This window comes from Gandjariella thermophila (assembly GCF_005405885.1).
Classification (GTDB): domain Bacteria; phylum Actinomycetota; class Actinomycetes; order Mycobacteriales; family Pseudonocardiaceae; genus Gandjariella; species Gandjariella thermophila.
In genome coordinates, this window is the sequence record NZ_BJFL01000015.1 from 1 (window position 1) to 56,605 (window position 56,605).

The following is a 56,605-nucleotide window of genomic DNA, read 5'->3' on the forward strand; positions in this document are numbered from 1 at the left end:
AACACCGCCGGCCCCACCGGCCTGCTGCCCGAGGAATACGACCCCCTGGCCGAACGCTCCCTGGGCAACCACCCCCAGGCCTACTCCCACCTCGGCCTCATCCGCTGCGCCCAACTCCTGGACCGGATGCTGTGACGGCTCACCTGGTCGACGCCGACCGGGCCCGGCGGGACCACAGCCGCCAGGCCCGCGGTTCGCCGCGCGCGTGATGGGCGCCGGCCTCGCCGAACCGGAGGCGGATCCGCGCGCCCCGCAGCCGGCCGCGATCGACGAAGATGGTGCCGCCGGTGGCCTCCACCGCGTGCCGTGCGATGTCCAGGCCCAGGCCGGTGGAGCCCTGGCTGCTCGCGCCGCGCCGCAGCGCCGCCTCCGGGTCGGCGATACCCGGCCCGCCGTCCTCGACCACCAGCGTCACCCAGCCGCCGTGCCGGACCAGGGTCACCGCCATCGGCACGCCGCTCGGCGTGTGCTGGAAGACGTTGCCGGCCAGGGCGTCCACCACGGCGGCGAGGTCCTGCGCGGGGAGCGGCACGGGCGCGGTGTCCGGCTCGCAGGTGAACTCGCAGCGCCGGTTCTGGTGCTCGGCCAGCGCGGACCAGAACGCCATCCGGTCCCCGACCACCACCGCGGCGTCGCAGGTGGTGCTCGCCTCGCGGCAGGTGTCGCCCGCGGTGCGGATCAACTCGTCGACGTCCGCGCCGAGGGTGGCCACGGCACGGCGGATCCGGTCGGCGACCGGGCCGCCGCCGATGGACTCGGAGTCCAGCCGCAGCGCGGTCAGCGGAGTGCGCAGCCGGTGCGACAGGTCCGCCACCATCTCCCGCTCGCTGGCCAGCAGTTGCCGTACCCGGTCGGCGATCCGGTTCAGCGACGCGGCCAGGTCGGTGAGTTCCTCCGGGCCGTCGATGCTGATCGGCGGGTGTTCCCGGTCGCCGCCGATGGTGGCCGCCGAGGCGGCCAGCGTGCGCAGCGCCGTGACCATCGACGCGGAGCGCAGCCAGGCGACCAGCCCGGCGGCGAGCACACTGCCCACCGCGACCAGGAGCAGCGCCCCGAACCTCGGCAGCAGCCCGGCGAGCGCCGCGTCGCCGGGCAGGTAGACCTCGACCACCGCGGTGTCGTGGTCGACCGTGGTGACCGGCCGCAACCGGGCTGTGCCGCCGGGCGCATCGACGTCGACGGAACCGGACCGCCCCGCGGCCGCGGCCACGTCCTGCGGCCCGACGTGGCTGGTGCCGACGGTCGGCCCGCCGGCCAGGTGCACGGCCAGGTCGCCGCGGGCTCCGGCGCTGGTCATCGCGACCGCCCGGCGCAGCGCGTCGTGATCGACGGTGATCGACAGCACCTGTGCCACCGCGGTGGCCTGCGCCGTGGCGTCGGCGGACGCGCGCGCCCCGGCGTCCCGCCAGTCCAGCACCGTGACCGCGCCCAGCAGCAGCGCGGCGACCAGGGCGGAGGTGAGCAGGGTGATCCAGATCAGGGCTCGTCTCATGTCGGTGCGCAGAGCTTGAGTCCCACGCCGCGGACGGTGTGCAGGTAGCGCGGTCGCGCGGCCGACTCGCCGAGCTTGCGCCGCAGCCAGGACACGTGCACGTCGATGGTCTGGTCGTCGGTGACGTGCGGCTGGTGCCACACGGCGTTGATCAGCTCCCGCCGGGTCACCACGTTGCCCGGCCGGGCGGCGAGGTAGGCGAGCAGGTCGAACTCGCGCCGGGTCAGCTCCAGGTCCTTCCCGGCGAGCTCGACGCGGCGCTGGGTGAGGTCGACCCGCAACTCGCCGACCACGAGTACGTCACTGGTCGGTGCGCGGCTCGCGGTACGGCGCAGCAGCGCGGTGATCCGGGCCGCCAGGTGCTCGCTGGAGAATGGCTTGACCACGTAGTCGTCGGCACCCGAGTTGAGCATCCGGACCACGTTGGCCTCGTCGCCGCGCGCGGTCGCGATGATGACGGGGGCATCGGTGACGCCGCGCAGCATGCGCAGCGTGGTGGCCCCGTCCAGGTCGGGCAGGCCGAGATCGAGGATCACCACGTCGGGCTCGTCCGTCGCCGCCTCCCGCAGCGCGTCGACCGCCGTGCCCAACGCTCGGACGAGATGGCCGCGGTCGGTCAGCGCCTGGGTGAGCGCGGCGCGGACCACCTGGTCGTCTTCGACCAGCAGAACGGTAGCCATGGGAGAGCACGGTAGAGAATGAGTTGTGTGCCGGGCATCGGCCCGCCGGTTTTTCTTCGCCCGGCATGGTCGCCGATCGTGCCGCCGGCCACGCGGTGTGCAGCAGGTATAACGGTGCGCACCCGGTCGATGACGCTCGGTGGATCGGCGGATCGCCTGTTTAAATCAACTGCGACTCAGCCTTAAGGTTTTCTTCGGCCGACCCTCGCTAGCATCTGTGCACCCAAGGAAAAGGTGTGGTGCGGATCACGGGCTGGTTCGCACCGGAATCGGCGCCCGCGCCGGCCGATGACCCGTATCGGTCGCGTCGGTCCGGTGCCGCCAGGAGGTGTCGTGTCGTCAGTTGTGCTCACCGGACTGGGAAAGGTCTATGGGGACGGAACGCGTGCCGTCACCGACCTGAACCTGGAGATCCGGGACGGAGAGTTTCTCGTCCTTGTCGGGCCTTCCGGATGCGGCAAGACGACGGCATTGCGGATGATTGCCGGTCTGGAGGAGGTGAGTGAGGGCACCATCGAGATCGGGGACCGCGTGGTGAACGAGGTCCCTTCCCGGGACCGGGACGTGGCGATGGTTTTCCAGTCCTACGCGCTTTATCCGCACCTGAACGTTTTCGACAACATCGCGTTCGGCCTGTCGCTGCGGAAGCTGCCGAAAAAGGAGATCGAGCGGCGGGTGCGCGAGGTGGCCGGCATTCTCGAACTGCAGGACCACCTGCGCCGCAAGCCCCGGCACCTCTCCGGCGGCCAGCGCCAGCGGGTGGCGATGGGGCGGGCGATCGTGCGCGAGCCGCAGGCGTTCCTGATGGACGAGCCGCTGTCCAACCTGGACGCCAAGCTGCGGGTGCAGATGCGGGCGCAGATCGCCAGGATCCAGCGGGACCTCGGGGTGACCACCGTCTACGTCACGCACGACCAGACCGAGGCCATGACTCTGGGCGACCGGGTGGCCGTGCTCAAGCGCGGCATCCTGCAGCAGGTCGGGCCGCCCCAGGAGTTGTACGACCGGCCGGTCAACCTGTTCGTCGCCGGTTTCATCGGCTCGCCCGGCATGAACGTGCTCGGCGCCACGCTGGAGGTGGGCGACGACGAGCGGTACCGGGTGCGGTTCTGCTCCCAGTCCCTGGACCTGCCGGACAGCGTGCTGCGGGAACGACCGGCGCTGCGCCGGTACGCGGGCCGCCCGGTCGTCCTCGGTATCCGGCCGGAGGACATGGAGGACGCCGAGATCGTCGGCGCGGAGCAGGGCGCCACGCTGCGTTCCAGCGCGGAACTGGTCGAGGCGATGGGCTCGGACGTGCTGGTGCACTTCCCGGTGGACACCAAGCCGGTGACCACCGACGGCGTGCGCGAACTGGTCTCGGACGGCGGGGTGGTGGACCCCGGCCCGCTGGGCGCGGCCGGCGGCACCGTCCTGGTTGGCCGGTTCAGCCCGCGCACCCGGGTCTTCGAGGGGCAGTCCATCGAGGTCCGGGTGGACACCGCCCGGCTGCACTTCTTCGACCCGGAAACCGGATCGTCGATCTGGCACGAGTGAAAGCGAAACCCCACAGGAGGACGGCCTCCACAGGCGAACCGTGTCCACAGGAGACCACAGAGGAGCTGTTGATGAGCCGAAAATTCGGTGCCGTCGCCGTGGCCGGCGCCGTCACCCTGGGCCTTTCCGTCTTCGGGTTGACCGGCTGCGGCGGAGCGAGCGGATCCGGCGGGAACGGTGAGCTTGCCGGCCAGACCATCGAGGTCACCGGGCCGTGGTCGGGCGACGAGCAGAAGGCTTTCCAGAAGGTGCTGGCCGTCTTCGAGAAGCAGACCGGCGCGAAGGTCAACTACACCGCGGCCGGCGACGAGGAACCGACCGTGCTGCAGAGCAAGGTGCAGGGCGGCGCGCCGCCGAACATCGCCATCCTGGCCCAGCCCGGCGCCATCGCGCAGTTCGCCCGCGAGGGCGTGCTCAAGCCGGTGACCGCCGACGTCGAGCAGCAGGTCGACGCGCACATGGCCAAGGCGTGGAAGAACTTCGGCACCGTCGACGGCAAGCTCTACGGCGTCTACTTCAAGGCCGCCAACAAGTCGATCGTCTGGTACAACGACCGGCTGCTCACCCAGGCCGGCTACCAGCCGCCGGCGACCTGGGACGACTTCGTCAAGACGGTCAACTCGCTGTCCGACACGGGGGTCGCCCCGCTGGCGGTGGCCGGGGCGGACGGCTGGACGCTCACCGACTGGTTCGAGAATGTCTACCTGCAGACCGCTGGCGGCGAGGCGTACGACAAGCTCGCCAAGCACCAGATCCCGTGGACCGATCCGTCGGTGAAGCACGCGCTGCAGGTGCTCCAGCAGGTGTTCCAGCCCAAGCTGGTCGCGGACGGCAACGCGGGCGCGCTGCAGACCGACTTCTCCAGCTCGGTGACCAAGGTGTTCAGCGACGCGCCGAAGGCGGCGATGGTGTTCGAGGCCGACTTCGTCGGCCAGGTGATCGCGTCGAACACCAAGGCGAAGGTCGGCGACGACGCGCGGTTCTTCCCGTTCCCGGCGATCGGCAAGCCCGCCGGCAAGCCCAGCGGCTCGGTGGTCACCGGCGGCGACGCCGCGGTGGCGTTCAAGGACGACAAGGCGACCATGGCGCTGATGAAGTTCCTCGCCTCCCCGGAGGCCGGGGTGGAGTGGGCCCGCTCCGGCGGATTCCTGTCGCCGAACAAGGACATGCCGCTCGACTCCTACACCGACGACCTCACCCGCGCCATCGCCAAGCAGATGCTCGGCGCGGACGATATCCGGTTCGACATGTCCGACCAGGCCCCCGCGGAGTTCGGCGCCACCAAGGGCGCGGGCGAGTGGAAGGACCTGCAGGACTTCCTCGGCAACCCGGCCGACGTCGACGGCACCGCGCAGCGGCTCGAGGCGGACGCGGCGAAGGCCTACCACACGTGATGAGTACCCTGCTGACCAGTGATCAGGGCCCTGCCGCCGGCGCCGCCGGCGGCACGGCCCGCACCGGCCGACCGAAGGGCCGTACCGGCACCCGCGGGTCGCTGCGGGTGGCCGCGCTCTACCTGCTGCCCGCCGTCGCGCTGATCGCGATCTACCTGGCCTACCCGGTGGTCTACTCGATCGGTCGCAGCCTGTTCGACCGGTCCGGGGCGACCTTCGTCGGCCTGCACAACTACGCCGAGTTGTTCACCGACCCGCGCACCCAGGTGGCGCTGCGCAACAACGTCATCTGGGTGCTGGTGGCACCCGCGCTGGTGACCGGCCTCGGGCTGATCTTCGCGGTGCTGACCGAGAAGATCCGGTGGGCGACCGCCTTCCGCCTGGTGCTGTTCATGCCGATGGCGATCTCGCTGTTCGCCTCCGGGATCATCTTCCGGCTGGTCTACCAGGAGGACCCGAGCCTCGGCCTGGCCAACGCCGCCGCGGTCACCGTGCACGACGCGTTCCTGGAGCCCTCGAAGTACCCCGGCGCCCGGGCCAGGGACGCGCGGGCGCTGGTCGCCGACCACGGGAACCTGACCACGACCGCGAACTACGGCCGCGGCGACGTGGTACGCCTGCCGCTGGTCGGTCTCTCCCCGCAGAAGCTGCCCCGGCAGGCCGCGCCGGCCCAGGACCTCCGCCCCGACCCGAGGGACCTGCGTGGCGTGGTGTGGCTGGACGTCGCCGCGGGAGGCGGACCTCCGGGCACGCTCGGCGGCGGGAAGCGGGGTATGCCGGGCGTCACCGTGCAGGCCCTGCGGGACGGCCACGTCACGGCGACCACCACGACCGGGGACGATGGCAGCTTCGCCTTCCCGGACCTGTCGCCGGGCACCTACACCATCCGGTTGCCGGCGTCGAACTTCGCCCAGCCGTTCCGCGGGCTCACCTGGCTGGGCCCGGCCCTGGTCACCCCGGTGATCATCTCGGCATGGGTGTGGATCACCACCGGGTTCGCCATGACGTTCATCGGCGCCGGGCTCTCGGCGATCCCCAGGGACGCGCTGGAGGCCGCCCGGGTGGACGGCGCCACCGAGTGGCAGGTGTTCCGGCGGGTCACCGTGCCGCTGCTGTCCCCGGTGCTGCTGGTCGTGTTCGTCACCCTGGTGATCAACGTGCTCAAGGTGTTCGAGCTGGTGTTCGTCATCGCACCCGGCTCGGCGCAGGCCGACGCCAACGTGCTCGCGCTGCAGCTGTGGCAGGTCGCCTTCGGCGCGGGCGGCGGGGACCAGGCCATGGGCAGCGCCCTCGCGGTGGTGCTGTTCCTGCTCGTGGTCCCGGCGATGCTGTTCAACATCCGCAGGTTCCGACGGGAGCGCCGATGACTGCTCTGCCCACCACCGAACCGGTTCGCATCGTGGTCGCCGGCGCGCCCCGCCGGTCCGCGCTGGCCCGGCTGCTCGGCGTGTTCGGCTCCGGCGTCGTCCGCGCGGTGCTGGCCGTGGTCGCGGTGTTCTGGCTGGTGCCGGTGCTCGGGCTGTTTGTGGCCTCGCTGCGGACCGAGTCGGACAACAACACCAGCGGCTGGTGGACGGTATTCACCGCACCCGCCCAGCTCACCCTGCGGAACTACCGCGCACTGCTGGACAACACCGAGATCATGCGGTCCTTCGGCAACACCGTGCTGATCACCGTGCCGGCCACGGTGCTGGTGATCGTGATCGCCGCGCTGGCCGCGTACGCGCTGGCGTGGATCGACTTCCCCGGCCGGGACTGGCTCACCGTGCTGATCGTCGGCCTGCTGGTGATGCCGATCCAGGTCGCGCTGATCCCGATCTCCCGGCTGTACGGGCTGTTCGGGCTGTTCGGATCGATCGCCGGGGTGGTCATGTTCCACGTGGCCTTCGGCCTGCCGTTCGCGGTGTTCCTGCTGCGGAACTTCTTCGCCGGGATTCCTGCCGACCTGCTGGAGGCGGCACGCATGGACGGCGCGAAGGAGTGGCTGATCTTCCGCAGGGTGGTGCTGCCGATCGGGCTGCCGGCCATCGCCTCGCTGGCGATCTTCCAGTTCCTCTGGGTGTGGAACGACCTGCTGGTCGCGCTGGTGTTCGCGGACGACCGGTCCGCGCCGATCACCCTGGCGCTGCGGTCCCAGCTCCGCGAGTTCGGTACCAACATCGACGTGCTGGCCACCGGCTCGTTCCTGTCGATGGTGGTCCCGCTGGTGGTGTTCTTCGCGTTCCAGCGGTTCTTCGTGCAGGGCGTGCTGGCTGGCTCCACGAAGTAGCGAGGTGGCGCCCGGCCACCCGGCGCCGGGCGCGCCGAGGACCGCGCCCCGCGGGTCGTGCCCGAGCCCGGCCCGCGGGGCGTCACCACGCCGGGACCCGGCTGGGGTCAGCCGGCCGTGGGTGGGCGTTCCACGAGTTGGCTGTGGTAGAGCGGCTCGCCGAGGGTGTCCAGCAGCTGCAACTGGGTCTCCAGGTAGTCGATGTGTTGCTCCTCGTCCCGGAGGATGTCCTCGAACAGCCTGGCGGTGGTGATGTCGCCCTTCTCCCGGCACATCGCGATGCCCGGCCGCAGCCGGTCCACCACCTCCAGTTCGATCGCCAGGTCGGCGCGGAACTGCTCGGCCACGGTCTGCCCGATCCGCAGCGGGAACAGCCGCTGGTAGTTGGGCAGCCCCTCGAGGAAGAGGATGCGGTCGGTCAGCCACTCCGCGTGCCGCATCTCCTCGATGGACTCGGCACGGGTGTGCTCGGCCAGCTTGGTGAAGCCCCAGTTCGCCTGCATCTTCGCGTGCAGGAAGTACTGGTTGATCGCGGTGAGCTCGCTGGTGAGCTGCTCGTTGAGCAGAGAGATGACCTCGTCGTCGCCGCGCATGCCGCTCACCCTCCGGATCCGGCCCGACCGCCCGTTCCGCCTGACGGTGGGACCATACGCCCGCGTGGCGAATTCGCCATGGCAAGACACCGGGCCGACCGGCAGCTCACCCGAACCGGGGGGCGGCGCCCTGGTGGGCCGGCGGGCTCAGGCGACGCGTTCCGGCGCGCCGACCTCCCCGGCCATCTCCGCCACCAGCATGCCGAGCCGCTCCACGCAACTTCCGCAGCCGGTACCCGCGGCGCAGCGGTCGCCGATGTCCTCCGCAGTGCGCGCGCCGGCCAGGATGCACTCCCTGACCTCGGGCTCGCTCACCGCCGCGCAGATGCACACGTACATCGACTCCGGTTCCTTCGCCTTGTCGTCCGCCCGCCATGGCCATTTAGGTAAGCCTAAACTAACGGCACGGGCGGGTGACTGGCAAGCGGTCGGCGGTGCGGACCGGCCGGCCGTGCTCGCAGCCGGTCCGGCCCGCCCGCCGGGTGTCAGTGCCTGTTCCGCGAACGCGCGCCGCGGGAGGCGACCGTCAGTTGTTGTCGATGAACTGCTGGGCCAGCGCCCGGCCGCGGGCGACCGCGGCGGCGTGGTTCTCGATGGGCGACACCTTGGAGTTCTTGAACACGATGTAGGTGACCCCGGAGTCCACCCCGCCGTTGCTCGGGTCCGGGTTGATGCCCAGGGCCTTGGCGGTGGCGTAGGACGCCTCGCCGATGATGCCGCTGGGCCCCTCGTCGCCGAAGACGGCGTACTCGACGTGGCCGTTGTAGATCACCGCGACCACGTCGCCGCCCTGGAGGCCGGCCTTCTGGTAGTCCCACCTGCCGCTGGGTAGCGGGATCACCACGTACGGCAGCTTCGCCGCGTTCAGCGGCCGGCCGTCGGACTGGTGGAACGAGGTGTCGGCCTGGAAGCAGCAGTCGGTGTTCTCGTTGCACTGCGACGTGCGCTGGCCGTCGCAGTCGATGTCCATGTCGGCCTTCCAGAAGTAGGCCCCGTTGGCGCCGCAGATCGCGACGGTGGCCGAGCCGGCGTCCTCGTCGGTCTTGTACTTGCCGTTCGAGACCTGGTTGCAGTTCTTGGTCTTGGCCAGCAACTGGCTGGCCGTCGGGGCGCCGTCGTCCGCCAGCGGCGCGGCCTGGACCGAGCCCGCGGTCGTGCCGGCGGCCGGGGAGGCGACCGCGGGTTGGGCGGCCGCGTGCGTCCAGGACGTGCCCAGCGCGGGTAAGACGGCGGCGCCCACGGTGACCAGCGCGGCCCCGAGCACCTTGATCCTGTTCATGCCACCTCGCCGAAATTAGGAAAGTTACTTAACTAACTGCGGCGGCAGAGCAGAAATATGGTCCGCGCCGGGTCCGGCGTCAAGACCGGGCGGTGACGTTCGTCGGGATGGCCGTCATCGGTCGTTCCGGGCCGGATGGCGGACCCGTTGCCGCCGTTCGGCGCCGTGCGTGAACCCGGCCGCCTCGGTGCCGCGGATCGGCGCGGCCTGCCGCTCCAGCAGCGGCAGCGCCCGGCGCAGGTCGCCGATCAGCAGGTCGGCGAGATCGTGGGTGAAGCCGTTGCGCACCACGATGCGCAGCGCCGCCAGGTCCTCCCGGTGCGCGGGGAAGGTGTAGGCGGGCACCAGCCAGCCGCTTTCGCGCAGCGCGGCCGACACGTCGAACACGGAGAAGTCGCGCACCTGCTCGTCCAGGGTGAACGCGAACACCGGCAGGTCACAGCCGTTGGTCAGCAGCCGGAAGGGACCGAGCCGGGCGATCCGCTCAGCCAGGGACATGGCCACCTCCCGGCAGGACTGCTGCACCCGCCGGTAGCCGTCGAAGCCCAGCCGGACGAAGTTGTAGTACTGGGCGACGACCGGGGCCCCGGGTCTGGAGAAGTTCAGCGCGAAGGTCGGCATGTCGCCGCCGAGGTAGTTCACCCGCAGCACCAGGTCCTCGGGCAGGGCCTCGGGGTCCCGCCACACCACCCAGCCGACGCCCGGGTAGACCAGCCCGTACTTGTGACCGGAGGTGTTGATCGACGCCACCCGGTGCAACCGGAAGTCCCATTCCAGGTCCGGGTCGCAGAACGGGGCGACCATCGCGCCGGAGGCGCCGTCCACGTGCACCGGCACGTCCAGCCCGGTGTGCCGGTGCAGCTCGTCCAGCGCGGCACAGATCTCCGCGACCGGCTCGTAGCTGCCGTCGAAGGTGGACCCCATGACGGTGACGATGCCGATGGTGTTCTCGTCGCAGTGCGCCACCGCCTCCTCGGCGCCGAGGTGCAGCCGGCAGCCCTCCACGGGCACCAGGCGTGGCTCAACGTCCCAGTAGTTGGCGAACTTGTCCCAGCAGACCTGCACGTTCGCGCCCATCACCAGATTGGGGCGCTCGGTGGGCCTGCCGGCCGCCCGGCGGGCGTGCTGCCAGCGGCGCTTCAGCGCCAGCCCGGCGAGCATGCACGCCTCGCTCGACCCGGTGGTGGAGCAGCCGGGTGCGGCGGCCGGATCCGGGGCGTTCCACAGTTCGGCGAGCATGTGCACGCACCGTGACTCCAGGTCCGCGGTGCGCGGGTACTCGTCCCTGTCGACGATGTTCTTGTCGAGTGTTTCCGCCATCAGCCGCTGGGCCTGCGGCTCCATCCAGGTGGTGACGAACGTGGCGAGGTTCAGCCTGGCGTTGCCGTCCAGCATCAGCTCGTCGTGGACGAGCTGGTAGGCCACCTCCGGATCGACGCCCCCGAACGCCAACCGGTCGCGCGGCACCCGGACCGGCTCCCTGGTGAAGAGCGGGTTGACCGAGACCTCGGCACGAGGGTGCGCGCGATCGTATGTCGGATGTGACAGGGGCATGCGAGCGACCCTAACGACCACGGGTCGGCACGGCCGGGCGAGCGAAGCGGGCGAATGCGACCTTCAACCGGACGAGCGAGCGCGGCCACCGTGCGAAGCAACCGGAACCGCCCGAACCGGCGACCGCCCGGACGGATGACCGTTCCGCCCGGCGGCATCCCGCGGTTCACCCGCTGCGGATGAGACGTCCCGGCGTTTCCGCTGGTGGACTGGGTTGAAGGGAGGGTGCCACGCGCGCGGATGTCGAGTGTCGAGGAGGCACGACCATGGCGGATCTGATCGCAATCGGGTACGACGACGAGGCCACCGCGGCGCGGGCCGCGGACGAGGCCCGGCGGCTGGCGCGGGATCTCATCATCCAGCCGGACGCCATCGCGGTGATCGTGCGGGACAAGGAGGGCAGGTTCCACGTCACGACCAGCCACCATCCGGTCGGTTCGGGTGCGGTGTGGGGAATGTTCTGGGGCATGCTCTTCGGGCTGCTGTTCTTCGTCCCCTTCTTCGGCCTGGCCGTCGGCGCGGGCCTGGGCGCGCTGATGGGCAAGATCGCCAAGTCCGGCATCGACCGCGAGTTCCAGGAGCAGGTGCGGGAGATGGTGAAGCCGGGAACGTCCGCGCTGTTCCTCATGGTGGAGAAGGTCACCCCGGACAAGGCGGTCGAGGCGTTGCGGCAGTACGGCGGCACGGTGCTGAAGACGTCGCTGAGCAGGGAGGGCGAGCAGCAACTCCAGGACGCGCTGCACGGCGGCGAGGCCAAGGTGCCGGAGCCGACGCCGGCTCCGGGTGCGGAGACGCCGACCCGGACCCAGCGGAGCTGATCATCGGCGTTGCGCATGCCGTTCATTGTTGGGGCCCGCCGCCGCCGTGCGGCGGGCTTCGACCGGGTGAACCCGCGCCGCGGCGGCCGCCACCAGGCAGAACGCCGGCGGGTTCACCTCGTGCGGGCGTGTCGGCCCTGGCCTGCGGGCCGGGTGGTCAGCCGCGCAGAATCCGGGCCTTCGCGGCGGCGAACTCCTCGTCGGTGAGGGCGCCGCGACGGTACATCGCGTCCAGGCGGGCCAACTGGTCCAGGATGGACGGTGTCGGCTGCTCGGGCACTCCCGCCGCGCGGGCCGGTTGCCCCTCCGACCCGGACTCCGAAGTGGACGCCGCGGTGGCCGTTGTGGACCCGCCCGCCGACCCGGTGTCCGGTGTGGACGCTGCCGGGATTCTCCTGCCCGGGTGGTGGCCGCCGCCCACGGCGGCGGCGCGCAGCACGGGTCGTCGCCGGTAGATGGTCATGGTGCCTCCGATCAGGAGAACTCCTCGCCGCCGGGGAGGGAGAGGCCGAGGGCGAGCGCGATCTCCGGGGCGGCGGCGACCACCTTCGGCATGCCGACCTGCGAGGCGACCGCGCGCAGCACGCCGAGCATGTCCGCCGGGGCTACTCCGGCCTCCAGCGCCTGCGGGATCTGCCCCAGGTAGGACGCCGGCGGCGCGTCGAGCGCGATCAACACCGCGATCCGGACCAGGGCGAAGGTCCGCGCATCCAGCCCGCTGCCGGCCCGATCCTCGGCGCGTGCCTGCTCGGCCGGCCGCAGCACGCCGAGGTCGCCGGCGGACAGCCTGGCCAACGCCTCGCGGGTGGGCTGATCGACCTCGACGGTGGGGGTGTGCGCGGTCATGCGTACCTCCATCCTCCGCGGGTACGAGTACGGCCCCGGCACGGAAAGTTCGGAGTGCCCGGTGGCCACCGCGAGTTCCGTGGCCCGGCGCCGGCCGGGCCGTCACGGGGAGACCGCCGCCCTCACGCTGCGCCGCCGCCGGCGAGCGGCACATCACCCGCGCCGGGTGAATCCCCCGGTGGGCCGCACATCACCGACGGCGCGACGACGGTCGGTCCCAGCGCGGGCACGCTGACGGACCCCCGGGGGCACAGGAACCCGGGGGTCAGCATGGGTTCGATCACTCGGCGCGACGCTCGCGGCGACCGGTCCACCGAACCGGCGGACGGCCAGGGCCAGCGTTTCCAGGAGTTCCGCCAGCGTTGTCAGCTCCGCGCTGCTGATCGCAGCCACAGGCACCGGTGTGTGGCGTCGGCGATGACCCACTCCGCCTCCCGCGGCCACACCGCGAGCGTGCGCGCGTCGGGCGTCGGTGGTCGCTCCGGCGCGATGTCCGTTCCTCTCACGGCTGTTGACCTCCGGCCGGCCCCGTTGGTGTTTGGCTCCACACCGTGGCTGTGGCAGCTACAGCTACACCAGTGCTCCTTTCGGGTGGCCTTTGTCGGCCCCCGCCGGACACGAGAGGATGTGTTGCATGCCTGCTAACACCTCGCCACGCGCGCCGCGCTGTCGGCGGCGTTACGCGAGGCACGGAAGGCCAGCGGCATCGGCGTGCGTGAGTTGGATCGTCTCCTGTCCATCTCACCGACGGAAATATCCCACTGGGAGAACGGGCACCAAACGCCGAAACTGGAAACCGTGGCGGTGATACTCGCGGCCATTCGGACTTCTCCGGAAGAGCGGGAACGGATCCTCGACCTGGCGCGCAACGAGAGCGAACCGAATTGGCTCACGGTGGGCATGAACGGCATCCCTCAGCAACTCGCGGGCGTGGTCGAGCATGAGCGGGCAGCTTCTCGGCTCACCGACTGCCATGCGTCCGAACATCACGATCCGCGTGATACCAGTTGGATACTGGTTGGCATCCGGGTGTGGCCGGGCCGTTCGTACTCTTTGAGTTTCCTCGCGCCTCACCCGTTGTCTGTTTCGAGCCCCACAGTTCCGGGGCGTTCGTCCCCACAGAACACGACGTGACGGAGTATCGAAGGGCGATTGAATGGCTCCGTCGGATAGCGAAGACCCGGAAGACTCCTGCGACTTCCTGCCCACCGTCGTTCGAGAATTGGAGGTAGCAGCGTCGTGAACGCATACCGTTGGCGAAAGTCAAGCCGTTCCAGCCTCAACGCTCCTGCGTTGAGGTTTCCGGCACGCTGGACGCGATCCGTGACAGCAAGAATCCCACCGGCCCCGTGCTGCGGGCGGACGTGACCGCGCTGGTGCGGGCCGTGAAGGCGGGCAAGCTGGACCGCTGAGCAGCCGAGCGGCGCGGCGAACCCCCGGCCATGGTGGCCGGATCGCGTCTCGGCGCTCTGGGTGCTCCGGCCGGCGGAGAGCACAATGCGGGCATGTGCCGGAGCATCAAGACGCTGCGCCCGCCGTACGCGGAGAGCGTCACCGAGACCGACATCCGCGCCGCCGCCCTGCAGTACGTGCGCAAGGTGTCGGGCTTCCGCCGGCCGGCCGCGCACAACGCGGCGGCCTTCGACCGGGCCGTGGCCGAGATCGAGCGGGCGACCGCCGAGTTGCTGGCCGCGATCGAGGTGCGCGGCGCCCGCTGATGGCCGCTACCCGGGGTGCCCACCACCGGCACGCGGCTGGCACGCCCCGGTTGAGGAGGCGCACGCGTGCTCCGATTCGCCGGGCCAGGCGGCGACCGGTCGCCGGCCGGGTGGACCGCGACGTGCACGGACGGCCGGTTTCGCCTGACGAACGGCCGACCGTCAGGGTTACGGTGTGTCTCGAGCAACTGTCTCGGGAGCTGCGGTGGCGGTACCAGCGGACAACGAGGTCGGCCGGGAGCGACCCTGGCGGCTGTTCGCGCGCGCCGAGCCGGCGGCCACCCTGGCCGCCGCGCGCCGCGTCGCGCGGCAACTCGCCGAGGGTCTCACCGGCCCGCGGGCTCGCTCGGCCGCCCGTGCCCTGCGCCGCCTGCTCGGCGTGCCCGCGGTCGGTCTCGCCGACCTGTCCGGCGCGGCCGAGTGGGGTGGGCGCCTGCCCGCCGCCGGCGAGGTCACCGCACTGATCGAGACCGTGCTGCGCACGGAGAACCAGGCGGGGAAGCCGCCGCTGGTCGCGTACCCGCTGCACGTGCACGACGAGCTGGCCGGGGTGTTGCTGATCGCCGGCACGCCCCAGCCCGCCGCGGTGCGCGAGACGGTGGGCTGGGTGGCCGAGGCGCTCGAGCGCGCCCGGCTGGACGCCTCCGCCGACAAGGCCGCCCAGGCCGAGCTGCGGGCCCTGCGCGCGGAGATCTCCCCGCACTTCGTCTACAACGCGCTCACCGTGATCGCGTCGCTGGTCAGCTCCGACCCGGACCGGGCGAGGGAACTCATGCTCGACTTCGCCGACTACAACCGGTACAGCCTGGCTCGGCACGGTGAGTTCACCACGGTGGCCGAGGAGTTCCACGCCATCGAGGCGTACCTGGCCCTGCAGCGCGCGGTACTCGCTGACCGGCTGCGCGTGCAGGTACGGGTCGCGCCGGAGGTGCTCGCCGTGCCCGTGCCCTACCTGGTGCTCCAGCCTCTGGTGGAGAACGCGGTGCGGCACGGCATCGAGCCCCGGTCGACGGCCGGGCTGGTCCAGGTGCGCGGTGAGGCCGAGGGCAACGACTGCGTGATCAGTGTGGAGGACGACGGCGTGGGCATGGAGCCGGAACGGGCGGCGGCCATCCTTGCCGGGCAGGGTGATCCGGGCAGCGTTGGACTGGTCAATGTGGACCGTCGACTGCGGACGGTCTATGGCGCGTGGTACGGGCTGGTGGTGGAGACCGCGGCGGGCGCGGGAACCCGCGTGGTGGTGCGGGTACCGCGGTTCCAGCCGGGGGTGCTGGCGCGATGACCGGGACCGCGCCGCTGCGGGTGCTCGCCGTCGACGACGTCCCACCGGCGCTCGACGAGCTGTGCCGGCTGCTGCGGCAGGCCCCCGAGGTGGGCGAGGTGGTCGCCGCGCAGGACCCGGTGAGCGCGCTGCGCCTGATCCAGGGCGAGCGGTTCGACGCGGTGTTCCTGGACATCGCGATGCCCGCGCTGAACGGGCTGGAGTTGGCCTCGCTGCTGGCCAAGCTGGCCGAGCCGCCGGTGATCGTGTTCGTCACCGCGTACGACCGGCACGCGGTGGCCGCGTACGGCATCGGCGCGGTTGACTACCTGCTCAAGCCGGTGCGGGCGGAACGGCTCGCCGACGCGCTGGCCAGGGCGTCCACCATCGTCTCCGCACGCGGTGAGACCACGCCGGACGAGCCCGGGCCGGTGCCGGCCATGGCCGCACTGCCGGTGGAGACCGGTGGGCGCACCTACTACGTCCGGCGCGCGGATGTCGCCTTCGTCGAGGCGCACGGCGACTACGTTCGGTTGCACACCCGGTCCGGAGTGCACCTGGTTCGGATGGCCATCTCCAAGCTGGCCGAGTACTGGGAATCCGCCGGCTTCGTCCGGGTGCACCGCGGCTTCCTGGTCGCGCTCACCGCGGTCCGCGAGCTGCGCAGCGACTCCAGCGGCGGCCTGCTCGCGCACACCGACCTCGGTGACGTCCCGGTCAGCCGCCGGCACGCCCGGGAGCTGCGCGAGGCGCTGCTGCAGGCGGCGCAGCGCGGGGAGCTCGGCAGGTTCGAGCGGAGGGCCCGGTGAACCGCGGCAGGCGGGTGGCGGTGACGAGTCCGCAGACACGCCTCGCCCACGCGCGGCGGCGGTCCCGCGGGCGGTGGCGTCCCACGCCGTTGCCGCCGGAGGACGCCGAGCGAGCCGCCCTGCTGTACCTGCGCCAGCGTCGCCGCGCGGTCGGCGCACTGCTGCTGCTGTTCGCCCTGCTGCTGGGCCTGCCGCTGGTGCTGGCGGTGTTCCCCGGGCCGGATTCCGTGCGGCTGCTGGGCGTTCCGCTGTCCTGGCTGGCGCTCGCCCTGCTGCCGTACCCGATGCTGCTCGGCCTGGCCCGCTGGCAACTGCGCCGCGCCGAGGACGCCGAGGAGAGGCGATGAGAGCCGCTCCGCGGGGCCCGGGCGTGCGCGCCGCGCAGCGCGGCGGCCCGGGTGCCCCGCGGGGAGCCGTGGAGCGACCGTGATCATCGCGTTCGCCATCGCCCCGCTCGTCCTGGTCACCCTGTTGATCGGGGTGCGCGGGGTGGCCGCGATGCGTACCACGTCGGACTTCCTCGTCGCCTCGCGGCAGGTGTCACCGCTGGTGAACTCCGCGGCCGTGTCCGGGGAGTACCTGTCGGCGGCGTCCTTCCTCGGCGTGGCCGGCCTGGTGGTCAAGGACGGCGTCGGCGCGCTGTGGTACCCGGTCGGCTTCACCGCCGGCTACATCGCGATGCTGGTGCTGGTCGCGGCGCCGATGCGGCGCTCGGGCGCGCTCACCGTGCCCGACTTCGCGGAGGGCAGGCTGGCCTCGCCCGCGCTGCGACGGCTGGCCGCCGTGGTCGTGCTGGTGATCGGCGGCCTGTACCTGGTGCCGCAGTTCCGCACGGCCGGGCTGGTGCTCAGTGAGGTCAGCAGCACGCCGTACTGGGTGGGCGTGGTGATCGCTGGTGCGGCGGTGAGCATCACGCTCGCGCTCGGCGGCATGCGCGCGGCCACCTATGTGCAGGCGTTCCAGTTCTTCCTGAAGCTGTGCCTGTTCATCGTGCCCGCGGTGTGGCTGATGCTCCAGGTCGGCCCGGCCGTCCGGGACCAGGCGGTGCATCCGGTGGAGTTCACCACGTTCCCCCGCGACACCCCGGTCGTGTTCCGGGTGCCGGTAGTTCTCGACGTGCGTGAACCGGTCACGGTGCGGGACAACCGGGGACACCCGTCGTTGCTGCCGGCCGGGCCGCAACCGGTCGCGGCGGGTCAGTCCCTGGTGTTCCCGGCCGGATCGGCGGTGCCCCGGGTACGCGGGGAGAGCCCACCGGGCGGCCCGGGCTGGCAGCGGCCCCTGCTCGACCTGCGGCAGGCCGGCCACCCACTGCTCGGCACCTGGGCGGTGCTGATGGCCACCATGCTGGGCACCATGGGGCTACCGCACGTGCTGGTGCGGTTCAACACCAGCCCGGACGGCCGCTCCGCCCGCCGGACCGCGGCCCTGACCGTCGGCCTGCTCGGGATCTTCTACCTGTTCCCCGGCATCTACGGGGTGCTGGGGCGGGTGCTGGTGCCGCAGCTCTACCTGGCCGGCGCCACGGACACCGCGGTGGTTGCCCTGCCGGCGCAGGTGAACCAGGGCTGGGCCGGGACGCTGTTCACCGGGCTGCTCACCAGTGGGGCGTTCGCGGCGTTCCTGGCCACCTCGCTCGGGCTGCTGCTGGTGGTGTCCGGCGCGATCTCACACGACCTGCTGCCCGGCGGGCTCGCGCGGCTGCGCGCCACGGTCGTGGTCGCGGCCGTGGCGGTGGTGCTGCTCGCGCTCCCCGCCGCGGGTATCGACGTGAGCACCCTGGTGACCTGGGCTTTCGCCGTCGCTGCCTCCACCTTCTCGCCGCTTCTGGTGCTCGGCATCTGGTGGCGGCGGCTGACTCCGGCCGGGGCGCTGGCCGGCATGTCGGTCGGGCTGCTCGCCTCCGCGGGCGCCATCGCCGTCACCCTGTTCGCGCCGCCGCTGCACGGCGCCGCCGCCATCCTGGTGGCCCAGCCGGCGCCCTGGTCGGTGCCGCTCGCGTTCGCCACGATGCTGTTGGTCTCCCTGCGCGGCCGACCACCGGCCTGGTCCTGGGCCGCCATGCTGCGCCTGCATCTCGACGAGCCGCCCGGCGCCACCCGCGATCGGAGTGACCTGCGCCACTCGACCCGCGTTCGACGCCGTTCGTCAGCCGTTCGTCGCGCGGCTCGGCGGTTGGTCGGCTGACCCTTCGGCGCTCGCCGGTGGCCTCCCTAATGTGCGGTGGGTCACAGAGTTGCGACAGGGAGGCCGGCGTGAGTATCACCGAGCCCACGACCCGGACGCCGAGCGGCGGCGTCTGGGCGGAGGTGCAATCCAGTGCGGAGTTCGCCGGGTTGCGGCGGCGGTTGCGCACCTTCGCGTTCCCGATGACCGCGGCGTTCCTGCTCTGGTACCTGCTGTACGTGCTGCTGGCCGACTACGCGCACGGGTTCATGGCGACCAGGCTGGCCGGGAACATCACCGTCGGCCTGGTGTTCGGCCTGCTGCAGTTCGCGTCCACCTTCGTGATCACCGGGTGCTACGTGTGGTACGCCAACCGCCGGCTCGACCCGGTCGCCGAGCGGATCCGCGCGGAGATCGAGGAGGGGCGGCGATGAGCGTGCTGGCGCAGGGGACGGGCGGGAACCCGGCCCTCAACATCGGCATCTTCGCCGCCTTCGTGGCGATCACCTTGGTGATCGTGTTCCGCGCGTCGCGCAGCACCAGGTCGGCGGCCGACTACTACGCGGCGGGCCGGGCGTTCACCGGACCGCAGAACGGGATCGCCATCTCCGGCGACTACCTGTCCGCCGCGTCGTTCCTCGGCATCGCCGGGGCGATCGCGGTGAACGGCTACGACGGCTTCCTCTACTCGATCGGCTTCCTGGTCGCCTGGCTGGTGGCCCTGCTGCTGGTCGCCGAACTGCTGCGGAACACCGGCAAGTACACCATGGCCGACGTGCTGAGCTTCCGCATGCGGCAGAGGCCGGTGCGGACCGCCGCGGCGATCTCGACCCTGGCGGTGTCCTTCTTCTACCTGCTGGCGCAGATGGCCGGTGCCGGTGGCCTGGTCGCCCTGCTGCTCAACGTGAAGGACAAGACCGGGCAGGCCGTGGTGATCGCGGTGGTCGGCGTGGTGATGATCGCCTATGTGCTGATCGGCGGCATGAGGGGCACCACCTGGGTGCAGATCGTCAAGGCGGTGTTGCTGATCGCGGGCGCCGCGGTGATGACGCTGTGGGTGCTGGGCAAGTACGGGATGAACTTCTCCCACCTGCTCGACGGCGCGATCCGCAGGAGCGGCAGCGTGGGCGACAAGGTGCTCGCGCCCGGCCTGCAGTACGGCAAGACGGAGACCACCAAGCTGGACTTCGTCTCGCTGGCCATCGCCCTGGTGTTGGGCACGGCCGGCCTGCCGCACGTGCTGATGCGGTTCTACACGGTGCCGTCGGCGCGGGAAGCACGCCGCTCGGTGGTGTGGGCGATCGTCGTGATCGGGCTGTTCTACCTGTTCACCCTGGTGCTCGGGTACGGCTCGGCCGCGTTGGTCGGCCCGGACACGATCAAGAAGGCGCCCGGGGCGGCGAACTCGGCGGCCCCGCTGCTGGCGCAGGCGCTGGGCGGGACTCTGCTGCTCGGGTTCGTCTCGGCGGTCGCGTTCGCCACCATTCTCGCCGTGGTGGCGGGCCTGACCATCACCGCATCCGCGTCGTTCGCGCACGACGTCTACGCGAACGTGATCAGGGGCGGCGCCGCGGACGACAAGGCAGCCGAGGTGCGGGTGGCCCGCTGGACCGCGGTGGTGATCGGCATCCTGGCGATCATCGGTGGCATCTTCGCCAACGGGCAGAACATCGCGTTCCTGGTCGCGCTGGCGTTCGCGGTGGCGGCATCGGCGAACCTGCCCACCATCCTGTACTCGCTGTTCTGGAAGCGGTTCAACACATCGGGAGCGCTGTGGAGCATCTACGGCGGTCTGTTCTCCTGCGTCGTGTTGATCGTGTTCTCGCCGGTGGTCTCGGGCAAGCCGATCGACAGGGCGACCGGCAAGAGCCCGTCGATGCTGCAGGGCGTGGACTTCCACTGGTTCCCGCTGGACAACCCGGGCCTCGTCTCGATTCCGCTGTCCTTCCTGCTCGGTTTCGTCGGCACGGTGCTGGCCAGGGACCGGGCCGCCGAGGAGAAGTACCCCGAAATGGAGGTGCGCGCGCTGACCGGCGCGCACGCAGAGAAGGCGGTCGCCCACTGATCAGGTGGCGACCCCTGCCGGATCCGCCCCCGTGGCCCCCGAACATGGGGGCGGGTCCCCCACCGGATCCGCCCCCGTGGCCCCGAACATGGGGGCGGGTCCCCCACCCCGGGGCCGCTGCTGGCGCCCTCGGCGGGCTGGTCGCGGAGGTGCGCGGCGCCCACCGCCGGCTACTCCCGGGGATCCGAGTGCTGGTGCGGCGGCGGCTCGGGGATGCGCGGCTCCGGCGGCTCGGCCGGCTCGTCGCCGTGCTCGGCGACCAGCTGGGCGGTGAGGTCCAGCCGGTACAGCAGGGCCAGGGCCGGCACCACGAGGGCGAGTGCCACCAGCGCGGCGGCCACCAGCCAGCGCTGCGTCTGCGGGTCGGCCGCGGCCTGCTCGATGGTCAGCGCGGTGGGCAGCAGGTAGGGCCGTTGCGCCAGCGCCCAGGCGAACACCGCCGAGCCGACCGCCACCACCGCGGTGATCCGGGTGATCCAGCGCAGGCGGTGGCCGACCAGTGCCGCGGTGCCGACCGTGGCCACCACGGTGAGCACCGCGAAGCCGAGCGCCCAGCCGCGGCCGAGCCCGCGGAACACGTAGGCCGCGTCCCACCGCCACACCGCGAGGCTGGCCGCCTCGACGACGAGCAGCGCCGCCGCGCTGGCCACCGCGCGGCGGCGGAAGTAGCCGACCAGGTCGGGCACACCGAACCGGCCGGCGTCCCCGGTGAGGTACACCGCGCCGAGGAACGCGGTGCCGGCCACGGCCATCACGCCGAACGCGATCGAGGTGGGGTTCCACCACGAGGTCACCGGGTCGCCGGCGCGGTTGCCCACCGGGATCCGGCCGGACGCGATGCCACCGAGAACGGTGCCGAAGAAGAACGGGGTGAGCGCCGACGAGATCGCGTAGGTCGCCCCGGCGCGGCGCTGCTGGGCCAGCCGCCGGGTGGGCTTGCGGAAGGCGAACCCGGCGCCGCGCAGCACCAGGCCCAGCGCCGCGAGGGTGAGGGCGATCCAGGCGGTGGAGAACACCGACTCGAACAGCACCGGGAACCCGGTCCAGGTCAGCACCAGGGCGAAGACCAGCCAGACGTTGTTGGCCTCCCACACCGGGGCCATCGCGTAGTCGATCAGCGCGCGGGGCCGGGCGCCCCGGTCGGCGCCGCCGGCCACCAGGTCCCAGAACCCGGCGCCGTAGTCGGTGCCGCCTCCGCAGGCGTACGCGGCCATGACCAGGACCAGCGCCAGCGCGTCCAGGTTCGCCGCGGTCACCGGGCGTCTTCTCCTCGCGGCCCGGTGGGATGCGGCGCGCCGGGCCTCGGCCCGTACGGGACCTCGGCCTCGGGCGGGCCGTACGGCACTCCGGCATCCGGCGGGCCGACCCGCGCCGCCCGGTGGTCCTGCGCCCGCCAGCGCAGCCGCATGTGCCGCAGCACCGCGACGAGCCCCCAGCCGATCAGCCCGTAGATCACCAGGATCGTGCCGAACGAGATCCACAGCGCCGCCGGGCCGATGTTGGTCACCGCGTCGGCCACATACATGTACTGGTAGACGATCCACGGCTGCCGGCCCACCTCGGTGGTCACCCAGCCGGCCTCCATGCAGACCACCGCCGCCACCCCGGCGAGAGCGGCGGCCCGGTAGAACCACCGGGACTCCGGCAGCCGCCGGTGGCGCAGCAGGACGACCCCGCACCAGATCGCGAGCAACAGGAGCAGCGAACCGACCACCACCATGACGTCGAACGCCGTGTGCGTGATGTTGGCCAGCGGGATGGCCGGCCGGGTGTTCGGCGGCACCGCGGTCAGTCCCCGCACCCGGGTGCTCGGGCTGAACCCGGCGAGGATCGAGTCGAACCAGGGAATCGGAATGCCGCCGGAGACGGTGCCGTCCGGGTTGAGCCGGCCGAAGACGTACTCGGTCACATGAGTGTCGGTGTTCCAGACCAGTTCCATCGCGGCGAACTTGGTCGGCTGCAGGTTGAACACCGCCCTGGCGACCACGTCGCCGAGGACCACCTGCACCGGGGCGGCGATCGCGCCGACGCCGAACGGCACGGCGAAGCCGAGCCGGTGGTAGCGGTCGCGGCGGCCGCGCAGCCAGCCCACCGCGTACACGCCGGCCACCAGGAACGCCGCCGTCATGTACGCCGCGCCGAGAAAGTGCCACAACTCCGGGCCGAAGATCGGGGTGAACAGGGCGCGGCGGATGTTCACCCTGCTCGGCGTGCCCGGCGGACCCTCGACGAACCCGGTCGGCGTGTTCATCCACGCGTTGGCGGCCAGCACCCCGAACGCGCCCACCACGGCCACCAGCGGCAGCGGCAGGCCGGCCAGGAAGTGCGGCCACGGCCGCATCCGGCGCCAGCCGTACAGGTAGATCCCGATCAGGATGGCCTCCAGGAAGAACGCCCAGCCCTCGATCGTGAAGCCCAGCCCGAACACGTCGCCGAACCGGCCCAGCATCGCCGGCCAGAGCAGGCCGAACTCGAAGGACAGCACGGTGCCGGTGACCGCGCCGACCGCGAACGTGACCGCCATGACCGCCGACCAGCGGCGCGCCAGCTGCAGCGCGACCGGGTCGTTGCGGCGCAACCCAAGGAAGTTCATCAGCAACGTGATGAACGGCAGCGACACCCCGATCGGCACCAGGATGATGTGGTAGGCGAGGGTGAACGCCATCTGCGCGCGGGCGGGCAGCACCTGCGCGGGTACGGACAGCACCATCAGGTCCGTCATGGGAAACGCCCCGTTCTCCGCGACGTCGCGCGCGGCCGCCGTCGGCTCGGCGGCCGGGGCGGGGACCGGGGCAGGGTTCGCGGTACCAGGATGTCGGCTGCGCCGGCCGCGGGCATCGCCCCGGCCGGGTGGTGCGCGTCCCCCACGGTGGGGTCAGCCCGGCGCTACCGGGGAGGACCGCTCGGCGGGCCGGCTTCCGGTGTGCACCAGCAGGGCCACCAGGAACGACACCACCATCAGCCCCGCGACGACGGCGAACGCCACCGCCAGCGAGCCGGCGAAGGCGGCTTTCGCGGCGTCGATCACCCAGGCCGGTATCCCGCTGGGCAGCGTGCCGCCCCGGGAGTGGGCGAGCGCGGTCTGCACGGTCTCCGTGGGCCGGCCGACCGACGCGGCGAGCCGGTGCACGAACAGCGGACCGAGCACGGCCGTGGTCACCGCGGTGCCGATCGTGCCGCCGAGCAGCGGGCCGGCGGCCACGCCCAGCGCGGAGGCCCCGGCGTAGATGCCCAGCGCCCTGCCCGCTCCTGGCGCGGGAAGGCGTTGGTGACGCTGGCCTGCGAGGTCGGGGTCATCAGCGCGGCGACGAGCAGCGTGCTGGTCCGCGCCAGCCCAGCGAGAAGCGACGCGACGACGAACGTGAGCAGGCCGGCCATGAACAGCCGGCGCTGCCCGAGCCGGTCGGCGAACCGGCCCGCCGCTGCGATGCACGCGGTGTAGACCAGCAGGTACGCGTTGACGATCCAGACCCGCCCGGAGTTGCTCAGGTCCAGTTCGCGCTGGATGGTCGGCAGGGCCACCGAGACGATCGTGGCGTCGATCATGGTCACGGTGAACGCCAGCGACATCGCCACCACCCACTGCCGGCGAGCCGCCGGCTGCTTCCCGGCCACCGTCGGTGCGGGCACGTGCGGTCCCCTTCTCGCCGTCGCGCGCGATCCCGGCCGGGTCGCGGCGCACCCGGCCCACCCCCCAGGTGCGGGCCGGGTGCGGGTCCTCCGCCGCCGCGGCTACCGGTCCCGGCGGGGCCGTTGCGCTCGCGACGCGGAGAGTTCCTCGGCCGAGCGCCCCTCCAGTTCCCCGGCGATGTCCTCGGCGATGCCCAGGGCGCGTAGGGTCCGCGCCGCCGCCGAGGTCACCCTGGCGCTGCCGACGATCGGGGCGATGGCGGTGAGCACGCCCTGCACGTCCCGGGCGTTTACCCCGGCCTCGTGCGCGGCGCCCAGGTTGACCAGGTAGGACACCGGCGCCGCGTCCAGCGCGACCAGCGCGGCCAGGCGCACCAGGTGATAGGTGTGCTCCGGCAGCTTGGAGCGTTCCAGCGTGTCCAGGTGCATCTGCCCGAGCGTCTCCAGGACCGGTGCGTCGCCGTGCGCCACGGCGCCGAGTGCCTCCTCGGGTCCCATTTCGGCTGCCATGACCACCCTCCTCGTCCGGCGTCCGCACGGCGTCGACCCGCCGTCGCCACCGGGTCGACGCACTGCGGCCAGCGTGACAAGGGCACGGGCGGCCGGCCTCACCCTCGGCGGGTGGTCCGCCGACTCAGGGCGTCTCGGCGGCCGGCTCGGCACCCACCGGGTACAGGCGCTCGCGCAGCGTCTTCTTGGAGAACTTGCCGGTGCTGGTCTTGGGGATCTCGTCGACGAACAGCACCTCGTCCGGCAGCCACCACTTCGCGACCCGCGGTCGCAGGTGGTCGATGATCTCCTCCGCGGTCACCGTGGCGCCCTGCTCGACCACCACGCAGGCGACCGGCCGTTCCGACCACTTCGGATCCGGCTTGGCGATCACCGCGGCCTCGGCCACCGCGGGATGGGCCATGATCTCGTTCTCCAACTCCACCGAGGAGATCCACTCGCCGCCCGACTTGACCAGGTCCTTGGTGCGGTCCACCAGCCGCACGTAGCCATCCGGGTCGATGGTGGCCACGTCGCCGGTGCGTAGCCAGCCGTCGTCGGTGAACGAGCCGCCGCCGTCCTCGGCGTGGAAGTACTCCCTGGCCACCCACGGGCCGGACGCCTGCAACTCGCCGAAGGCCACGCCGTCCCACGGCAGTTCCTCGCCCGACTCGGGGTCCACGATGCGCAGGTCCATCAGCGGCACCGGCTGGCCCTGCGCGGCCCGCACGTCGGCCAGCGCGTCCGCGGCCAACCTCTCGTGCTGCGAGCGCGGGGTGGCGATGCTGGCGATCGGGCTGGTCTCGGTCATGCCCCAGGCCTGGGTGATGGGCAGCCCGATCTTCTCCCGCCACGTCTCGGACAGTGACCTCGGTACCGCCGACCCGCCGCAGACCACCATCCGCAGGCTGGACAGGTCGTGGGAGTCCAGCAGCGGGACGGCGCCCATCCAGATGGTGGGCACCCCCGCGGTCACCGTCACCCGGTGCCGCTCGATCTGCTCCAGCAGCGCGGCCGGGGTCATCGACGGCCCGGGGAAGACCAGGTTCGCGCCGGCGAACACGGCGGCGTAGGGCAGCCCCCAGGCGTTGACGTGGAACATCGGCACCACCGGCAGCAGGGTGTCCCGCTCGCACAGGGCGACGGCGTCCGCGGTGAGCAGGATCAGCGAGTGCAGCACCGTGGAGCGGTGCGAGTACACCACGCCCTTGGGGTTTCCGGTGGTGCCGGAGGTGTAGCACATCGCGGCCGCGGCGTTCTCGTCCGCGACGGCGAACCGGCCGGCGAACGGTTCGGCGGCGGCGAGCAGCGTCTCGTAGTCGTGCACCCGCGGATCGCCGGGCATCTCGCAGTCCGCGCCGTCGTCGATCACCACGACGTGCCGGACTTCGGGCATCTCGGCGACGATCGGCCACAGCGCGGGCAGCAGCGAGCGGTCGACGAAGATCGCCTCGTCCCGGGCGTGCCGCACGATGTAGCGCACCTGGTCGGCGAACAGCCGGATGTTCAGCGTGTGCAGCACCCGGCCGGTGCACGGGACGGCGAAGTACAGTTCCAGGTGCCGCTGGGTGTTCCAGGCGAAGCTGGCCACCCGCGCGTCCGGTGCCAGGCCGAGGGTGTCCAGCACGGTGGCCAGCCGCCGCACCCGCCGGGCCCACTCCGCATAGCTGACCGTCACCTCGCCGGTGTGCGTGGCGGTGACGATCGACCTGTGCCCGAAGAGTTGCTCGGCGCGGTGGAAGACATGGGGAAGGCCGAGTGGCCGGTCCTGCATCAGTCCGTACATCGAAACCCCTCACGAACAACTCTGGTCGCAGGTCGCCGACCGGAGTGTCGCCCACCGGAGGCGCCGGGTCCACACGTCGGCCGGCAAAACCGTGCCCGCCGGCGGAAGTGGCTTCCCGGCGGAGGTCGGTGACCAGCAAGGTGATCGCCGATCCATGGGTGCCACCGACTATGGTGGAGATCTCGGCAACCGCGGAGAGGGCGACATGAACGCGAGGCGATCGCCGGACGGCAGGCGCTGGATGGGGGTCGGCAGATCGGCGGAGCCGGACTCGCGCGCCGCCGCCTCGGCCGCCGCGCGGGCCGCGCTGGCTGGTCCGGAACCGAAGTTACTGATCGTCTTCACCGCGGTGCACCACGACGGCGCCGCGGTGCTGGCCGGCGTCCACGACGTCGCCCCGGACGTGCCGCTGATCGGCTGCTCCACACACGGCGAGATCGGCCCGGGCGGTCCGGCGGACGGCACGGTCACCATTGCCGCCATCGGCGGCGCGGGCTTCTCCGTGGCCACCGCGACCGCCGAGGCGGTGTCCGGCCGACAGCGGGTGGCCGGTGCGGAGTTGGCCGGCTCCGTGCGGCGGGTCGACGACCTGGCGCACCGGGTCCTGCTGCTGCTCACCGACGGCCTGGTACGCGAGCAGGAGACGCTGCTGCGCGGCTGCTACGCCGTGCTCGGCGCGAGCGTCCCGCTGTTCGGCGGGGCCGCCGCCGAGGGGTTTCAGCGGTGCGGGCCGTACGTGCTCGGCGGCGAGCGGGTGCTCAGCGATGCCGCGGTCGCGGTGACCATCGCCTCGGAGGCGCCGCTGTCCGTCGCGGTACGGCACGGCTGGCGCACCGTCGGCGACCCGATGATCGTGACCGGCAGCGGCAACGGCTGGGTCTACACCCTGGACGACCAGCCGGCGCTGGACGTGTACCTGGACCGGCTCGGCGCGCCGCCCGAGGCCTACACCGACGCCGGCGCTTTCATCGACTTCGCCCTGCCGCGGCCGCTGGGTGTGCAGCGGCGCAGCGGGGTCGAGCCGCGCAACCTGGGCAACCGGGTGGACATCGAGCGTCGTGCCATCTCCAGCGGCACCGCCATCGATCACGGCGGGCTGGTGTGGGTGATGACCGGCGACGAGGAGTCGATCCTGGCCGCCACCGACACCGCGTGCGCTGAGGCGGTGTCCGGGCTCGGCTGCGAGCCGGTCGGCCTGTTCACGTTCTCCTGCTCCGCGCTGCGCCCGGTGCTCGGCGAGCACGGCGTCCGGCGGGAGAACGACCGGATGGCGAAATGGGCCGACGGGGCACCGTTCGCCGGCTTTTACACCTACGGGGAGATCGCCCGCGTGCGTGGCATCGACGGCTTCCACAACCAGACGCTCGCCGTCCTGGCACTCGGCTGACAGCCTGTCCCGGAACTGGACTGACCTGCGATGGCGCATCCCTCCGGCTTCCAGGTCCAGCAGATCCTCGAACTGCTGGCCGTCGTGTCCTCCTACCCGGACGAGGACTCGGCGGTGCAGGGCGCGGTGGAACGGGCCGCGCAGGCGCTGGAGGCCGAGGTCGCCGCGGTGGTCTTCGCCGACCGGGTCGCCGCCTGCGTCGGTTTCCCGGTCGGCGCGGTGCCCGAGGCCGACCTGTTCGCGGTGGCCCGGCGGGAGCGGGACCGGCTGGACGTGCCGGGCGCCGGCCGGTGCCACACCGTCGCCGCCGGCTGGGGTGGCGGCCACCCCGGGCACCTGGTCCTCGCCCGCGGCGACGACCCGTTCTCGGTGGAGGAACGCAACCTGGTCCGCGGCATGGCGCGGCTGCTCGAACTCACCCTCACCATGCTGCGCACCCTGCAGGCCGAGCACGCCATGCGGGAGCGCAGCGACCGCCAGGCCGCGGAGAACGCCCGGCTGCTGGCGGACCTGCGGCAGCGGCAGCGATTACTGGAGAACCTGTTCGAGATCCAACGGGCGATCTCCCACCGCCGCCCGCTCGGCCAGGTGCTGAACATGATCACGCGGGCGGCGCAGGACCTGCTCGGCGACGATATCGTCGCCTTGTGGCTGACCGACGGCCAGGGCGCCGACCGGTGCACCCTGGTCGCCGGGGTCGGGCTGTGCGAGGACGTCACCCGGCGGCGGCCCACGGTGACGCTGGCGGACGCGGGCGCGGTGGGCGAGTCGGTGTTGGCCGACGACGTGGTGGTGTGGTCGGCCGCCCGCGGCCCCGGCGCGACGCTGTCCTGGCTCACCGGTGGCCGGCTGCGCGCGTCGATGGCCGCGCCGGTGCACGACAGCGGCACGGTCACCGGTGGCCTGCTAGTCGGCTCCTTCCAGCCGGGCCGCGACTACGCCGAGGCGGACGTGCAGACGCTGCGCGCCTTCGCCGAGCACGCCAGTCTCGCGCTCACAGACGCCAACACGGTGGACCGGATGTACCGGGCGTTCCACGACTCGCTGACCGGGCTGGCCAGCCGCGGCCTGTTCGTGGAGCGGCTGACCCAGCACCTGGGCATGGCCGAGCGGGAGAACCAGCGGATCGCGCTGCTGTTCATCGACCTCGACCGGTTCAAGGCGATCAACGACACGCTCGGCCACGCCGCGGGCGACCAGTTGCTGACCACCACCGCGCAGCGGTTGACCGCGCAGCTACGCGGCACCGACGTCGCCGCCCGGTTCGGCGGCGACGAGTTCGCCATCATGCTCTACGGCGTGTCCTCGCTCGCCGACGCGTCCGTGGTGGCCGAGCGGATCATCCGCGCGATCGGCGAACCGATGATCATCGGCGGCCGGGAGTTCCGGGTCAATGCCAGCATCGGCATCGCGTTGAGCACGCCGGGCATGCCCAACCCGGCGGAACTGGTGCGCCGCGCGGACATCGCCATGTACCAGGCCAAGCGCAGCGGGCGCGGCCGCTACCAGGCGTTCGCCGAGGACATGCTGCTGGCCTTCCCGGAGTCCGGCTGACCGACCGCCGCCGCCGCGCGACGGCAACGTGATCACGGCCCGCGGCCGGGAGTGAGCGCTCAGCGGGCCGTGCACGGACCGTCGTCCGCCCACGCGCCCTGCTGGTTGGCGCCGGGCTCGTCACCGCGTGTCCACCACTTCGCCGTCCAGGTGCGGCCGGCGTGGGTGACCGTGTCACCGCGCACGTAGGTGCCGTTCGGGTCCCACGCCGCGGCGGTGCACGTGGCGACCGGCCGGCCGGAGCCGGCGCACGGGCCGTTGTCCACCCAGACGTTGTCCGGGTTGGCGCCGGGCACCTCGCCCTGGTTCCACCACTTCGCGGTCCACGCGTGCCCGTTGTAGGCGACCACCGTGCCCCCGACGTAGGGGTTGGTCGCGTTCCACGGCAGCGCCGAGCAACCCGCCCGCGCCGACCCGCCGGGGTTCGGCCGTGGTGGGGTGGTCCTGGTCGTGGCGGGCGGCCGGGCCGGCGCGGGTGGCCGGGCGGGCTGGGCGCCGGGCAGCACGGCGGCCGCGTCCTGGTTGCCGAACCGCGCGGTGAACCCGGTGAACTCCCACGGGCTCTGCGGGACGTCGCTGCAGCCGGGGCCCGGCTGCAGCGGGTCGCACGGGCGGTCCCGGTCGACCGCCCAGAAGGTGAACCGGCCCAGCCGGTTCCGCAGCGCGTAGGTCAGCACGGAGCGGAAGTCGGCCTGGGTGAACACCTCGCCGGCGTCGGTGCGGCCGTTCATGCCGAGGACGCCCTCGTGCGCGTAGGCGGTGGCGGAGTCCCAGTCGAAGGTGGTCATCAGGATGCCGTGGAACGTCTCCAGCGCGGCGATCTGCGCGCGGTCGCCGGTGAAGCCGTTGTCGAAAGCCATGATCGTGAAGTTGTCCGGGACGAACCCCATGCTCTTCGCCAGGTTGAGGATCTGCTGCCCGAAGCCGCCGGTGCCCGCGGTGGTGCCCGCCGTGGTGATCGACACGTACAGGCCCGGGTTGCGCTGCCGGAGCAGCTGCGCGGCGCCCACCTCGTTGGCCAGCGCCGAGGAACTCTCGTAGCCGGGCGCCTCCAGGTCGAAGTCGACCGCCCGGACCTGGTAGGCGTCCACGACCTGCTGGTACGCGTCGGCGGTGGCCTGCGGGGTGGGGCAGCTCTGGCCGAGCTTGGCGCCGCCGAAGCCACCGAAGGAGACCACCACGTCGCCGCCCGCGCCGCGCACGGTGTCGACCAGCCGCCGGACCGCCCCGTCGACGATCGGCCGGTCCCCGTTCCAGGTGGGTGTGCAGCCGCCGCTGGTGGCGGCCAGCACGAACGGCAGGGTGAAGGTCTTCTGGCCGGTCGCCGCCATGATCGCGGTCAGGTCGGGCGGGTTGTCCGGGTCGGTCAGGTACGGCGCGGCGCCGTACCAGGCGGGCAACGCCGCACCGCGGGCGCCGACCTGCGCGCCCAGCGTGGTCTGCGGCTCCAGCGCGGTCGGATCGGGAGAGCTGCTGGTAGTGGCGACGACGGTGGCGGCGACGATCATCACCGCGGCCGCCGTCAACGAGTACGTCCCGACCTTCGACCGGCCGACCTTCGAGTGCCCGACTCTCGACCGCCCTACTATCGACCGCACCGTGTCCTCCTGTCGCAAGGCGTGCTGTCCTTTGCTACGCCGTGCCGGCGGGGAACGTTCACCAGCCTGCCGCCAGCCTGTCGAGTGAGCCGATGCTGGGCCAGCCGGTCGATATTCGCTGGGTCGAACGGGTCGCGGCGGATCGGTTGCCTTGCCTCGCCCGGATCCCGCTCGGCACTGTGCCACCGGCGGCGCGATCGATCGGCGGCGGTGTCGCACGCGCCGCGGCCGCGACGCAGGGGGTGACCATGGCGCAGGACGACGGGCCCGGGGACGCGGGCGAGCACGAGGTGTCGGGTGCCGCGCCGGCCGGGCAGCGCCCGGCCGTGTCCTTCGCCGCCACCGTGCTGCTGGCCGTGCTGCTGCCCTACGGGACCTACCGGCTGCTGCTGGACTACGACTTCGAGTCGGTGGACGCGCTGGTGCTCGCCGCGGTTTTCCCGGTGGGTCTGGCCACCGTGGACCTGGCGCTGCGGCGCCGGCCGGACCCGCTGACCGGGCTGTCCGTGCTGACCATCGCGCTGGGCATCGCGGCGGGTGAGTTGACCGTGGACCCCCGCCTCGCGCTGGCCCGCTACTCGCTGTTCAGCGGTGGCTTCGCGGTGGTGCTGCTGGGCTCCCTGGCGGTCGGCCGGCCGCTGGCATTCGTGCTCTGCCGCACGTTCGTCGCCCGGCACGACCCGGAGATCGAGCGGGTCTGGCTGAACCGCTGGCGCGGCTGCCCGGCGTTGCGGGCCACGCTGCGCCGCATCACCGCGGCGTGGAGTGTTCTGCTGCTCGCCGACGCGGCGGCGCGGGTTGCCGTCGCCTACACGTTGCCGGTGACGCGGGCGACCACGGTCAGCCACCTCGCCGCGGTGCTGGCGGTCGCGCTGCTGCTCGCCGTCACCGCGGGATACCTGCGTCGCGGGTTGCCGGCGATCCGCTGGGAGTTCGCCGAGCAGGACCGGGCCTGACGCCAGCCGGAGTCGCCGACTCGCATGGTCTGAACCAATTGCCCTACTATCGGGACAGCCGTCGGGGATGGTCGTGCGGCGCGTCCGGCGCGGCGAACCGGCGTGTTCCCGCCGGTCAGCGCTCCGGCGACCGGGAGAGCAGGAGGCTTTGGTGGTAGTTCTCGACCGCGCCAGGATCGTCACCGAAACCGGCATCATCAACGACGGTCACATCGCGGTCGAGGGCGAGACCATCGTCGCGGTCGAAGCGAACGGGCCCGGCGCGGCGCCCCCGCGGCTGGCGGCGGAGGCGGTCGACCTCGCTGGCCACTGGGTGCTGCCCGGCTTCGTCGATCTGCACAACCATGGCGGAGGCGGCGGCTCGTACGCCACCGGCGACCCCGAGTCGGCGCTGCGCGCCTACCGCTTCCACCGGAAGCGGGGCACCACCACGTCGATCGCCAGCCTGGTCACCGCCTCGGTGGACGACCTGGCCAGGGACGTGGCGGCGCTGGCCGAGCTGGTCGACGACGGCGTGCTCGCCGGCCTGCACCTGGAGGGGCCGTTCATCAGCCAGGCCCGCTGCGGCGCGCACGATCCCCACCTGCTGCGCGCGCCGGACCTGCCCGTGCTGCGCTCGCTGCTGCGCGCGGGCCGCGGCGCGGTACGGATGGTCACCCTGGCGCCCGAGCTGGAGGGCGGTATCACTGCGGTGCGGCACCTCGCCGAGTCCGGGGTCACCGCCGCCGTCGGGCACACCGACGCCGCCTACCACACCGCCAGGGACGCGTTCGCCGCCGGCGCCACCGTGGCCACCCACCTGTTCAACGCCATGCGGCCGATCCACCACCGCGAGCCGGGGCCGATCACCGCGGCGCTGGAGCACGACGGCGTAATCGTCGAACTGATCAACGACGGGGTGCACCTGCACGACGCGGTGGTGCGCGCGGTCTTCGGCGCCGTGGGAGCGGAGCGGGTCGCGCTGATCACCGACGCGATCAGCGCGGCCGGCCTGCCGGACGGCTCGTTCCGCCTCGGGCCGATGCGGGTGCGGGTATCGGCCGGGGTGGCCCGGCTGGCCTCCTCCGACGCGATCGCCGGGTCCACGCTCACCCAGGACGCCGCGCTGCGCAGGGCCGTGCTGGACGAGGGACTGTCCATCGTGGACGTTTCGGCGGCGCTGTCCGCGACGCCGGCGCGGGTGCTCGGCCTGGACGGGGAGATCGGGACCGTGCGGCCGGGCAAGCGGGCGGACCTGGTGGTGCTGGACGCCGACCTGGCCGTGGTGGGGGTGATGGCGCGCGGCCGGTGGATCACCCGGTTCACCGGCAACGGCCACGCCGGCGCCGGCGGGAACGGCCACCGGGCGCGGACCCCTCCGGCGACCGAATCCGCCTGAGCGGCCGGTCGGCCCGCCGCCACCGGGTCGCGGCGCCCGCCGGGCGTGGTCCTCAGGCCGGGTGGGACGGGCGCTCGGTGACCCAGGCCGCGACCTGGGTACGCGAGGTGAAGCCCAGCTTCTTGAGGATGTTCTCCACGTGGCTCTCCGCGGTGCGCTCGGAGATGACCAGCGTGGCGGCGATCTTCTTGTTGCTGTATCCCTCGGCGAGCAGCTCGGCGATCTGCCGCTCCCGCCGGGTGAGGCCGCCCGGTGCGGGCTCGTCCGCCGCGCCGCCGGGCTCGGCCCGCTCCTCCAGCGCGTAGCCGATCACCTCGTCCGGGCTGAGTTCGCTGCCCCGGCGGAACGCCTTCTCGTAGGCGTGGTCGCCGAGGGCATGGCGGGTCATCGCCTCGTACCGGTGGTGCGGCTCGTCCAGGTAGCTCAGCCGGGACAGTCCGGTCACCTGCCAGATCCGGGACAGCCCACCGAAGAGGGTGGCGGCGCGCTCGGCGCGTTCCGTGGCCGCGATCCAGGCCAGCGCCTCGATCGCCACGCACACCCCGAGCAGGTCGTCGAACTCCGACTTCAGCCGGATGCACTTGTGCTCGAGCGCGATGGCCCGCCGGTGGCCGCCCTGCTCCCACCGCGCGATGCCGAGCACCCACAGGGTGTGCGCGCGGAACCATCGCTCGCCGTGCACCTGGCTCATCGCCAGCGACTGGGTGCACAGGGTCACCGCGGTGTGCGCGTCGCCCAGCAGCACGGCGGCGGTGGCCAGCCGGATCAGCGCGTGCGCGGTACCCACCGGGTCGCCGGTGGCCTCGTGCAGCCGGAGAGCCTGCCGGATGAGCGCGACCGCGTTGGTGAGGTCGCCCCGGTGCAGGGCGACCAGCCCGGCGATCTGGGTGGTGTAGGCCAGCGCCGTGTCGTCGTCGAACCTCCTGGCCAGCGCCCGGCTCTCGGCCAGCATCGGCTCGGCCGCCTCGACGTCGTTCTGCAGCGCGGCCAGCCACGCCCCGCACCACAGGCCCTTCACCCGCTCCGGGCTCGGTTCCTGGTCCAGCGCGAGAAACTGGTCCAGCCAGCGGCGCCCCTCGCTGACGAAGCCGGTTCCGGACAGCCAGTAGACGCGCAGCGTGCCGGCGATGGCCAGCCCGCTGCGTGCCTCCCCGGGCTCGGTCAGGCAGAAATCCAGCGCGGCACGGAGATTGGCGTGCTCCTGCCGCAGCCGCGCGGACCATTCCACCTGGTCGGGGCCGAACCATTCGGCCTCCGCGCGCGCCGCCATGCGCTGGTACCAGTCACGGTGCCGGGACCGGAAGACGGTTTCCACGCCGGTGGCACGCAGCCGGTTCCTGCCGTAGTGCTGGATGGTTTCCAGCAGCCGGTACCGAACCCGGTCACCGGAGCCGTTGCGGATCAGCACGGAGCGGTCGACCAGGGACCGCAGGGTCGCCGCCACCCGATCCGGTGCGAGTTCGTCGTCGACGCAGCAGACCTCCTTCGCCGCGTCCAGGTCGAAGCCGCCGGAGAACACCGACACCCGCATCCACAGCGTGCGCTCCTCGGCGGTGCACAGTCCGAAGCTCCAGCCGATCAGCGCGTGCAACGTCTGGTGGCGCGGCGCGGCGATCCGGCTGCCGCCGCGCAGCAGCCGGTACCGGTCGTCCAGCCGCTCCAGGACCTGCTCCGGAGACAGCGCGCGAAGCTGCACCGCGGCCAGTTCGATGGCCAGCGGGATGCCGTCCAGCCGCCGGCACAGCCGGGCCACCGCCGCGGAGTTCTCCGGGGTGACGTGGAAGTCGGACACCGCGGCCGAGGCCCGTTCCGCGAACAGGTTCACCGCCTCGTACTGCAGCAGCCGAGCCGGTTGCAGCACCCGGTCCTCCGGCAGGGACATCGGCGGCACCCGCAGCACCCGCTCCTCCGGCAGCCGCAACGCCTGCCGCCCGGTAGCCAGCACGACCAGCCCGGGCGCCGTGGCGAGCAGCCGCCCGACCAGCTCGGCGCAGGCCGAGGACAGGTGCTCGCAGTTGTCCAGAACCAGCAGCAGCCGCTTGCCCGCGAGGTAGCTGGCCAGGCTGTCGGCCATGTGCCGCGCCGACTGGCTGCGCGCCCCGACGGCGGAGGCCACCGTCTGCGGCAGCAGGCCCGGATCGCTCAGGTCGGCGAGTTCCACCAGCCACGCGCCGTCCGGGAAGCCGCGCTGCAGCTCACCCGCCACCCGCAGGGCCAGCCGCGTCTTGCCCACCCCGCCGACGCCGGTCAGCGTGACCAGCCGGGACGCCGCCAGCAACCGCTTCGCCTCCGCCACCTCGCGGCGGCGGCCGACGAAGACCGTGACCTCCGCAGGAAGGTTTCCCACCCGCCGCGGCGACTTGGACACCGGTAACGCCCCATGGTCGTATGTGTCGGACCAGCGGCAAACGCTGTCACCGCACGAGAACGATCAGTTTTCCATCATGCATGCCAGCTCTATTACTCTATCATCACCACTTCAACCAAAACGGCGACACGCGTGGTTCCGCGAAGAACGTTGGTTGATACGACGATCTGGACGTAACAACGATCGAGACGGAAAAGCGATCCAGTCGAAGAACGCCAGCTCCGGAGGCGGGCCGGCGAGGGCGGCTCCGGAGATTTCCGTCCGCCCCGGAGCACTCGATTCGCCGGTCTTCGACATCCTTTGACCGCGCTACGCGCCCGGCATAGCGTGAGGCCGTGGTCGCTGCGGCGGAGAAGCAGCGGGCCGGCAACGTACCGAAGGATGCGACCAGTTTCGTCGGCCGCCGGCGGGAGACCGCGGAAGTCAGGAGGATGCTGGCGCGGTCACGGTTGGTCACCCTGACCGGTCCGCCCGGGGTGGGCAAGACCCGGTTGGCCCTGCGCGTGGCTCGCCAGATCCACCGCGGCTTCCCGGACGGCGTGTGGTGGGTGGACCTCGCCCCGCTGTCCGACGGCGCCCTCCTCACACACACCGTGATGGACACCCTCGGCATCACCGACCGCCTGGCGCACCGGCCGGCGGGCGCACTCGCCGAGCCACTGGGCACCCGGCGGCTGCTGCTGATCCTGGACAACTGCGAGCACCTGCTCGACGAGACCGCGCTGCTCGTTGACGGGCTGCTCGGGGCGGCGCCGCGGCTGCGGATCCTCATCACCAGCCGGCAGGTACTCGGCGCCGCCGGGGAGCACGTGCTCACGGTGCCGCCGCTGTCCCTGCCGGACCCGGAGGAGCCGCCGACCGTGGCGGCGGCCGAGCACCACGACGCGGTACGGCTGTTCACCGCTCGGGCGGCGCGGGCCGCGCCCGGGTTCACCGTGCAGCCCGGCAACGTTGCCGCGGTGACCGCGCTCTGCCGCCGGCTGGACGGCATTCCGCTGGCCATCGAACTGGCCGCGGTGCGGCTGCGGACGCTGTCCCCGGAGCGGATCCTGGCGCTGCTGGACACCCGGTTCGACGTGCTCGCCGAGGGCGAGCGGGACGGTACGCACCGGCACCACGCGCTGCGCGCGGCGATCGGCTGGAGCCACGAGCTGTGCACCCCGGACGAGCGCCGGCTGTGGGCGCGGCTGTCGGTGTTCGCCGGCGGCTTCGACCTGCGCGCCGCCGAGGAGGTGTGCTCGGACGCCGACCTGCCCGAACGGGCGGTGTTCCCGGCACTGGCCGCGTTGCTGGAGAAGTCGGTGCTGTGCCGGAAGGAGGCCGGCCGGCGGGTCCGGTACCAGATGCTGGAGACCCTCCACGCGTACGGCCGCGAGCGGTTGCACCAGCACGGCGAGCGGGGGGTGCTGCGCCGCCGGCACCGGGACTACTACCAGCGGTCGGCCGCCCGCGCCAACGTCGAGTGGATGAGCCCGAACCAGGTGAGCTGGCTGTCGTGGCTGCACGAGGAGTGGGCCAACGTGCGTGCCGCGCTCGGCTACTGCGCCACCGAGCCGGGGGAGGCGAGCTCCGCGGTGGGGATGGCCACGGCGCTGCGCTACTACTGGATCGCCGCCGGCGCCGTCCGGGAGGGCGGGCACTGGCTGTCCACCGCGCTGCATCTGCACCCGGAGCCCGACAGCACCCGGGCCAGGGCGCTGTGGGCGGACAGCCACTTCGCCCTGCTGAGGGGTGACATCCGGGGCGCCGAGGCCCGGCTGGCCGAGTGCCGCGCGCTGGCCGAGCGGCTGGGCGACGCCGAGGCGGGCGCGTACGCCACCCAGTTCACCGGCCTGGCCGCGCTGATGCGTGCGGACTTCCGCGGCGCGGTGCGGCTGCTCCGGGAGGCGCTGGACCGCCACGACCGCAGCCACGCCGGCCGGATCAACGACATCTGGCTCGCGCTCTACCATCTCACGCTGGCCAACGCGCTGTGCGGGGACATTCCCGCGGCGGTGCGGGCCGGGCGCGAGTGCCTGGACCTGTGCGCGGAGCGCTCCGCCGAGCTGTCCCGGTCCTACGCGCTGTGGGCGCTCGGCTTCGCCCGGTGGAGCCAGGGGGACGCGGATGCGGCGGCCGGTCTGATCGAGGACGCGCTGCGGGCCAAGCGGTCCCTCGGGGACCCGTGGGGCATCGGGCTGTGCCTGGAGACGCTGGCCTGGACGGCGGCCGCGCAGCACCGGCCGGTGCGGGCCGCTCGGCTGCTCGGTGCCTCCGCCGCGCGCTGGCAGTCGTTCGGCGCCGCGCAGCCGACGCTCGGCCTGCTGGTCGCGAACCACCGGCGGTGCGTCGCCGCGATCCGGCACGCGCTCGGCGAGCGGACCTTCGACACCAGCTTCGACCAGGGCCGCCGGCTGAGCGTCCAGCAGGCCGTCGAATACGCGCTGCACGACCGGGTGGACGTGGCGCCGCCCGCGCCGGCGACCACGTCCTCGTGAACCCGGCCACGCCGGCGAGCCGGCGGCGGCCGCTACCGGTGGGTGCTCCGGTGGCCGGCCCAGCCCAGCGCGCGGGAGATGCCTCGGGCCGAGGCCCGCACCGGCGGCACGATCGTCCGCGGATCGGTGCCCTCGGCCGGCACCACCACGGACAGCGCCGCGACCACCGTGTCCGCCGGTCCGTACACCGGTGCGGCCACGGACAGCGAGAACGTCTCCACCTGGCCGTCGCACATGGCCACCCCGTCCCGGCGGACCGCGGCGAGGACCCGGCGCAACTCGCCGGCGTCGGTGACGGTGTTGCCGGTGAACCGCCGGAGCGGACCGGAGAGCACCCGCTCCTGCAGGTCCCGGTCGGCGTAGGCGAGCAGCACCTGACCGACGCCGGTGGCGTGCAGGGGCAGCCGGCTGCCCGGGCGGGTGATCACGCTGACCGCCCTCGGCCCGGAGATCCGCTCCACGTAGACCACCTCGGCCCCGTCCAGCACGGCCAGTTGCACGTTCTGGTGGGTGATCTCGTAGAGGTCCTCCATGAACGGCAGCGCCGTCTCGCGCAGCCCCAGGCCTCGCGGGGCGAGCGAGCCGACCTCCCACAGCCGCAGGCCCACGTGGTAGCGGCCGGCGTCGTCACGTTCCAGTGCCCCCCACCGGACCAGCTCGCCGACCAGCCGGTGCGCGGTGGTGAGCGGCAGCCCGGTGTGCCGGCTGATCTCGGAGACCCCGAGCGTGACGCGCTCCGCGCTGAACGCGCCGAGGATGGCGAGCACCCGGGAGGTCACCGACCGGGGCGCGCCACGCGACATCGCTGGCATGGGATCTCCCTGCTGGGCCGTCCCCGTCCGCGGGGCAAACGCCGCGCCGTGCACGTGGCCGGCGCCGGACATATCGTGCCAGGTGTCCGTCTTCCGTTGAATGGAAGGCCCAGTTCTTTCCCGGTGCGCGGCGCTGCACCCTGGCACCCGAAGCCAACCTGGAGGTGGTCAACGGTGCGTACCTCGGTGGGCCGGGTGCCCGTGGGGATCGTCGGCGCCGGCCCGGCCGGGTTGCTGCTCTCCCACCTGCTGCACCTGGCGGGCATCGAGTCCGTGGTGCTCGAGGCGCGCAGCCGGGAGTACGTGGAGCGCCGGGTGCGTGCCGGCGTGCTCGAGCAGCCGACCGTCGACCTGCTGCGCGAGGTCGGGATCGCCGAGCGGCTGGACCGGGAGGGCATGCCGCACCACGGGCTGTCGCTGCGCTTCGACGCGGCCGACCACCGGATCGCGCTCACCGAGCTGACCGGCCGGTGCATCACCGTCTACGGGCAGCAGGAGGTGGTCAAGGATCTGATCGCCGCGCGGCTGGCCGCCGACGGGCGGATCGAGTTCGAGGTCACCGGCGTCGCGCTGCACGACATCGACGGCGACGCGCCGCGGATCAGCTACGTCGACGCCGCGGGCCGGCCAGCCGAGCTGCGCTGCGACGTGGTCGCCGGCTGCGACGGCTTCCACGGCATCTGCCGGCCGAGCATCCCGGCCGGGGTGCTCACCGAGTACCAGCACACCTACCCGTTCGCCTGGCTGGGCATCCTGGCCAAGACACCGCCCTCGCACGCGGAGCTGATCTATACCCACCACGAGCGGGGCTTCGCGCTGCACAGTATGCGCTCACCCGAGCTGACCCGGCTGTACCTGCAGGTGGACCCGGACGAGGACATCGCCGACTGGCCGGACGAGCGGGTCTGGGCGGAGCTGGCCGCGCGGCTCGCGGTGGACGGCGAGTTCACCCTGCACGAGGGTCCGTTGCTGGACAAGGGCGTCACGCCGATGCGCAGCTTCGTGGTGGAGCCGATGCGCTACCGGCGGCTGTTCCTCGCCGGCGACGCCGCGCACATCGTGCCGCCCACCGGGGCCAAGGGGATGAACCTGGCGGTCGCCGACGTCCGGGTACTGGCCCGCGCGCTCACCGCGCTGCTGAAGGAGAACCGCACCGACCTGGCGGAGTCCTATTCGGACACCTGCCTGCGCCGGGTCTGGCGGGCCGAGCACTTCTCCTGGTGGATGACCTCGATGCTGCACCGCTTCGGCGAGCACGACGCGTTCCAGCGGCGGCTGCAACTGTCCCAGCTCCGCTACACCGTGACGTCCACCGCGGCGGCAACCAGCCTCGCCGAGAACTACGTGGGCCTGCCGTTCGACTGACCGAACCTCCACAGTAGACACCGGAGAAGGAGAGTATGGCGCGGATACTGTCGCTGGCCGACGCGGTCGGCGAGGTGGTGCACGACGGGGACACCGTCGCGCTGGAGGGGTTCACCCACCTCATCCCGTTCGCCGCCGGGCACGAGATCATCCGGCAGGGCCGGCGTGACCTCACCCTGGTGCGGATGACCCCCGACCTGATCTACGACCAGCTCATCGGCGCCGGCTGCGCGCGGAAGCTGGTGTTCTCCTGGGGCGGCAACCCCGGCGTCGGATCGCTGCACCGGTTCCGCGACGCGGTGCAGAACGGCTGGCCGGTGCCCCTGGAGATCGAGGAGCACAGCCACGCCGGGATGGCCAACCGGTACGTGGCCGGAGCGTCCGGGCTGCCGTTCGCCGTGCTGCGCGGCTACACCGGCACCGACCTGCCCGCGCACAACCCGAACATCAAGCAGATCACCTGCCCGTTCACCGGCGAGACGCTGACCGCGGTGCCGGCGCTCAACCCGGACACCACCATCGTCCACGCGCAGCAGGCCGACCCGGCCGGCAACGTGCAGGTGTGGGGCATCACCGGGGTGCACAAGGAGGCCGTGCTGGCCGCGAAGCGCAGCCTGGTCACCGTGGAGGAGATCGTCGACGAACTGCGGCCCCGGCCGGGTGCCATGGTGCTGCCCGGCTGGGCGGTGACCGTGGTCGCCGAGGCGCCGCGCGGCGCCCACCCCTCCTACGCCCAGGGCTACTACGACCGGGACAACGACTACTACCAGGCCTGGGACGCGATCGGCCGGGACCGGGACGCCTTCCGGGACTGGTTGACCGAGACGGTGTTCAACAACACCGCGACGGCAGGGGGAGGGACACGATGAGCCAGACCGCCTCGGCGCGGCCGGCCGCCGGCTACACCACCGACGAGATGATGTCCGTCGCCGCGGCCCGGGCGCTGCGCGACGGCACCTCCTGCTTCGTCGGCATCGGCCTGCCCAGCACCGCGGCCAACCTGGCCCGCCGCACCCACGCCCCGAACCTGGTGCTGATCTACGAGTCCGGCTGCCTGGGCGCCAAGCCGGACCGGCTGCCCCTGTCCATCGGCGACGGTGTGCTCGCGGACACCGCCGACGCCGTGATCGGCGTGCCCGAGGTGTTCAACTACTGGCTGCAGCCCGGCCGGATCGACGTCGGCTTCCTGAGTGCCGCCCAGTTGGACCGGTTCGGCAACATCAACACCACGGTGATCGGCGACGACTACGCCGACCCCACGGTGCGGCTGCCCGGCGCGGGTGGCGCCCCGGAGATCGCCGCGTCCTGCCGCGAGGTGTTCGTGGTGGTCCGGCAGAGCCGGCGCAGCTTCGTGGAGCGCGTCGACTTCGTCACCTCGGTCGGCCACGGCCGCGGCCCCGGCGACCGGGAGCGCCTGGGCCTGCCCGGCGCCGGGCCGGTGCTGGTCATCACCGACCTGGGCGTGCTGCGGCCCGACCCGCACACCCGGGAACTGGTGCTCACCGACGTCCATCCCGGGGTGGAGGTGGACGCGGTGCGCGCGGCCACCGGCTGGGACCTCACCGTGGCCGACGACCTCGGCCGCACCCCGGAACCCACCGAGCGGGAACTGACCGCGCTGCGCGCCCTGACCGCGGCGAGCGCGTGACGCGTCGAGGAGCCCCGCGAGTTCGCCGAGACGGCGGAGGAGGAGAAGACCGGTGACCAGCAACCCGACCAGCACCCGCCTGACGCTGCCCGGTTACCGGCGGGACCACGAGGACGCCGACCCGCCCCTGGACTCCCCGGAGTACCGCAGCACCCGGCTGCGCGCCCCGAAACGGCCACTGATCCTGTTGCCGCACCTGCTCACCGAGGTCACCGGGCCGCTGCTGGGCCACGAGCGGGTCGGCCCCACCGACCATGACCTCACCCGGCAGCACGAGGGTGAGCCGCAGGGCCAGCGGATCATCGTGCACGGCCGGGTGCTGGACGGCGACGGCCGGCCGGTGCCGGAGACACTGATCGAGATCTGGCAGGCCAACGCCGGCGGGCGCTACCGGCACGCCAACGACAACTGGCCGTGCCCGCTGGACCCCAACTTCACCGGCGTCGGCCGCACCATGACCGACAATGACGGCCGCTACGAGTTCGTCACCATCAAGCCGGGCGCCTACCCGTGGAAGAATCACGACAACGCCTGGCGTCCGGCGCACATCCACTTCTCGCTGTTTGGGCGGGCGTTCACGCAGCGGCTGGTCACCCAGATGTATTTCCCGGACGACCCGCTGTTCTTCCAGGACCCGGTGCTCAACTCCATCCCCGACCCGAACGCCCGGCGGCGGCTGATCTCCCGGTTCGACCACTCCCGCACCCGGCCGGAGTGGGCGCTCGCGTTCCAGTTCGACATCGTGCTGCGCGGTCAGCTGCCGACCCCGGTGGAGGAGGACCACGACGATGAGTGAGCTGCTGGCGCCGACCCCGTCGCAGACCGCCGGCCCGTTCCTGCACATCGGCCTGCTCTGGGACGACGGGCCGGACGTGGTGCCGGAGGGCACGCCCGGCGCGATCATCCTGACCGGCCGGGTGTTCGACGGCGCCGGACAGCCGCTCGCCGACGGGCTGGTGGAGACCTGGCAGGCCGACCCGAACGGCCGGTTCGCGCACCCGGACGACCCGCGCGGCGCCACCGACCCGCCGGTGCCCGGCTTCCGCGGCTTCGGCCGGTGCGCCACCGACGCCGAGGGCCGCTACACCATCCGCACCGTCAAGCCCGGCCCGCTGCCCGCCCCGGACGGCCGCACCGAGGCGCCGCACGTCAACGTGTCGGTGTTCGCCCGTGGCCTGCTCGCCCGCGTGGTCACCCGGCTGTACTTCCCGGACGAGGGCGAGGCGAACGCCGCCGACCCGGTGCTCACCTCGATCGACGACCCGGCGGTGCGCCGGACCCTGATCGCCGGGGCCGAACAGGGCGGCTACCGGTTCGACATCTACCTGCAGGGCGAGAAGGAGACGGCGTTCTTCCGTGTCTAGGCGGTTGTGCCGTGGGTAGCACCAGGTTCGGCGGGCTGCTCGGCCCGGTGAGCGGGGACGCCGAGGTGGACGCGGCGCTGGACGACCGGGCGCTGCTGGCCGCGCTGCTGCGCTTCGAGGCCGCGCTGGCCAGGGCGCAGGCGCGGGTCGGCGTGCTGCCGGCGGACGCGGCCGAGGCGATCGTCGCGGCGTGCGTGCCGGACCACTACGACGCCGACGACCTGGGCCGCCGCGCCGCGGGAACCGGAGCGCCGGTGGCCCCGCTGACCCGGGACATCGGCGCCCGGGTGCCCGAGGACGCGCGCCGGTGGGTGCACTTCGGCGCCACCACCCAGGACGTCATGGACACCGCGCTGATGCTGCTCGCCCACCGGGCCACCGGGCTGGTCGGCAGGAGGCTGGCCGCCGCCGCGGACGCCTGCGCCGAGCTGGCCCGCCGGCATCGGGACACGCCGATGGTCGCCCGCACCGTCGGCCAGCACGCACTGCCCACCACGTTCGGGCTCAAGGCGGCCGGCTGGCTGGCCGCGCTGGACGTCGCCCGGGCCCGGCTCGCCGCCGCCCGGGCCCGGCTCGCCGTGCAGTTCGGCGGCGCCGCCGGCACCCTGGCGGCGCTGGGCGAGCAGGGCACCGCGGTGCTCGCCGCGCTCGCCGAGGAACTCGGCCTGGCCGCGCCGAGCCTGCCCTGGCACACCGACCGGACCAGGGTGCACGAGCTGGCCGGCGCGCTCGGGTCCACCGTCGCCGCGCTCGGCAAGATCGCCACCGACGTGGTACTCGGCTCCCAGCAGGAGGTCGGCGAGCTGGCCGAACCCACCGGCGGCGGGTCGTCGGCCATGCCGCACAAGCGCAACCCGATCGCCTCGGTGCGGGTGATCGCCGCGGCCCGGCGCACCCCCGGGCTGGTGGCCACGCTGCTGGCCGCCGGGTTGCCGGAGAACGAGCGGGCCACCGGCTCCTGGCACGCCGAGTGGGAGCCGCTGCGCGACCTGCTGCACCTCACCGGCGGCGCGGCCGGCCGGACCGCCGAGGTGCTGGCCGGCCTGCGGGTGCACCCCGACCGCATGCGCGCCAACCTCGACCTCACCGGCGGGGCCATCCTCGCCGAGCGGGTCACCGGCCGGCTCGCCGACACGCTCGGCCGGGCCGCCGCGCACGACCTGGTCGCCGAGCTGGCCAGGACGGCCGCTGAGCGGGGCGTGCCGCTGCGCGAGGTGCTGCTCGCCGACGACCGGGTGAACCTCGCCAAGGCGGACGTGGACGCCGCCCTGGACCCGACCACCTACCTCGGCTCGACGGGCGCGTTCGTCGACCGGGCCCTCGACGAGCACCGACGAGGCGGAGGCGACGAGTGAGGGGTGCACGGCTCGGCTACGACGTCACTGGAGACGAGCACGCCGACGTGGTCGTCATGGCCGGTTCGATCGGCACCACGCGGGAGATGTGGCGGCCCCAGCTCCCGGTGCTCGCCGAGCGGTTCCGGGTGGTGCGGGTCGACCACCGCGGCCACGGCGAGTCCTGGGTGCCGCCCGGCCCGTACACCATCGCCGACCTCGCCGGCGACGTGCTCGACCTGCTCGACGCCCTCGGCGTGGCCCAGGTCCGGTTCTGCGGGCTGTCCCTGGGCGGCATGGTCGGCATGTGGCTGGCCGCGCACGCGCCGGACCGCATCCGCCGGCTGGCCGTGCTGTGCACCTCGGCGGCGCTGAACGTGAACGGAAGCTGGGAGAACCGGGCCGCCACGGTGCGCGCGCAGGGCATGTCCGCGATGCTCGGCGCGGCGCCGGGGCGCTGGTTCACCGAGGACTTCCGCCGTGACCACCCGAACGTGGTGGACGACATCCTGGCCATGCTGGCCGGCACCCCCGCCGAGGGGTACGCCGGCTGCTGCGACGCCATCGCGGTCATGGACCTGCGCGCCGACCTGGCCAGGATCACCGTGCCGACGCTGGCCATCGCCGGCGCCGACGACCCGGCCACCCCGCCCGCGCACCTCGAGGAGATCGCCCGGCGCGTTCCCGGTGCCCGGCTGGAGACGATCCCGCGCGCCGCGCACCTGGCCAACGTCGAGCACCCGGAAACCGTCAACCGGCTGCTGCTGGCGCACTTCACGGAGGAGTAGCAGATGGACGATGCCGCCCGGCACGAGCAGGGCATGGCGGTGCGCCGGGCGGTGCTCGGCGACGAGCACGTCGACCGGGCCGTCGCCCGCACCGATGACACCACCCGCGACTTCCAGGACTTCATCACCCGCGTCGCCTGGGGCGACATCTGGTCCCGGCCCGGGCTGGACCGTCGCACCCGCAGCCTCGTCACCCTGGCCGCGCTCATGGCGCTGAACCACCACGACGAGCTGGCCATGCACGTGCGGGCCGCGCTGCGCAACGGCCTGAGCCCGGAGGAGATCTCCGAGGTGCTGCTGCACGTCTCGGTCTACGCCGGCGTCCCGGCCGGCAACCGCGCGTTCGCCGCCGCCCAACCGATCCTGGCCGAGGCTCGTGCGCACGCACCACGCGCCGACTGATCGGCCGAACGGTGTTACGGCGGGCCGACATCTGGAAAAGAATTCTTGCCATATGGGAGACGTGGGGACGTGTATGCCATGGACTACCCCGGCGGCGCCTTCGACGTGGTGCACGCGCACCAGGTGCTGCAGCACCTCGCCGACCCGGTCGGCGCGCTGCGGGAGATGCGCCGGGTGTGCCGGCCGGGCGGGATCGTGGCCGTGCGCGACGCGGACTTCGCCGCGATGGCCTGGTACCCGCGGTCGCCGGGGATGGCCGAGTGGCTGTCGGTGTACCGGCGCGTCGCCCGGTCGGTCGGGGGCGAGCCGGACGCCGGGCGGCGGCTGGTCTGCTGGGCCGGGCAGGCCGGCTTCTCCGATATCACCGCGACCGCGTCGGCCTGGTGCTTCGCCACCCCGGCGGAGCGACTGTGGTGGAGCAGGACGTGGGGCGACCGGATGGTGGACTCGGCGGTCGCGCGGCACGCCGTCGCCGGCGGGCACGCCGACGAGGCCACCCTGCGGCGGCTGCGGGACGCCTGGTACGCCTGGGCCGAGGCGGAGGACGGCTGGTTCGGGATCATTCACGGCGAGATCGTCTGCCGGGCGCCCACGCCATGACCGGCGAGCACCCGCCGGGCGGCGGCGTCGAACTGGCCACCCGGCCGGCCACCCCGCGGTCCCGGTTCCTGGCCGCCGCCGTCTACGTCGGCGGCCTGCTCGGACCGTTCGGCGGCGGCGTGGTGGCGCCGATGCTGCCCCAGATCGCCGCCTCGGTGCACGCCTCGACCAGTGCCGTGGCCGGCTCGATCACCGCCTACTTCGTGCCGTTCGCCGCCATCCAACTGGTCTCCGGCACCTTCGGCGAGCGCTGGGGCCGCCGCCGCACCGTCCGGATCGCCTACCTGGTCTACGCGCTCGGCTCGGTGGTGTGCGCGCTGGCGCCGACGCTGCCGATCTTCCTGGCCGCCAGAGCGGTGCTCGGCGCGGCCAACGCGTTCACCACGCCGCTGCTGCTGGCCGGCCTGGCCGACATCGTGCCGCCGGAACGGCTCAGCCGCGCCGTCGGCGTCTACTCCAGTTGCCAGGCCGGCGGCCAGTCCTTCGCTCCGCTGGTCGGCGGGCTCGCCGCGGCGACCTCGTGGCGGTTGGGGTTCGTCGCGGTCGCGGTGGTCGCGGCGCTGCTCGCGCTCGCCCCGCCACCGGGCGCGCCGAGGTCCGGGGCGGCCACCCCGCCGTGGCGGCCGCTGCTCGGCCGGGACATGGGGATGCTGTCCGCCGGCGCGTTCCTGTCCTACTTCGGGTCCTCGGCGCTGCCCTTCCTGGTCGCCCTCGACCTCGGCGAGCACCTCGCCGTCTCGCCCGAGCAGACCGGCGTGGTGCTGCTCGGCTACGGCGTTGCCGGGCTGCTGCTCGGCTCGCTGTGGGGCCGGGTCACCGACCGGTTCGGGGCGCGCGGCTGCGGCGCGCTGGCCGCCGTGGTGAACGGCCTGTTCGTCGCGCTGGTCGGCATCTCGGGCTCGACGCCGACGCTCGCCGCGTACTGGGCGCTGGCCGGCGCCGCGTCCGCGATGCTCACCGTGGCGCTGCAGAACCTCACCGTGCGGGCCGTGCCCGGCAACCGTGGCGGCGCGCTGTCCGTGGTGGCCGCGTTCCGGTTCGCCGGCGCCGCGGTCGCCCCGCTCGCCTGGCTGCCCGTCTACCAGGCGAACCCGGCCGTGGCCTTCGCCGCCGCGGGTGCCTCGATGCTGATGGCGGTGCCGGCGCTGGCGGCCCTGCGCCGGCGCCCGGCGGGGTGAGCGGCGTTACCCCGGAGATCATGGACGCGGCCGCCGCCGGACGGCGATGGTGGGCGTGCACCGGCCTCCGGCCGGGCCAGCCGGGGACGGCCGACCGGTGTTGCGCCGGTTGCCGGTCGCCACTAGTGCGAAAGGCGGCCCGGCGCTAGCGTCCAGCCATGGCGGTCGAGACGCCCGACGTCGTGCAGCTCGGGCCGCGCGGGGTGCCCGCCACGCTGGTGGGGCAGTTGCTGGCCGACATCGACGGGGTCAACCAGCGGTTAGTGGACGCCATCCTGGCGGACAACCGCGGCTACCTGGACTCCTCCCTGGTGTCGCTCGCCGACCTGCGACGGTCGTGCCGGAACAACGTGGAGCGGGTGCTGCAGATCCTGGCCGACGCGGTACCCGACGGGGTGCCCCGGTACGGGCCGGCGCGGGAGACCGGCCGGCAGCGCGCGCTGCAGCGCGTCCCGCTGGACGACGTGCTGCGCTCCTACCGGCTCGGCGGCCGGGTGATCTGGCAGGCGCTGCTGGAGGCGGCCAGGGCCGGCGGCGGCATCGACCCCGCGGACCTGCTGGACGTCGGCACCTCGGTGTGGACCGTGGTGGACGCGGTGTCCTCGGAGGTGGCCCGGTCCTACCGGGAGACCGAGCTGGACCTGATCCGCCAGGACGACCAGCGGCGCAACGCGCTGATCGACCAGTTGCTGCGCGGCCGCGGCCGGGACCACGGCTTCGCCCAGACCGCCGCCCGCACCCTGGGCCTGCCCGCGGACGGCCGGTACCTGGTGGTGGCCGCCGAAGCAGCCGAGGACGGCGGCACGGCGGGGCGGCCGGCACTGGCGTGCGCCGCCGACGCGCTGGCCGGGTGCGGCATCCGCTCCGTGTGGCAACTCCGCGGCGAGGGCCTGGTCGGCCTGGTCGCGCTGGAACAGCACGGCGCCGACGCGGTGCTCGCCGAGCTGCGGCCCAGGCTGCGCGGGCGGGCCGCGGCGGCGCCGCCGGTGACCGGGCTGGACGAGGTCGGCTCCGCCTACGAGATGGCCCGCACCGCCCTGCACACGCTGGCTCCGGGGCAACGGCAGCTGATCACCCTGGACGAGCGGCTGCCCGAGTCGCTGCTGATGCGCTCGCCGGAGCTGGCCAGGCGGCTGGTCGAGGTGACCCTGCGTCCCGTGCTGGAACTCCCGCCGCACGAGCGCGACGCTCTGCTGACCACGGTGGCCACCTGGTTCTCGGTCAACTGCTCCGCCGCACACGCCGCGGCCACCCTGTACTGCCACCGCAACACGGTGCTCAACCGGCTCAACCGGTTCGAGGAACTCACCGGGCAGCGGCTGCACCACCGGGCCGACTCGCTCACCCTCGGCCTGGCGCTGATCGCGGTGCGGCTCGGTTTCGACTGAGCCGCCGGGAGCCGCGCGGCTTGTGCAGGGTGCACAGCGCCGTCCCGCCAACGGTGGGCAGCCAGGCATTGTCCGGTGGGTGTGCGCTGCGTCACGCTCCGCTGCACGGCGGATGCGGATCACCCGCCCTTCGGGGGATCGCCGGCGTCCGTCCGGTGCGCACCACAGCGCAGCTTCGGCACCAGGCTCGTGGAGAGGAACGTCGTGGCAGACCAACGTCGATCGCCTTGGCCCGCAACGGAGATCCGGCCGCCCGGCGTGCGGCGGCGCCGCTTCCTCGGCTATCTCCTTGCGGCGCCGACCCTCGCGGTGGCCGCCGAGATCGGCGGCGCGGCCGTCGACCCGGACACGGCGGAGGGCGCCATCCCCTCGCCGCCGGAGCCGGCCGACACCTACGACCTCAGCGACGCGCTGACCGACGCGGCGATGCCCACCGCCAACCTGATCACCGTCCAGGTCAACCCGGACGGCACGGCGTCGTTCGCGTTGCCGCGCGCCGAGGTGGGGCAGGGCATCACCACCGCGATCGGCATGCTCATCGCGGAGGAACTGGACCTGCCGCTGTCCAAGGTCACCGTGACCCTCGCCGACGCCCGGCCGGAGCTGCTGTTCAACCAGCTCACCGGCGGCTCGAACACCATCCACGCGATGTACCAGCCGGTGCGCACCGCCGCCGCGATCGCCAGGGCCCGGCTGCTGGCCACCGCGGCCGCCCAGTGGGGCGTCCCGGTGTCCTCGCTGTCGGTGAAGAACGGCGTGATCCGGTCCGGTAACGGGAAGACCGCCAGCTACGGCTCACTGGCCAGGGCCGCGGCCAGCGACACGGTCCGGCCGGTCACCGTGACACCCAAACCGGAGTCGGCGTTCACCCTGGTCGGCACCCCGCAGAACCGGGTGGACGCGCACGACATCGTCACCGGCAAGAAGAAGTTCACCCTGGACCTCGCCGTGCCGAACGCCAAGCCCACCATGGTGTGCCGGCCGCCCACGATCAACGGCACGGTCCGGGCGGTGCGCAACCTGGCACAGGTCAGGGCCATGCCCGGCATCACCGACGTGGCGGTCGTCTCCACCGGCGTCGCGGTGCGCGGCGAGACCTTCGGTCAGTGCATCGACGCGGTCCGCGCGCTCCAGGTCACCTGGGGACCGGGCAGCGTGGACGGCGAGTCCGACGACACCGTGCTGGACAAGCTCAAGGCGGCCACCCCGCCGCCCGCGGTGCCGCCGGTGCTCACCAAGTCGATCGATGCCGAGTTCGTGTTCGCCTTCGCCAGCAACAGCGCGCTGGAGACCAACTGCGCCATCGCCGACGTCCGCAAGGACCGGGCGGAGATCTGGTCCGGGCTGAAGTCGCCGATCACCACCCAGGAGCAGATCGCGAAGATGCTGGGCCTGCCGGTGAGCGCGGTCACCGTGCACGTCACCCAGGGCGGCGGGTCCTTCGGCCGCAAGCTGTTCGGCGACGCCGCGCTGGAGGCCGCGGAGATCTCCCACAAGATCGGCAAGCCGGTCAAGCTGATGTGGCACCGCACCGACGACTTCCGGCACGGCCGGGCGCACCCGATGAGCTACTCGCGGATCCGGGTCAACTACTCCGGTGCGAACGTGGTCAGCTACGAGCAGCGGCACGCCAGCTCCGCCACCGACTTCAGTCACGGTCTCGGCGAGATTCTCACCGCCACCTCCGCCAAGCTGCCGGTCGGCGAGCTCGGCTTCTCCGAGACGGTGTTCACCCTGTCCCAGTCGGTGCCCTACAACTTCGGCGCCACCACCCAGACGCTCACCGAGGTGCCGCTGAAGTTCCACACCGGCAGCATGCGCAACGTCTACTCGCCCAACGTGGTGTGCGCGCGGGAACTCGTGGTGGACCAGCTCGCCGCGAAGATGAGCCAGGACCCGGTGGCGTTCCGCCGGTCCTTCTTCAAGGACGACCGGTTCCGCGCGGTGCTGGACAAGCTCGCCCAGGTCGGCCAGTGGGGGCGGTCGATGCCGAAGGGCACCGCGCAGGGCGTCGGCTTCCACCACGAGTACAAGAGCTGCAGCGCGGTGCTGGTGGAAATCGACTGCCGCCCGGAGACGGTCAACCGCGAGGTCCGCGACGGCGTCACCGGCCCCCGGGTGACCAAGGCGGTGATGGTCGTCGACGTGGGCCGGCCGATCAACCCCCGGGGGCTTCAGGCGCAGATGATGGGCTGCATCTCCGACGGGATCGGCCTGGCGCTCACCGAGAGCCTGCACATCGCCGACGGGCTGCCGCTGGAGGGAAGCTGGGACAACTTCTTCTACACCCGGCAGTGGAACACGCCGACCGAGATGCAGATCGTCGTCATGCCGACCACCACGGGCGACCCCGGCGGCGCCGGCGAACTCGGTGTGGCCAGCTCACTGGCCGCGGTCGCGTGCGCCTATGCCCGCGCCACCGGCACCATGCCCACCCGCTTCCCGATCAACCACGGCACCCTCGGCTTCGATCCGCTGCCCCGGGTGCCACCGATTCCGCAGTCGCCCACCGACGGCCTGAAGTACGCGTTCTGACAGCTCTTCCGGAACCGGACGGACCTGCGATGACGAGCCCAGGAACGCGTCGGGGCGAAGCTCGCACGTTCAGGAACAAGCACTAGGAGCCGTAGTGTCACAGCACACCTTCATCCTCAACGGCCAGCGGGTCACCGTGGAGGCTCCGGACGACCTGCGACTGCTGTGGGTGCTCCGCGACCTGCTCGGCGTCACCGGCCCCAAGTACGGCTGCGGCCTCGACGTCTGCAAGGCGTGCACCTGCCACATCAACGGCAAGGCGTTCAACCCGTGCTCGGTGCCCGTCTCGCAGATCAAGCCGACCGACGAGATCACCACCATCGAGGGACTCGCCGACCGCCAGACCGGCGCCCTGCACCCGATGCAGCAGGCGTGGCTGGACCACGACGTGGCCCAGTGCGGCTACTGCCAGCCCGGGCAGATCATGGCGGCCATCGCCAAGGTCCGGCAGGCCAGGACCGAGGGGCGCGAGATCAGCGACGCCGACCTCGACGAGTTGCGCAACATCTGCCGGTGCGGCACCTACTTCCGCATCCGCGAGGCGGTCAGGAGCGCGGCCGCCAAGATGTGACACCGGCATCCGTTGCGGGAATTCGCCCGGATATGCCCGGACGATATGCCGGCAGGAGGTGGCCGGGCCGGTGGGCTCGGGCGCCGGGGGACCGGACGGGTACGGCCGATGGCCCGGCGAAAGCCGTACCCGGCCCGGCGCCCCGAGCCTGCAACGCGTGCGCAAGCGTGGCCGGCGGTTCCGCGCGCGTTCTCCGCTGCTTCTGCGCGGCCGCGTTACGTGGCCAAATGGGCAGGTGCGGCCCGTCGGTCGGTGGGGGCGGTATTGCCCGAGCGGCGAGATGCCGGGAATGGCTAGGCGGCGGGGTTCTTCTTCTTGCGGCCGTGCGCGCTCTCGAATGCCTCGATGATGTGTGACGGGATGCGGCCGCGCTCGGACACGTCGTGCCCGTTCTTCTTGGCCCACTCCCGGATGGCCTGGTTCTGTTCGCGGGTGTAGCCGCCAGTGGAACTGGTCTTCGCCTTGGGCGCGCTGCCCGCGGTACCCCGCTTGGCCCGGCCGCCGACCCGGCGGGCGGCGGCGATGAAGTCCTCGAGGCCCTTGCGCAGCTTCGCCGCGTTCGCCTTGGTGAGGTCGATCTCGTAGGTCACGCCGTCGAGACCGAACTGCACGGTGGAGATGTCGTTGCTGGTGGTGCCGTCCAGATCGTCGACAAGCTGGACGAGAACCTTCTGTGCCATCGAGTGATCCTCGCTGTGCCAGGGAACGTGTTTGTGTTGTCGGTAAGCCTGATGTTCGGCATCCGGTTCGCGGGCGAAGGTGCGGCAAGCCCGGCACCGCGCCCTGAATGCGGAGCGTAGCACGGCGAAGAAGACTGATCGCCGACACACGCGGCGCGATGATCGAAGGAAGGATGCCGGATCGTCGGCGCGAACTCGAAAAACGTTTGGTGGTGGATCGGCGGGCGGGACGGGATGCGGTCCCGGAGGTGGGGAACTCATGCCGGCACTGCCACCCGATCAGGTGAGAAAATTCGTCGAGGACGGCTTCGTCCATCTGCCCGGTGCGTTCTCCCGGTCACTGGCGGACGAGTGCCGGGCCATTCTCTGGGCGGACAGCGGAGCCGATCCGGACAACCCGACCACGTGGCGGCAACCGGTGATCCGCATCGTGGACGGCGCCGAGGAACCATTCCGGCTGGCCGCGAACACGCCCCGGCTGCACGCCGCCTTGGACAACTCGTCGGTCCGGGGCACTGGGTGCCCCGGGTCAGCCTCGGCGGCTTCCCCGTCCGGTTCCCGCACCTGGTCATCGCAGGTCGGTCCGGTTCCGGAGCAGGCTGTCAGAGTGCCCGGATACCGTCGAGGACCGCCTGCAGCAGGTGCCGGTCCGGGGCGTGTGCCGGCTGGACGGGCGGCCGGACGGTGACGTCTCCGCGCTCGACCAGGTCCCCGACCAGCACCTTGGCCACAGCCAGCGGAACGTCCACGTAGACCGCCAACTCCGCGATCGACCAGGGCCGCTGGCACAGCTCCAGGATGCGCAGGTGCTCGGGCTGCAGCCCGGCCAGGTTGGTCCGCGCCCGGGTGGCCACCACCTGGGCGGCCAGATCCAGGCGCTCGCCCGCCGCGCCGGTCCGGCCACCGGTCAGGGCGTACGGGCGGACCACCGGGCCCGCCGCCTCGTCCACCCATTCCGCGCCCTCGTGCTCGCCGTCGTACCCGGTCATGGCGACGTCCTCTGGTCGCCGCCCCGCAGCCGGCCGTCCGGGACGAACTGGTGGCGACTGGCCGCGCTCAGGGCCGTGCCCACCTGCTTGACCAGCAGGTTCATCTCGTAGGCGACCATGCCGATGTCGGCGCGCTCCCCGGCGAGCACGGCCAGGCAGGCGCCCCGGCCGGCGGCCATGACGAACAGGTACGCGTGCTCCAGTTCGACGATCGTCTGCCGGACCCGCCCGGCGTCGAAGTGCCGGCCGGCCCCCTTGGCCAGGCTCTGGAAACCCGAGGCCATCGCGGCCAGGTGGTCGGCGTCGTCCCGGGCCAGCCCGCGCGATCGGCCCACGAGTAACCCGTCGGCGGAAAGCACGACCGCGTGGCGCACCTCGGCCACCCGTTCCACCAGGTTGTCCAGCAGCCAGTTCAGATCGGCTGCCGCGTTCGGCTTCTCGCTCATGGGCTGACCCGACTTCCCGTTCCGCACGTTCGTGACCATGTCGACCCGCCGCCGCCGCGGTTGCCGGCCCGTTCCGGGACGGAGCCGGCTCGGCCGGGGAGACCGCCGGCTCCGCGGGAAGGCGCGCACCGGCGGGTCATTCCTCCGCGTCCTCGCCGGCTCGGCGGGCCTCGCGGGAGCCCCGCTGGAACGCGGAGAGCATGTCGCGCATCCGCTCCGGGGACCGCTCGCCACCCCCGGCGGCACCGCCGTCGCCGCCGTTCTCGCCGCCAGCGCCGGCAAGAGCTGTGGCCCGCAACTGCGGGGCCAGGTTCTGCCGTGGCCGGCGCCGGGGCAGCGGCGGCGGGTCCGTCGCCTCGCTCGGCGCCTGCTCCGGCACCTCGACCGCGGGCGGCTCGTCCGCCCGGACCGCCGCGGCGCCGGTGCCGCTGATCCGCGCGCCGTTCCGGCCCGGCTCGGGGCCACCCGTGCCGGGGAAGCCGCCGGCGCCCGCCCCGCGGTCCGAACCGGCCCGCCGCACCCGGCGGGGGACCGGCGAGTCGCCGGCGGATTCCTCCGGATGCGTGTCGGTGGCCACCAGATGCGCGGGGACCCGCACGATCGCGCGGGTCCCGCCGTACGGCGACGCGCGGAACTCCACCCCGATGTCCAGCCGCGCCGCCAACCGGGCGATGACGAACAACCCCAGCCGCGCATCGCCGCGCAGCGCCATCGCATCGAAGTCGGGCGGATCGGCCATCATCGCGTTGGCCCGGGCGAGGTCCTCCTCGCTCATGCCCAGCCCGCGGTCCTCGATCTCGATGACCACCCCCCGCCTCACCGGCGCGCCGCTCACCTGCACCTCGGACCGCGGCGGGGAGAACGCGGTGGCGTTGTCCACCAGTTCGGCGACCAGGTGGACGGCGTCGGCGACGGCGGAGCCGACCAGCGACACGTCCGGCACGCGATCCACCCGGACCCGGGTGTACTGCTCGGTCTCGGCGACCGCCGCGCGCACCACGTCGATCAGCGGGATCGGCCGGCGCCACCGGCGGCCCGGCTTCCGGCCGCCCAGGATGACGAGGTTCTCCGCGTTCCGCCTGGCCCTGGTGGCCAGGTGGTCCAACCGGAACAGCCGTTCCAGCAGCGCCGGGTTCTCCTCCTCCCGCTCCATCTCATCCAGCAGTTCGAGTTGCCGGTGCACCAGCGCCTGGTTGCGGCGCGCGATACCGAGGAAGACGTTGTGCACGCCGTCCCGGGCCTGCGCCTGCCGCACCGTCGCGGACACGGCCGCCGCCTGCGCCGCGTTGAACGCCTGGGCGAGCTTGCCCACCTCGTCCTCGCCGTAGTCCAGTGCGGCCAGTTCGCCGGCCACGTCAACCGGTTCTCCCGCCCGCAGCCGGCGGACGATGTTCGGCAACCGCTCGTGGGCCAGGGCGAGCGCGTCGTTCGTCAGCCCGACCAGGCGGGCCACCAGCGCGCGGTCCACCACCGTCCGGGACACCCGCGTCGCGGTGACGACCACGGTGAGTGCCGCGAGCAGCGCGACCACGCTGCCGGCCAGGGTGGTCACCAGCCTGCGGGTGCCGTTGGCCAGCGCCTGCGCCGACGACTCGTCCGCCTGCGCGACGGTCAGGTCGGTCAACGTGGCGGAGACCTGGTTGGTCAGGCCCTGCCAGTCGACCTGGCTGACCGGAATGGTCGGCTGGCCGGGACCGGACCACGGCCCGTGACTGATGACGGCGTTCTCCGCCTCGGCCAGCCGCCGCCCGGTGTCGCCGGCCAGCAACTGCCGGTACCGGTCGCGGATGTCCGGCTCCAGATGCGGCGCGGTCTGGTCCAGTGCGCTGCGGTACCCGCCGACCAGGGTGGCGAACCCGAGGTGGTCCTGCGGGGTGAGCGTGCCGGCGGCGAACGCCGCCGAGGCCAGCGACGTCGCCCGGGACATCTGATCGGTGGCGCGGAACAGGGCGGTGACGTCCAGCCCGCCGCGGGTGGCGAACCCGCTGGGAAGCATGCGGGCCTGGGTGTCGAAGAGATCGGCGGCGATGTCGAACACGCCGTTGTAGAAGCTGAACACCTCGGCCCGGTCGACCGCGCCCACCCCGATCTGGGCGCGCTCCCAGGGAAGCTGGTCCAGCGCGTCGTCGAGGCGCCGTACCCGCTGCGCCACACCGCTCGGGACGTCGCCGAGCGCCGCGGTCACCGCGCCGCGCATCTGGGCCAGGGCCTGGTCGGTCTGCTGCTGCTGCGCGCGCAGGTCGCGCATGCCACTCGCCGGCCGGCCCAGGTACGTCATGCTGAGTTCGCGTTCCCGTTGCACCGCGGCCAGCGCCCGAACCGCGGGAACCGACACCTCGCGGACGCTCACCGCCACCTGCCGGTCGCGGTATCCGCCCAGCAGCAGGTACGCCGACGTCAGC

At 72.8% G+C, this 56,605-nt stretch carries 54 protein-coding genes and 1 pseudogene (1 of these 55 cut by a window edge); 34 read left to right on the forward strand and 21 right to left on the reverse strand.

The window, feature by feature from the left end; translation table 11 throughout:
* On the forward strand, positions 1-135 hold a 135-nt coding region (locus FFT21_RS30710), incomplete at its 5' end, for a glycoside hydrolase family 15 protein (RefSeq protein WP_371856813.1).
* A gap of 4 nt (positions 136-139) precedes the next feature.
* Here the strand turns inward: FFT21_RS30710 and FFT21_RS15455 are convergent.
* Positions 140-1,492, reverse strand: a complete 1,353-nt coding sequence (locus FFT21_RS15455; protein WP_137814577.1) for a sensor histidine kinase — start codon at positions 1,490-1,492, stop codon at positions 140-142.
* Complete coding sequence (locus tag FFT21_RS15460) at positions 1,489-2,172, reverse strand: response regulator transcription factor (RefSeq protein ID WP_137814578.1); 684 nt, start codon at positions 2,170-2,172, stop codon at positions 1,489-1,491. Before FFT21_RS15460 ends, FFT21_RS15455 begins: the two co-directional genes overlap by 4 nt.
* Before the next feature lie 333 nt (positions 2,173-2,505).
* Between FFT21_RS15460 and FFT21_RS15465 the strand changes: the two genes are divergently transcribed.
* The 4 genes from FFT21_RS15465 (at position 2,506) to FFT21_RS15480 (ending at position 7,371) form a co-directional block, all read left to right on the forward strand.
* A complete protein-coding gene (locus tag FFT21_RS15465; RefSeq protein WP_137814579.1) occupies positions 2,506-3,708 on the forward strand; it encodes an ABC transporter ATP-binding protein in 1,203 nt (400 codons plus the stop codon).
* A 71-nt stretch (positions 3,709-3,779) separates the two neighbouring features.
* On the forward strand, positions 3,780-5,102 hold the full coding sequence (locus FFT21_RS15470) for an ABC transporter substrate-binding protein (RefSeq protein WP_137814580.1): 1,323 nt from the start codon (positions 3,780-3,782) through the stop codon (positions 5,100-5,102).
* The gene (locus FFT21_RS15475) at positions 5,102-6,469 is read left to right on the forward strand and encodes a carbohydrate ABC transporter permease (RefSeq protein WP_137814581.1); all 1,368 of its coding nucleotides are present in this window, start codon (positions 5,102-5,104) and stop codon (positions 6,467-6,469) included. The genes FFT21_RS15470 and FFT21_RS15475 overlap by 1 nt, the downstream gene beginning before the upstream one ends.
* Positions 6,466-7,371, forward strand: coding sequence for a carbohydrate ABC transporter permease (locus FFT21_RS15480; RefSeq protein ID WP_137814582.1), 906 nt, complete (start codon positions 6,466-6,468; stop codon positions 7,369-7,371). The genes FFT21_RS15475 and FFT21_RS15480 overlap by 4 nt, the downstream gene beginning before the upstream one ends.
* A 107-nt stretch (positions 7,372-7,478) precedes the next feature.
* Here the strand turns inward: FFT21_RS15480 and bfr are convergent, their stop codons facing one another.
* The 4 genes from bfr to gad all read right to left on the reverse strand — a co-directional run bounded on the left by bfr (position 7,479) and on the right by gad (position 10,797).
* A complete protein-coding gene (gene bfr, locus FFT21_RS15485) occupies positions 7,479-7,964 on the reverse strand; it encodes a bacterioferritin (protein ID WP_137814583.1) in 486 nt (161 codons plus the stop codon).
* A 147-nt stretch (positions 7,965-8,111) separates the two neighbouring features.
* On the reverse strand, positions 8,112-8,303 hold the full coding sequence (locus tag FFT21_RS15490; protein ID WP_137814584.1) for a (2Fe-2S)-binding protein: 192 nt from the start codon (positions 8,301-8,303) through the stop codon (positions 8,112-8,114).
* A gap of 187 nt (positions 8,304-8,490) precedes the next feature.
* Positions 8,491-9,243, reverse strand: a complete 753-nt coding sequence (locus tag FFT21_RS15495; RefSeq protein WP_137814585.1) for a glycoside hydrolase family 75 protein — start codon at positions 9,241-9,243, stop codon at positions 8,491-8,493.
* Positions 9,244-9,357: 114 nt separating this feature from the next.
* The gene (gad, locus tag FFT21_RS15500) at positions 9,358-10,797 is read right to left on the reverse strand and encodes a glutamate decarboxylase (protein ID WP_137814586.1); all 1,440 of its coding nucleotides are present in this window, start codon (positions 10,795-10,797) and stop codon (positions 9,358-9,360) included.
* 266 nt (positions 10,798-11,063) lie between these two features.
* On the opposite strand from gad, the gene FFT21_RS15505 reads away from it, so the two are divergent.
* Positions 11,064-11,615 (forward strand): DUF1269 domain-containing protein, encoded by a 552-nt coding sequence (locus FFT21_RS15505; protein WP_137814587.1) that lies wholly within the window; start codon positions 11,064-11,066, stop codon positions 11,613-11,615.
* Positions 11,616-11,772: 157 nt separating this feature from the next.
* Here FFT21_RS15505 and FFT21_RS15510 read toward each other — a convergent pair whose 3' ends face one another.
* Together FFT21_RS15510 and FFT21_RS15515 are read right to left on the reverse strand one after the other, a co-directional pair.
* Positions 11,773-12,078: an SHOCT domain-containing protein gene (locus FFT21_RS15510; RefSeq protein ID WP_137814588.1), complete on the reverse strand. Its 306-nt coding sequence runs from the start codon at positions 12,076-12,078 to the stop codon at positions 11,773-11,775.
* Between the two features lie 11 nt (positions 12,079-12,089).
* Positions 12,090-12,461, reverse strand: a complete 372-nt coding sequence (locus tag FFT21_RS15515; protein WP_192909557.1) for a carboxymuconolactone decarboxylase family protein — start codon at positions 12,459-12,461, stop codon at positions 12,090-12,092.
* A 711-nt stretch (positions 12,462-13,172) separates the two neighbouring features.
* Between FFT21_RS15515 and FFT21_RS30545 the strand changes: the two are divergent.
* The 10 genes and pseudogenes from FFT21_RS30545 to FFT21_RS15560 all read left to right on the forward strand — a co-directional run.
* Positions 13,173-13,250: pseudogene (locus FFT21_RS30545) on the forward strand (helix-turn-helix domain-containing protein); the annotation flags it as partial.
* A 242-nt stretch (positions 13,251-13,492) separates the two neighbouring features.
* Positions 13,493-13,693: a Scr1 family TA system antitoxin-like transcriptional regulator gene (locus FFT21_RS30550; protein WP_307722939.1), complete on the forward strand. Its 201-nt coding sequence runs from the start codon at positions 13,493-13,495 to the stop codon at positions 13,691-13,693.
* Between the two features lie 21 nt (positions 13,694-13,714).
* Positions 13,715-13,873: a DUF397 domain-containing protein gene (locus FFT21_RS15525; protein WP_307722940.1), complete on the forward strand. Its 159-nt coding sequence runs from the start codon at positions 13,715-13,717 to the stop codon at positions 13,871-13,873.
* A 93-nt stretch (positions 13,874-13,966) separates the two neighbouring features.
* Complete coding sequence (locus FFT21_RS15530) at positions 13,967-14,179, forward strand: DUF2277 domain-containing protein (protein WP_137814590.1); 213 nt, start codon at positions 13,967-13,969, stop codon at positions 14,177-14,179.
* Between the two features lie 205 nt (positions 14,180-14,384).
* Positions 14,385-15,461 (forward strand): sensor histidine kinase, encoded by a 1,077-nt coding sequence (locus FFT21_RS15535; protein WP_192909558.1) that lies wholly within the window; start codon positions 14,385-14,387, stop codon positions 15,459-15,461.
* Positions 15,458-16,249: a LytR/AlgR family response regulator transcription factor gene (locus FFT21_RS15540; protein WP_137814591.1), complete on the forward strand. Its 792-nt coding sequence runs from the start codon at positions 15,458-15,460 to the stop codon at positions 16,247-16,249. The genes FFT21_RS15535 and FFT21_RS15540 overlap by 4 nt, the downstream gene beginning before the upstream one ends.
* On the forward strand, positions 16,246-16,596 hold the full coding sequence (locus tag FFT21_RS15545) for a hypothetical protein (protein WP_137814592.1): 351 nt from the start codon (positions 16,246-16,248) through the stop codon (positions 16,594-16,596). Before FFT21_RS15540 ends, FFT21_RS15545 begins: the two co-directional genes overlap by 4 nt.
* A gap of 79 nt (positions 16,597-16,675) precedes the next feature.
* Complete coding sequence (locus FFT21_RS15550; RefSeq protein ID WP_137814593.1) at positions 16,676-18,436, forward strand: sodium/solute symporter; 1,761 nt, start codon at positions 16,676-16,678, stop codon at positions 18,434-18,436.
* A gap of 68 nt (positions 18,437-18,504) precedes the next feature.
* Entirely contained in the window at positions 18,505-18,849 is a 345-nt protein-coding gene (locus FFT21_RS15555; protein ID WP_192909559.1) for a DUF485 domain-containing protein, read from the forward strand.
* Positions 18,846-20,480, forward strand: coding sequence for a monocarboxylic acid transporter (locus tag FFT21_RS15560; protein WP_137814595.1), 1,635 nt, complete (start codon positions 18,846-18,848; stop codon positions 20,478-20,480). Before FFT21_RS15555 ends, FFT21_RS15560 begins: the two co-directional genes overlap by 4 nt.
* A 170-nt stretch (positions 20,481-20,650) precedes the next feature.
* Here the strand turns inward: FFT21_RS15560 and FFT21_RS15565 are convergent, their stop codons facing one another.
* The 6 genes from FFT21_RS15565 to FFT21_RS15590 all read right to left on the reverse strand — a co-directional run bounded on the left by FFT21_RS15565 (position 20,651) and on the right by FFT21_RS15590 (position 26,385).
* Positions 20,651-21,736 carry a cytochrome d ubiquinol oxidase subunit II gene (locus tag FFT21_RS15565; RefSeq protein WP_225978440.1) on the reverse strand — a complete coding sequence of 362 codons (1,086 nt, stop codon included), beginning with the start codon at positions 21,734-21,736 and terminating at the stop codon, positions 20,651-20,653.
* Positions 21,733-23,202, reverse strand: a complete 1,470-nt coding sequence (locus FFT21_RS15570; protein WP_225978441.1) for a cytochrome ubiquinol oxidase subunit I — start codon at positions 23,200-23,202, stop codon at positions 21,733-21,735. Before FFT21_RS15570 ends, FFT21_RS15565 begins: the two co-directional genes overlap by 4 nt.
* A 153-nt stretch (positions 23,203-23,355) precedes the next feature.
* Positions 23,356-23,640 carry a hypothetical protein gene (locus FFT21_RS15575; protein WP_192909560.1) on the reverse strand — a complete coding sequence of 95 codons (285 nt, stop codon included), beginning with the start codon at positions 23,638-23,640 and terminating at the stop codon, positions 23,356-23,358.
* Complete coding sequence (locus FFT21_RS15580) at positions 23,637-24,110, reverse strand: MFS transporter (RefSeq protein ID WP_137814597.1); 474 nt, start codon at positions 24,108-24,110, stop codon at positions 23,637-23,639. The genes FFT21_RS15575 and FFT21_RS15580 overlap by 4 nt, the downstream gene beginning before the upstream one ends.
* A 102-nt stretch (positions 24,111-24,212) precedes the next feature.
* Positions 24,213-24,620, reverse strand: coding sequence for a carboxymuconolactone decarboxylase family protein (locus FFT21_RS15585; RefSeq protein ID WP_137814598.1), 408 nt, complete (start codon positions 24,618-24,620; stop codon positions 24,213-24,215).
* 124 nt (positions 24,621-24,744) lie between these two features.
* Positions 24,745-26,385: a long-chain fatty acid--CoA ligase gene (locus FFT21_RS15590; RefSeq protein ID WP_137814599.1), complete on the reverse strand. Its 1,641-nt coding sequence runs from the start codon at positions 26,383-26,385 to the stop codon at positions 24,745-24,747.
* Between the two features lie 205 nt (positions 26,386-26,590).
* Here FFT21_RS15590 and FFT21_RS15595 point away from each other — a divergent pair, with 205 nt between their 5' ends.
* Both FFT21_RS15595 and FFT21_RS15600 read left to right on the forward strand, forming a co-directional pair.
* Positions 26,591-27,772 carry an FIST signal transduction protein gene (locus FFT21_RS15595; RefSeq protein ID WP_137814600.1) on the forward strand — a complete coding sequence of 394 codons (1,182 nt, stop codon included), beginning with the start codon at positions 26,591-26,593 and terminating at the stop codon, positions 27,770-27,772.
* A gap of 30 nt (positions 27,773-27,802) precedes the next feature.
* On the forward strand, positions 27,803-29,326 hold the full coding sequence (locus FFT21_RS15600; protein ID WP_137814601.1) for a sensor domain-containing diguanylate cyclase: 1,524 nt from the start codon (positions 27,803-27,805) through the stop codon (positions 29,324-29,326).
* Positions 29,327-29,385: 59 nt separating this feature from the next.
* Here FFT21_RS15600 and FFT21_RS15605 read toward each other — a convergent pair whose 3' ends face one another.
* Positions 29,386-30,924, reverse strand: a complete 1,539-nt coding sequence (locus FFT21_RS15605) for a carbohydrate-binding protein (RefSeq protein ID WP_137814602.1) — start codon at positions 30,922-30,924, stop codon at positions 29,386-29,388.
* 248 nt (positions 30,925-31,172) lie between these two features.
* Between FFT21_RS15605 and FFT21_RS15610 the strand changes: the two genes are divergently transcribed.
* Both FFT21_RS15610 and nagA read left to right on the forward strand, forming a co-directional pair.
* Entirely contained in the window at positions 31,173-31,880 is a 708-nt protein-coding gene (locus tag FFT21_RS15610) for a VC0807 family protein (protein ID WP_137814603.1), read from the forward strand.
* A 151-nt stretch (positions 31,881-32,031) separates the two neighbouring features.
* Positions 32,032-33,258, forward strand: a complete 1,227-nt coding sequence (gene nagA, locus FFT21_RS15615; RefSeq protein ID WP_225978442.1) for an N-acetylglucosamine-6-phosphate deacetylase — start codon at positions 32,032-32,034, stop codon at positions 33,256-33,258.
* A gap of 52 nt (positions 33,259-33,310) precedes the next feature.
* On the opposite strand, the gene FFT21_RS15620 is transcribed toward nagA, so the two are convergent.
* A complete protein-coding gene (locus FFT21_RS15620) occupies positions 33,311-35,626 on the reverse strand; it encodes a LuxR C-terminal-related transcriptional regulator (protein ID WP_192909561.1) in 2,316 nt (771 codons plus the stop codon).
* A 335-nt stretch (positions 35,627-35,961) separates the two neighbouring features.
* Between FFT21_RS15620 and FFT21_RS15625 the strand changes: the two genes are divergently transcribed.
* On the forward strand, positions 35,962-38,103 hold the full coding sequence (locus FFT21_RS15625) for an ATP-binding protein (RefSeq protein WP_137814605.1): 2,142 nt from the start codon (positions 35,962-35,964) through the stop codon (positions 38,101-38,103).
* A 32-nt stretch (positions 38,104-38,135) separates the two neighbouring features.
* Here FFT21_RS15625 and FFT21_RS15630 read toward each other — a convergent pair whose 3' ends face one another.
* Positions 38,136-38,906, reverse strand: coding sequence for an IclR family transcriptional regulator (locus FFT21_RS15630; protein ID WP_137814662.1), 771 nt, complete (start codon positions 38,904-38,906; stop codon positions 38,136-38,138).
* Positions 38,907-39,089: 183 nt separating this feature from the next.
* Here FFT21_RS15630 and FFT21_RS15635 point away from each other — a divergent pair, with 183 nt between their 5' ends.
* From FFT21_RS15635 to FFT21_RS15695, 13 genes are all read left to right on the forward strand, one after another.
* Complete coding sequence (locus tag FFT21_RS15635) at positions 39,090-40,280, forward strand: 4-hydroxybenzoate 3-monooxygenase (protein WP_371856812.1); 1,191 nt, start codon at positions 39,090-39,092, stop codon at positions 40,278-40,280.
* Between the two features lie 35 nt (positions 40,281-40,315).
* Complete coding sequence (locus FFT21_RS15640; protein ID WP_137814606.1) at positions 40,316-41,149, forward strand: CoA transferase subunit A; 834 nt, start codon at positions 40,316-40,318, stop codon at positions 41,147-41,149.
* Positions 41,146-41,928: a CoA-transferase subunit beta gene (locus tag FFT21_RS15645; RefSeq protein ID WP_137814607.1), complete on the forward strand. Its 783-nt coding sequence runs from the start codon at positions 41,146-41,148 to the stop codon at positions 41,926-41,928. The genes FFT21_RS15640 and FFT21_RS15645 overlap by 4 nt, the downstream gene beginning before the upstream one ends.
* 52 nt (positions 41,929-41,980) lie before the next feature.
* Positions 41,981-42,724 (forward strand): protocatechuate 3,4-dioxygenase subunit beta, encoded by a 744-nt coding sequence (gene pcaH / locus FFT21_RS15650; RefSeq protein WP_137814608.1) that lies wholly within the window; start codon positions 41,981-41,983, stop codon positions 42,722-42,724.
* Complete coding sequence (gene pcaG, locus FFT21_RS15655) at positions 42,717-43,292, forward strand: protocatechuate 3,4-dioxygenase subunit alpha (RefSeq protein WP_137814609.1); 576 nt, start codon at positions 42,717-42,719, stop codon at positions 43,290-43,292. The genes pcaH and pcaG overlap by 8 nt, the downstream gene beginning before the upstream one ends.
* An 11-nt stretch (positions 43,293-43,303) precedes the next feature.
* Positions 43,304-44,647 carry a 3-carboxy-cis,cis-muconate cycloisomerase gene (gene pcaB / locus FFT21_RS15660; protein ID WP_225978443.1) on the forward strand — a complete coding sequence of 448 codons (1,344 nt, stop codon included), beginning with the start codon at positions 43,304-43,306 and terminating at the stop codon, positions 44,645-44,647.
* Positions 44,644-45,414: a 3-oxoadipate enol-lactonase gene (gene pcaD, locus FFT21_RS15665; protein ID WP_225978444.1), complete on the forward strand. Its 771-nt coding sequence runs from the start codon at positions 44,644-44,646 to the stop codon at positions 45,412-45,414. Before pcaB ends, pcaD begins: the two co-directional genes overlap by 4 nt.
* A gap of 3 nt (positions 45,415-45,417) precedes the next feature.
* The gene (gene pcaC, locus FFT21_RS15670) at positions 45,418-45,816 is read left to right on the forward strand and encodes a 4-carboxymuconolactone decarboxylase (RefSeq protein WP_137814610.1); all 399 of its coding nucleotides are present in this window, start codon (positions 45,418-45,420) and stop codon (positions 45,814-45,816) included.
* A gap of 69 nt (positions 45,817-45,885) precedes the next feature.
* Positions 45,886-46,416: a methyltransferase domain-containing protein gene (locus FFT21_RS15675; protein WP_225978445.1), complete on the forward strand. Its 531-nt coding sequence runs from the start codon at positions 45,886-45,888 to the stop codon at positions 46,414-46,416.
* Positions 46,413-47,594, forward strand: a complete 1,182-nt coding sequence (locus FFT21_RS15680; protein WP_137814612.1) for an MFS transporter — start codon at positions 46,413-46,415, stop codon at positions 47,592-47,594. Before FFT21_RS15675 ends, FFT21_RS15680 begins: the two co-directional genes overlap by 4 nt.
* Before the next feature lie 158 nt (positions 47,595-47,752).
* A complete protein-coding gene (locus FFT21_RS15685; RefSeq protein ID WP_137814613.1) occupies positions 47,753-48,982 on the forward strand; it encodes a PucR family transcriptional regulator in 1,230 nt (409 codons plus the stop codon).
* Positions 48,983-49,186: 204 nt separating this feature from the next.
* The gene (locus FFT21_RS15690; RefSeq protein WP_137814614.1) at positions 49,187-51,517 is read left to right on the forward strand and encodes a molybdopterin cofactor-binding domain-containing protein; all 2,331 of its coding nucleotides are present in this window, start codon (positions 49,187-49,189) and stop codon (positions 51,515-51,517) included.
* 94 nt (positions 51,518-51,611) lie between these two features.
* Positions 51,612-52,088, forward strand: coding sequence for a (2Fe-2S)-binding protein (locus tag FFT21_RS15695; RefSeq protein WP_137814615.1), 477 nt, complete (start codon positions 51,612-51,614; stop codon positions 52,086-52,088).
* 293 nt (positions 52,089-52,381) lie between these two features.
* Here the strand turns inward: FFT21_RS15695 and FFT21_RS15700 are convergent, their stop codons facing one another.
* From FFT21_RS15700 to FFT21_RS15715, 4 genes are all read right to left on the reverse strand, one after another.
* Positions 52,382-52,768, reverse strand: coding sequence for a histone-like nucleoid-structuring protein Lsr2 (locus FFT21_RS15700; protein ID WP_137814616.1), 387 nt, complete (start codon positions 52,766-52,768; stop codon positions 52,382-52,384).
* A gap of 602 nt (positions 52,769-53,370) precedes the next feature.
* Positions 53,371-53,757 (reverse strand): DUF742 domain-containing protein, encoded by a 387-nt coding sequence (locus tag FFT21_RS15705; protein ID WP_137814617.1) that lies wholly within the window; start codon positions 53,755-53,757, stop codon positions 53,371-53,373.
* Positions 53,754-54,203: a roadblock/LC7 domain-containing protein gene (locus FFT21_RS15710; protein WP_137814618.1), complete on the reverse strand. Its 450-nt coding sequence runs from the start codon at positions 54,201-54,203 to the stop codon at positions 53,754-53,756. Before FFT21_RS15710 ends, FFT21_RS15705 begins: the two co-directional genes overlap by 4 nt.
* 136 nt (positions 54,204-54,339) lie before the next feature.
* Positions 54,340-56,605: the 3' portion of a sensor histidine kinase gene (locus FFT21_RS15715; protein WP_225978446.1), read on the reverse strand. It continues 101 nt past the right edge of the window; the window shows 2,266 of its 2,367 coding nt (coding positions 102-2,367); its start codon lies beyond the right edge, outside the window; its stop codon occupies positions 54,340-54,342.

Bases quoted from the DNA above. Each gene is read 5' to 3' on its own strand.
- FFT21_RS15515 (WP_192909557.1), bottom strand. From the start codon at position 12,461: ATGACCGCGCACACCCCCACCGTCGAGGTCGATCAGCCCACCCGCGAG.
- FFT21_RS15530 (WP_137814590.1), top strand. From the start codon at position 13,967: ATGTGCCGGAGCATCAAGACGCTGCGCCCGCCGTACGCGGAGAGCGTC.
- FFT21_RS15590 (WP_137814599.1), bottom strand. From the start codon at position 26,385: ATGTACGGACTGATGCAGGACCGGCCACTCGGCCTTCCCCATGTCTTC.
- FFT21_RS15455 (WP_137814577.1), bottom strand. From the start codon at position 1,492: ATGAGACGAGCCCTGATCTGGATCACCCTGCTCACCTCCGCCCTGGTC.
- FFT21_RS15610 (WP_137814603.1), top strand. From the start codon at position 31,173: ATGGCGCAGGACGACGGGCCCGGGGACGCGGGCGAGCACGAGGTGTCG.
- FFT21_RS15700 (WP_137814616.1), bottom strand. From the start codon at position 52,768: ATGGCACAGAAGGTTCTCGTCCAGCTTGTCGACGATCTGGACGGCACC.
- pcaG (WP_137814609.1), top strand. From the start codon at position 42,717: ATGAGTGAGCTGCTGGCGCCGACCCCGTCGCAGACCGCCGGCCCGTTC.
- FFT21_RS15645 (WP_137814607.1), top strand. From the start codon at position 41,146: ATGAGCCAGACCGCCTCGGCGCGGCCGGCCGCCGGCTACACCACCGAC.
- FFT21_RS15680 (WP_137814612.1), top strand. From the start codon at position 46,413: ATGACCGGCGAGCACCCGCCGGGCGGCGGCGTCGAACTGGCCACCCGG.
- FFT21_RS15540 (WP_137814591.1), top strand. From the start codon at position 15,458: ATGACCGGGACCGCGCCGCTGCGGGTGCTCGCCGTCGACGACGTCCCA.
- pcaC (WP_137814610.1), top strand. From the start codon at position 45,418: ATGGACGATGCCGCCCGGCACGAGCAGGGCATGGCGGTGCGCCGGGCG.
- gad (WP_137814586.1), bottom strand. From the start codon at position 10,797: ATGCCCCTGTCACATCCGACATACGATCGCGCGCACCCTCGTGCCGAG.
- FFT21_RS15685 (WP_137814613.1), top strand. From the start codon at position 47,753: ATGGCGGTCGAGACGCCCGACGTCGTGCAGCTCGGGCCGCGCGGGGTG.
- FFT21_RS15595 (WP_137814600.1), top strand. From the start codon at position 26,591: ATGAACGCGAGGCGATCGCCGGACGGCAGGCGCTGGATGGGGGTCGGC.
- FFT21_RS15490 (WP_137814584.1), bottom strand. From the start codon at position 8,303: ATGTACGTGTGCATCTGCGCGGCGGTGAGCGAGCCCGAGGTCAGGGAG.
- FFT21_RS15505 (WP_137814587.1), top strand. From the start codon at position 11,064: ATGGCGGATCTGATCGCAATCGGGTACGACGACGAGGCCACCGCGGCG.
- FFT21_RS15475 (WP_137814581.1), top strand. From the start codon at position 5,102: ATGAGTACCCTGCTGACCAGTGATCAGGGCCCTGCCGCCGGCGCCGCC.
- FFT21_RS15560 (WP_137814595.1), top strand. From the start codon at position 18,846: ATGAGCGTGCTGGCGCAGGGGACGGGCGGGAACCCGGCCCTCAACATC.
- FFT21_RS15460 (WP_137814578.1), bottom strand. From the start codon at position 2,172: ATGGCTACCGTTCTGCTGGTCGAAGACGACCAGGTGGTCCGCGCCGCG.
- FFT21_RS15705 (WP_137814617.1), bottom strand. From the start codon at position 53,757: ATGACCGGGTACGACGGCGAGCACGAGGGCGCGGAATGGGTGGACGAG.
- FFT21_RS15640 (WP_137814606.1), top strand. From the start codon at position 40,316: ATGGCGCGGATACTGTCGCTGGCCGACGCGGTCGGCGAGGTGGTGCAC.
- FFT21_RS15585 (WP_137814598.1), bottom strand. From the start codon at position 24,620: ATGGCAGCCGAAATGGGACCCGAGGAGGCACTCGGCGCCGTGGCGCAC.
- FFT21_RS15630 (WP_137814662.1), bottom strand. From the start codon at position 38,906: ATGTCGCGTGGCGCGCCCCGGTCGGTGACCTCCCGGGTGCTCGCCATC.
- FFT21_RS15510 (WP_137814588.1), bottom strand. From the start codon at position 12,078: ATGACCATCTACCGGCGACGACCCGTGCTGCGCGCCGCCGCCGTGGGC.
- FFT21_RS15600 (WP_137814601.1), top strand. From the start codon at position 27,803: ATGGCGCATCCCTCCGGCTTCCAGGTCCAGCAGATCCTCGAACTGCTG.
- FFT21_RS15470 (WP_137814580.1), top strand. From the start codon at position 3,780: ATGAGCCGAAAATTCGGTGCCGTCGCCGTGGCCGGCGCCGTCACCCTG.
- FFT21_RS15480 (WP_137814582.1), top strand. From the start codon at position 6,466: ATGACTGCTCTGCCCACCACCGAACCGGTTCGCATCGTGGTCGCCGGC.
- FFT21_RS15570 (WP_225978441.1), bottom strand. From the start codon at position 23,202: ATGACGGACCTGATGGTGCTGTCCGTACCCGCGCAGGTGCTGCCCGCC.
- FFT21_RS15495 (WP_137814585.1), bottom strand. From the start codon at position 9,243: ATGAACAGGATCAAGGTGCTCGGGGCCGCGCTGGTCACCGTGGGCGCC.
- bfr (WP_137814583.1), bottom strand. From the start codon at position 7,964: ATGCGCGGCGACGACGAGGTCATCTCTCTGCTCAACGAGCAGCTCACC.
- FFT21_RS15710 (WP_137814618.1), bottom strand. From the start codon at position 54,203: ATGAGCGAGAAGCCGAACGCGGCAGCCGATCTGAACTGGCTGCTGGAC.